Annotated in this window: 44 protein-coding genes, 1 tRNA gene and 1 pseudogene (2 of these 46 running past the window's edge); 15 read left to right on the top strand and 31 right to left on the bottom strand. The window is 50.1% G+C overall.

What is annotated here, in order from left to right:
* The 8 genes from C3F13_15760 to C3F13_15725 form a co-directional block, all read right to left on the bottom strand.
* A protein-coding gene (locus tag C3F13_15760; GenBank protein ID PWB50956.1) for an ADP-forming succinate--CoA ligase subunit beta crosses the window boundary here: on the bottom strand, positions 1 to 1,054 show its 5' portion. The gene continues 95 nt to the left of window position 1, outside the view; 1,054 of the gene's 1,149 nt are visible here — the first part of the coding sequence; its start codon is at positions 1,052 to 1,054; the stop codon falls past the left edge of the window.
* 291 nt (positions 1,055 to 1,345) lie between these two features.
* A complete protein-coding gene (locus C3F13_15755; GenBank protein ID PWB50955.1) occupies positions 1,346 to 4,810 on the bottom strand; it encodes a hypothetical protein in 3,465 nt (1,154 codons plus the stop codon).
* A gap of 150 nt (positions 4,811 to 4,960) precedes the next feature.
* Entirely contained in the window at positions 4,961 to 5,755 is a 795-nt protein-coding gene (locus tag C3F13_15750; protein PWB50954.1) for a pseudouridine synthase, read from the bottom strand.
* Between the two features lie 33 nt (positions 5,756 to 5,788).
* Entirely contained in the window at positions 5,789 to 8,857 is a 3,069-nt protein-coding gene (locus tag C3F13_15745) for an alpha-mannosidase (protein PWB50953.1), read from the bottom strand.
* 70 nt (positions 8,858 to 8,927) lie between these two features.
* A complete protein-coding gene (locus C3F13_15740) occupies positions 8,928 to 9,569 on the bottom strand; it encodes a cobalamin-binding protein (GenBank protein PWB50952.1) in 642 nt (213 codons plus the stop codon).
* Positions 9,570 to 9,572: 3 nt separating this feature from the next.
* On the bottom strand, positions 9,573 to 12,659 hold the full coding sequence (locus tag C3F13_15735; GenBank protein ID PWB50991.1) for a beta-galactosidase: 3,087 nt from the start codon (positions 12,657 to 12,659) through the stop codon (positions 9,573 to 9,575).
* Between the two features lie 73 nt (positions 12,660 to 12,732).
* Positions 12,733 to 14,484, bottom strand: a complete 1,752-nt coding sequence (locus C3F13_15730; protein ID PWB50951.1) for a hypothetical protein — start codon at positions 14,482 to 14,484, stop codon at positions 12,733 to 12,735.
* Positions 14,485 to 14,490: 6 nt separating this feature from the next.
* The gene (locus C3F13_15725; GenBank protein PWB50950.1) at positions 14,491 to 16,122 is read right to left on the bottom strand and encodes a glycosylase; all 1,632 of its coding nucleotides are present in this window, start codon (positions 16,120 to 16,122) and stop codon (positions 14,491 to 14,493) included.
* A 118-nt stretch (positions 16,123 to 16,240) separates the two neighbouring features.
* On the opposite strand from C3F13_15725, the gene C3F13_15720 reads away from it, so the two are divergent.
* Positions 16,241 to 17,464, top strand: a complete 1,224-nt coding sequence (locus C3F13_15720; protein ID PWB50949.1) for a hypothetical protein — start codon at positions 16,241 to 16,243, stop codon at positions 17,462 to 17,464.
* Between the two features lie 16 nt (positions 17,465 to 17,480).
* Here the strand turns inward: C3F13_15720 and scpB are convergent, their stop codons facing one another.
* Positions 17,481 to 18,065, bottom strand: a complete 585-nt coding sequence (gene scpB, locus C3F13_15715; protein ID PWB50948.1) for an SMC-Scp complex subunit ScpB — start codon at positions 18,063 to 18,065, stop codon at positions 17,481 to 17,483.
* Between the two features lie 159 nt (positions 18,066 to 18,224).
* Here scpB and C3F13_15710 point away from each other — a divergent pair, with 159 nt between their 5' ends.
* The 7 genes from C3F13_15710 to rsmD all read left to right on the top strand — a co-directional run bounded on the left by C3F13_15710 (position 18,225) and on the right by rsmD (position 24,503).
* Entirely contained in the window at positions 18,225 to 19,754 is a 1,530-nt protein-coding gene (locus C3F13_15710; GenBank protein PWB50947.1) for a hypothetical protein, read from the top strand.
* A gap of 5 nt (positions 19,755 to 19,759) precedes the next feature.
* Entirely contained in the window at positions 19,760 to 20,719 is a 960-nt protein-coding gene (locus C3F13_15705; protein ID PWB50946.1) for an NAD-dependent dehydratase, read from the top strand.
* The gene (locus tag C3F13_15700; protein ID PWB50945.1) at positions 20,716 to 21,180 is read left to right on the top strand and encodes a hypothetical protein; all 465 of its coding nucleotides are present in this window, start codon (positions 20,716 to 20,718) and stop codon (positions 21,178 to 21,180) included. The genes C3F13_15705 and C3F13_15700 overlap by 4 nt, the downstream gene beginning before the upstream one ends.
* Positions 21,181 to 21,240: 60 nt before the next feature.
* Positions 21,241 to 21,621: a hypothetical protein gene (locus tag C3F13_15695; protein ID PWB50944.1), complete on the top strand. Its 381-nt coding sequence runs from the start codon at positions 21,241 to 21,243 to the stop codon at positions 21,619 to 21,621.
* A gap of 17 nt (positions 21,622 to 21,638) precedes the next feature.
* Positions 21,639 to 22,838 (top strand): magnesium chelatase, encoded by a 1,200-nt coding sequence (locus C3F13_15690; protein ID PWB50943.1) that lies wholly within the window; start codon positions 21,639 to 21,641, stop codon positions 22,836 to 22,838.
* 65 nt (positions 22,839 to 22,903) lie between these two features.
* Positions 22,904 to 23,899, top strand: coding sequence for a uroporphyrinogen decarboxylase (locus C3F13_15685; GenBank protein ID PWB50942.1), 996 nt, complete (start codon positions 22,904 to 22,906; stop codon positions 23,897 to 23,899).
* Positions 23,892 to 24,503: a 16S rRNA (guanine(966)-N(2))-methyltransferase RsmD gene (gene rsmD / locus C3F13_15680; protein PWB50941.1), complete on the top strand. Its 612-nt coding sequence runs from the start codon at positions 23,892 to 23,894 to the stop codon at positions 24,501 to 24,503. The genes C3F13_15685 and rsmD overlap by 8 nt, the downstream gene beginning before the upstream one ends.
* Positions 24,504 to 24,525: 22 nt before the next feature.
* On the opposite strand, the gene C3F13_15675 is transcribed toward rsmD, so the two are convergent.
* The 10 genes from C3F13_15675 to C3F13_15630 all read right to left on the bottom strand — a co-directional run bounded on the left by C3F13_15675 (position 24,526) and on the right by C3F13_15630 (position 34,604).
* Positions 24,526 to 27,321 (bottom strand): DNA polymerase III subunit epsilon, encoded by a 2,796-nt coding sequence (locus tag C3F13_15675; protein ID PWB50940.1) that lies wholly within the window; start codon positions 27,319 to 27,321, stop codon positions 24,526 to 24,528.
* 121 nt (positions 27,322 to 27,442) lie between these two features.
* On the bottom strand, positions 27,443 to 27,790 hold the full coding sequence (locus tag C3F13_15670) for a hypothetical protein (GenBank protein ID PWB50939.1): 348 nt from the start codon (positions 27,788 to 27,790) through the stop codon (positions 27,443 to 27,445).
* A 282-nt stretch (positions 27,791 to 28,072) separates the two neighbouring features.
* Positions 28,073 to 29,425 carry a peptidase M20 gene (locus tag C3F13_15665; protein ID PWB50990.1) on the bottom strand — a complete coding sequence of 451 codons (1,353 nt, stop codon included), beginning with the start codon at positions 29,423 to 29,425 and terminating at the stop codon, positions 28,073 to 28,075.
* A gap of 5 nt (positions 29,426 to 29,430) precedes the next feature.
* On the bottom strand, positions 29,431 to 29,988 hold the full coding sequence (locus tag C3F13_15660) for a hypothetical protein (GenBank protein PWB50938.1): 558 nt from the start codon (positions 29,986 to 29,988) through the stop codon (positions 29,431 to 29,433).
* A 4-nt stretch (positions 29,989 to 29,992) separates the two neighbouring features.
* On the bottom strand, positions 29,993 to 30,505 hold the full coding sequence (locus tag C3F13_15655) for a peptidylprolyl isomerase (GenBank protein PWB50937.1): 513 nt from the start codon (positions 30,503 to 30,505) through the stop codon (positions 29,993 to 29,995).
* A gap of 25 nt (positions 30,506 to 30,530) precedes the next feature.
* Positions 30,531 to 31,163 carry a uridine kinase gene (locus tag C3F13_15650; protein ID PWB50936.1) on the bottom strand — a complete coding sequence of 211 codons (633 nt, stop codon included), beginning with the start codon at positions 31,161 to 31,163 and terminating at the stop codon, positions 30,531 to 30,533.
* Between the two features lie 92 nt (positions 31,164 to 31,255).
* Positions 31,256 to 31,331 (bottom strand) — tRNA-Thr (locus tag C3F13_15645).
* Between the two features lie 239 nt (positions 31,332 to 31,570).
* Positions 31,571 to 32,737 (bottom strand): hypothetical protein, encoded by a 1,167-nt coding sequence (locus tag C3F13_15640; GenBank protein PWB50935.1) that lies wholly within the window; start codon positions 32,735 to 32,737, stop codon positions 31,571 to 31,573.
* Entirely contained in the window at positions 32,737 to 33,393 is a 657-nt protein-coding gene (locus C3F13_15635) for a hypothetical protein (protein ID PWB50934.1), read from the bottom strand. The genes C3F13_15640 and C3F13_15635 overlap by 1 nt, the downstream gene beginning before the upstream one ends.
* Before the next feature lie 29 nt (positions 33,394 to 33,422).
* Complete coding sequence (locus C3F13_15630; GenBank protein PWB50933.1) at positions 33,423 to 34,604, bottom strand: amidohydrolase; 1,182 nt, start codon at positions 34,602 to 34,604, stop codon at positions 33,423 to 33,425.
* Between C3F13_15630 and C3F13_15625 the strand changes: the two genes are divergently transcribed.
* Genes C3F13_15625 through C3F13_15600 form a run of 6 tightly spaced genes read left to right on the top strand, consistent with a single transcriptional unit; the run spans position 34,593 to position 40,782 of the window.
* Positions 34,593 to 34,832 carry a hypothetical protein gene (locus C3F13_15625; protein ID PWB50932.1) on the top strand — a complete coding sequence of 80 codons (240 nt, stop codon included), beginning with the start codon at positions 34,593 to 34,595 and terminating at the stop codon, positions 34,830 to 34,832. The two genes, C3F13_15630 and C3F13_15625, sit on opposite strands and share 12 nt — an antisense overlap.
* 1 nt (position 34,833) lies before the next feature.
* Positions 34,834 to 36,588, top strand: a complete 1,755-nt coding sequence (locus tag C3F13_15620) for a hypothetical protein (GenBank protein PWB50931.1) — start codon at positions 34,834 to 34,836, stop codon at positions 36,586 to 36,588.
* An 18-nt stretch (positions 36,589 to 36,606) separates the two neighbouring features.
* The gene (locus tag C3F13_15615; protein ID PWB50930.1) at positions 36,607 to 37,743 is read left to right on the top strand and encodes a diguanylate cyclase; all 1,137 of its coding nucleotides are present in this window, start codon (positions 36,607 to 36,609) and stop codon (positions 37,741 to 37,743) included.
* A gap of 9 nt (positions 37,744 to 37,752) precedes the next feature.
* Positions 37,753 to 38,715 (top strand): ABC transporter permease, encoded by a 963-nt coding sequence (locus C3F13_15610; protein ID PWB50929.1) that lies wholly within the window; start codon positions 37,753 to 37,755, stop codon positions 38,713 to 38,715.
* Positions 38,716 to 38,739: 24 nt separating this feature from the next.
* Positions 38,740 to 39,747, top strand: a complete 1,008-nt coding sequence (locus tag C3F13_15605; protein PWB50928.1) for a peptide ABC transporter ATP-binding protein — start codon at positions 38,740 to 38,742, stop codon at positions 39,745 to 39,747.
* Between the two features lie 48 nt (positions 39,748 to 39,795).
* Positions 39,796 to 40,782, top strand: a complete 987-nt coding sequence (locus C3F13_15600; GenBank protein PWB50989.1) for a peptide ABC transporter substrate-binding protein — start codon at positions 39,796 to 39,798, stop codon at positions 40,780 to 40,782.
* 14 nt (positions 40,783 to 40,796) lie between these two features.
* Here C3F13_15600 and C3F13_15595 read toward each other — a convergent pair whose 3' ends face one another.
* From C3F13_15595 to C3F13_15540, 12 genes and pseudogenes are all read right to left on the bottom strand, one after another.
* A complete protein-coding gene (locus C3F13_15595; protein ID PWB50927.1) occupies positions 40,797 to 41,918 on the bottom strand; it encodes a hypothetical protein in 1,122 nt (373 codons plus the stop codon).
* Positions 41,899 to 42,891, bottom strand: coding sequence for a hypothetical protein (locus tag C3F13_15590; protein ID PWB50926.1), 993 nt, complete (start codon positions 42,889 to 42,891; stop codon positions 41,899 to 41,901). The genes C3F13_15595 and C3F13_15590 overlap by 20 nt, the downstream gene beginning before the upstream one ends.
* Positions 42,892 to 44,262: a 6-phospho-beta-glucosidase gene (locus C3F13_15585; protein ID PWB50925.1), complete on the bottom strand. Its 1,371-nt coding sequence runs from the start codon at positions 44,260 to 44,262 to the stop codon at positions 42,892 to 42,894.
* Complete coding sequence (locus C3F13_15580; GenBank protein PWB50924.1) at positions 44,263 to 45,573, bottom strand: MFS transporter; 1,311 nt, start codon at positions 45,571 to 45,573, stop codon at positions 44,263 to 44,265. It lies immediately after the preceding gene.
* Positions 45,574 to 45,623: 50 nt separating this feature from the next.
* The gene (locus C3F13_15575) at positions 45,624 to 46,841 is read right to left on the bottom strand and encodes a hypothetical protein (GenBank protein ID PWB50923.1); all 1,218 of its coding nucleotides are present in this window, start codon (positions 46,839 to 46,841) and stop codon (positions 45,624 to 45,626) included.
* A 15-nt stretch (positions 46,842 to 46,856) separates the two neighbouring features.
* A complete protein-coding gene (locus C3F13_15570; protein ID PWB50922.1) occupies positions 46,857 to 48,155 on the bottom strand; it encodes an anaerobic glycerol-3-phosphate dehydrogenase subunit C in 1,299 nt (432 codons plus the stop codon).
* A gap of 1,355 nt (positions 48,156 to 49,510) precedes the next feature.
* A pseudogene (gene glpA / locus C3F13_15565) lies at positions 49,511 to 51,097 on the bottom strand (anaerobic glycerol-3-phosphate dehydrogenase subunit A).
* 44 nt (positions 51,098 to 51,141) lie between these two features.
* A complete protein-coding gene (glpK, locus tag C3F13_15560; GenBank protein PWB50921.1) occupies positions 51,142 to 52,653 on the bottom strand; it encodes a glycerol kinase in 1,512 nt (503 codons plus the stop codon).
* An 11-nt stretch (positions 52,654 to 52,664) separates the two neighbouring features.
* The gene (locus C3F13_15555; protein PWB50920.1) at positions 52,665 to 53,108 is read right to left on the bottom strand and encodes a cytochrome C; all 444 of its coding nucleotides are present in this window, start codon (positions 53,106 to 53,108) and stop codon (positions 52,665 to 52,667) included.
* Positions 53,109 to 53,168: 60 nt separating this feature from the next.
* Positions 53,169 to 54,179, bottom strand: a complete 1,011-nt coding sequence (gene galE, locus C3F13_15550; protein ID PWB50919.1) for a UDP-glucose 4-epimerase GalE — start codon at positions 54,177 to 54,179, stop codon at positions 53,169 to 53,171.
* Entirely contained in the window at positions 54,176 to 54,496 is a 321-nt protein-coding gene (locus C3F13_15545; protein PWB50918.1) for a cupin domain-containing protein, read from the bottom strand. The genes galE and C3F13_15545 overlap by 4 nt, the downstream gene beginning before the upstream one ends.
* A gap of 2 nt (positions 54,497 to 54,498) precedes the next feature.
* Positions 54,499 to 55,512: an oxidoreductase gene (locus C3F13_15540; GenBank protein ID PWB50917.1), complete on the bottom strand. Its 1,014-nt coding sequence runs from the start codon at positions 55,510 to 55,512 to the stop codon at positions 54,499 to 54,501.
* 60 nt (positions 55,513 to 55,572) lie between these two features.
* On the opposite strand from C3F13_15540, the gene C3F13_15535 reads away from it, so the two are divergent.
* Positions 55,573 to 57,671 carry the 5' portion of an ATP-dependent helicase gene (locus tag C3F13_15535; protein PWB50916.1) on the top strand. Its footprint extends 484 nt past the window's final position, so only the first 2,099 of its 2,583 coding nucleotides appear in the window; the start codon lies at positions 55,573 to 55,575; its stop codon lies beyond the right edge, outside the window.

Below are 57,671 nucleotides of genomic sequence, written 5' to 3'. Positions count from 1 at the left end.
GCTTGCGTCCTTCTTCTGCATTGGTACCGACCAGGCGGATCACCATGGGGATATTAGTTTTGACATCATTTAAGGCAACCAGGATACCTCGAGCAACTTCATCACCACGGGTGATACCGCCAAAGATATTGAACAATACCGCTTTTACGTTCGGATCAGTAAGGATGATGCGGATCGCAGCTGCCACCTTATCAGAGCCAGCACCACCGCCGATATCAAGAAAATTAGCAGGCTCTCCGCCGAATAGCTTGATAATATCCATGGTCGTCATGGCCAGTCCCGCCCCATTCACCATACAACCGATATTCCCGTCAAGTTTAATATAAGTGAGGCCATACTTGCGTGCTTCCACTTCGGCTGGTGCCTCAACGTCCAGGTCCCGCAGGTCAGCCAGGTCGGGATGGCGGAATAAGGCGTTATCGTCGATCAGCATCTTGCCATCCAGGGCGATGAGCTGACCACTGTCCGTCACGACCAGGGGGTTGATCTCAGCAAGGGTGGCGTCGCAATCAAGAAAGGCACGCCAGAGTCCAGCTGCGATCTGGTTAAAGACTTTCCAGTGCTGTTTGGGTAGATCGATGCCGATTGCAATGTTTCGCGCCTGATAATCTTTGAGGCCCAGGAGCGGATCAATATGCACCTTGATGATCTTTTCAGGGGTGGTACGGGCGACTTCCTCAATCTCCACACCGCCTGCTGACGAGGCCATCATGACAGGCCTGCGGGCAGCACGATCATTGGTGATACCCAGGTATATTTCCTTGGAGATGCTTGCAGCTTCGTCCACCAGCACCTTGCGGACTGGCAATCCCTTGATCTCCATCGCCAGGATTTGGGCGGCGACATCTTCGGCTTCGTGCGGGTCTTTGGCCAGGCGGATACCGCCAGCCTTGCCACGCCCACCTACCAAAACCTGCGATTTAATAACCACCCGCCCACCCAGCTCGATGGCAATGCTGCGTGCTTCGTCAGCGGTGGTTGCAACCCGTCCTTTTGGGATGGGGATGCCGTAGCGTGAAAATATTTGTTTAGATTGGTATTCGTGTAGTTTCATCCCTTAAAACTCCTCACATGAGGATTATTTGAATTAACCAGCGGGGTGATTATACCACCCAGGTATTCCGCCTTTGTTTGACGAACATAACCTCTCGGAGGTCACATATATACTATTTTCGCATCACCGCTGTAGATAAAATCTGGATGGAGGATAGGACTAACCAGAATTTCTCGATGACCATCAATTCAGGAGACAGGGATGCCAGAAAATCACATATGATTAAGTAAAAAAATGCCCTGGGAGATCCTAAGGTTCGTCACAGGGCATTGTATCGTTAATCGGTATAATTTATTGGCTTGGTAGTGAAAAATGCATGATGCGATTATTTCCAGCATCGGCGATCCAAACCCCACCTTTACCATCGGTGACGATCCCAGTTGGCAGGTTGAATTGATCTGTACCCACACCGTAATCACCAAAATAATTAACAAACGTACCCGAGGTAGTAAAATGAAGTACGCGATATCCCTCAGGATCAGTTGTGTACAGGTTTCCCTGCTCGTCCACGGCGATATACGGTTTATTATCCAGCGACTGTCCGTACCAGGCAACGACTTCCCAGCTATTTGAGGCAATATAATTTCCGCTTGCGTCAGCTGCAAAGACCTGGATGCGTTGGTTCCAGGTGTCGGTGACATACACCAGGCCATCCTTGTCCAGTGCCACACCGACTGGCTCATCAAACTGACCCAACCCGAGGCCAACGGAGCCAAATTGGGTGATATAGTTACCGTTCTCATCATATACTACGATACGTTTGTTGCCTGTGTCGGTGATAAATACTTGCCCTTGAGCATCGATAGCAATATCACGTGGTCCCCAGATGGCAAAGGGGGTATCGGCCTGGCCGAAATAACCCCACATCAAGGAAAATTGGCCATCTGCAGTGAATTTTTGGATGCGGTGGTTCCAGGTATCGGTAACATAGACCGAGCCATCGGGGCCAACAGCAATTCCCCACGGCTCATAAAAGGTACCTCCGGGGGCATCGCCCTTCGAGACATCAGCAAAGGAACCCCATACCTTGATCACGCTGCCATCCGCAGCAAGATGCTGAATGCGGTTGTTAAAGCTATCAGCCACATACAGCGAACCATCCGTTGCCAGGGCAACATCACGCGGAGTCTTGAACTGACCTGGTTCTACGCCTGCGGTGCCATACACCTGGTCGGCGCTGGTTGAAAGCTGTTTGCCCTCATATGGGTCAGCCTGGACAGGCGTGGTTGCGCTGGTGGTCGATCCATAATCCCATAATTGTGCGACCACGTCTTTGCGGATATATAACCTGAATTTTTCAGAGGGGCTCCAGTTTTGCAGACTGGTATCTTCACCGGTGAGCTGACCATATAGAGTGTAATCGCGGTAAAGCCAGATCTGGAAAAGTGCTTCGCGCATCTGTGGGTCCGTGATGGCATTCCAGATGCGTTCCCAGGTGAGGTTGAAATAATCCATATTCGGCCACCAGATACGACTATACTCGAACTTGTCGTATGCCTGGCCAACTACCGGCTCGATCTTGCCGTAATTATCCTGCCCGACCAGGATTAATGGGACATCTCTCAGGTCACGCGTGGGTGCATTGCCATAGTAACGCTGGTTGGTGAAATTTCGCAGATACCACCAGAACGGGTAGGTAGTCTTATCATCATAGGCTACCGTGATATCAAGCCCGCCAGTTAGCCGGCGGGAGATATCAGTGATCTGCTGCAGGGCTATTTTATCTCCCGGAGCAGAATGGGCGTATACCAGATATTCCTTAGCAAGATCATAATTTGTGTAGGAAGCTGTGAATGCAGCACGTGCAGTCAGGACAACTAATAGCCCAAAAAACGCAAAAGCTAGACTGCGCCGTACCAATCTTCCAGGCCAGTTACGGGTGAGCATGATCAGACCAATCCCACTGGCAAGGGTGGCGATGACTGCGATGACGAAACCGCTCGTAGCCGACAGCTGCTCCAGCGTTTTCCCGGAAAAAGGTGGATTTACGCCAAATAGAATGCGGATCGCACTGATGAGGGCAGGAAGGAATACGAGCAGGAGGGCGAATACCAACCAGCCTTTCTTCTCCTTGAAGCTAGACCAATCCGTTGTATCGATCAGGTACCCGATTGACCAACCGGAGAGGAGGATCATCGGCAGGGTGATGTGCACAGTGAGCCAGGGCATTTTTTCGCCGGCAACTGTGTATGCTAACAGGCTGGTGATGACCCAGAAGATCAATATACCAGTCACCGGAGTATCGAATTCAATAGGAGGCAGTTCACCGTCTGTGCTAGCTTGAGATGGTATAGGCTCTGAATCCGCTGGCAGATCTTCAACAGCATCAGCGACGACTAGGGAAGGGTTTGCTTCCGGCGTCTCGGTTTCATCCAGGAATAATGCATCTGGAACAGTTTTTCGTCCCAGGACGGCGAGGAGGACTCCGAGTACTGTGCCGATGGCAGGCAGGAATTCGTAAATTGGTATCTGGATCAACATGTAATAATAAAGAGGCTGGTCACCACGGTTGACTGACTGTTGTTCGAGCCAATAACCAAGTGATCCAACCAATCCGGTAAAAAATCCGGCGCCATTGGTAAACATACTGGTGTATAGCACAATATAGATGGCATACCAGATACCAGCATTGATCAGCCATTGACGCCAGTTCCACCACAAACCCAAAACGATGGAGATAAGAATGATCGGCACGACAATCAGTGCCATGTGGACCATATCGGTTAAGGTCAGGGCACGGACTTCAGCCGCATTGACAGGGATGGTCCATCCTACCGCACTGATGGCGAACGCGGATAGTTGGGGTAACACCAGGGTACCCAGGAGCATGAGCAGATCAAATGAGCGCTCCTGGCGGATTCGCTTCAAGCCAAGCCCACTGATTACCAGGTACAAAGCAGCAGTAATTCCAACCACACCAATGGCAATCAAAACCAGGCTAATCCAAGGTGGGATTGCAGCAAAGAATGGATACTTCGGTTCTTCAAGGCCAGTGGTTATGACCTTGGAGCTTAAATATCTGATCAAAATCCCTGAGGAAAGGAATACTAGGGCTGATCCCAGTGCCGTGATAAATGACGCTTTTTGATTGGGGAGCTTCCAGTCTCTGCGCATCAGACGATAAACAAGGAAACCAACCAGGAACAACAATGCCTGTGCAACATAAATAAATGAGGTTTCTTTAGTGGTGAAATGGAGAACGACAACCGCGGTTAAGACATAAAGGTATTTATATTTCCCAGTGTCGAGATAGCGTAAGATGGCCCACAGCATCACCACAGCATAAAACGCCACAAAGGCTTCGTTACGCACATAACGCCCATAATAGAGGATATAAGGGGAAATTGTTAGCAAGAGTGCCGCTACGAGAGCGCCAGCGCGACCTAAATATCTGCGGTAAGCCCACATGAACGCCACGGTGGCAATACTGAATAAAGCTGCAGGTATACGGGCAGTGGTATCGCTATCCCCAAAAAGGAAGTAGGAGAGGGCGACGATATGAAATTGGAATGGTCCATGGGTAACCGGGTCGTGCGCATAGCCATCACCTTTATAAAAGAGCCAGGAGAAATAAGTATGCGAAGTCTCATCATGGCTCATGACCCGTGGCTCAAGCATGTACAGCCGGGTAAATATTGCAATGATCAGGATGAGCGCAAATAGCAATTTCTCAAGACTAATGATCGGTGAACGAAATAGCTTAAGATCCAACCAGGATGGATTCACTTCTGGCGATGCACTGACGGGTGTTTCCATTCGTACTCCTCACTACACTATTCATTAAACGGGCATATTGTAACTCATTTACCATGGGTCTACATATCCGTGCGGTAAACCTTGTGTATGGTCGATGAGAGTGTGTGCCATATAACAGGAAGGCATGATATTAAAGCATATCAACAAAAATTACCCGTTTTTAGTCTTCTTGATATGCTGGATTGGGCGTCGGGTGTTTTGTTTACCAGCTGGTTTGTGAACACTTTTTGAATCAACGGGTTTTTTCAGGGAATTTATTTCGTTTTCAGTCAACTTGCGCCACTCACCAGCCTTCAAGCTGCCAAGTCGCAAACGACCAATCCTCACCCTGATGATCGTGACTACCGGTAAGCCAATCTGGCGGCAGGTATCACGTATCTGGCGTTTGCGACCCTCCTTCATGGTTACTATCAACCAGGTCCCTTTACCGGAATTAGCTTCAATATCAACCTGGGCGGGTGCACTGCGATAGCCGTCTTCAAGCACCACTCCGTGGCGCCAGGCGGTAAGTTGTTTTTCATCTGGATGACGGGCGACGAGCACGCGATACTCTTTCTCGTGCCCGTAGCGGGGATGGGTGAGCTGATTGGCCAGGTCACCATCGTTGGTCAGGAGGATCAACCCTTCACTGTCTGCATCGAGACGTCCCACAGGATATAAAGTGCCTTCGAGCGGCACGAGGTCACGTATCGTGGGGCGAGCATCGGGTGAAGTGACTGCAGATATAACCCCACGAGGTTTGTATAAAGCGATGTACTGGTTTGCTTCTGGCCGCTTGATCAACTTACCATCCAGCTTAACTTGATCTTCAGCGATATCAGCTTTTGACCCTAATTGGGCAGTTTCGCCATTAACCGTCACCCTGCCAGCCAGAATCAGAGCTTCGCAGGAGCGTCGTGAACCATAGCCTGCGGCAGCGAGCAATTTCTGTAATCTTTCCTTCATATGAGCATTGTCCTCGTATCATTCTGAATTTCATCATTCATGCTCTTGGTTTACCATCGAAAGACGCAAGGTTTTGATCTCGAAAGGATGAAATTCTAGCTCGATTTTACCCTGTGTTATGTCGCACGTCGATTGAAATCTTTCCAGCATGTCAGTCTGCGTGGCGTCCTGTACAGGAAGTGTGGTTACCAGGCTGCAGCGGGTGTGGTTACGCTTGCATTCATATAATCGCAGGATAAGGTCACCTGAGCCATCTTCAGCCAGTTTGACTGTTTCAAGAATAACATTCGAAACATCTAATTTGAAACATGATACCTCACCAGCCGCACCTGGCAGCTGGCTTATTGGATTATTCAATTCATACGCTTCCTTGACCACTTCGCTCTCTCCAAAACTTCCATTCCAGGAATAGAGGGCATAGGTAAAGGTTTGATGTCCTTTATCGGCGAGAGGATCAGGTGCCAGGGCAGATTTCAGAAGGGTGAGGTTCATGATGTTGCCGAGCACGTTGATGCCATATTTTGAATCATTCAGGATAGCAATTCCACGATTCTCCTCTGCCAGGGCGCTCCACTTGTGATTACACACTTCGAAACGATCAGCATCAAACGGGCGGGATCGGTGGTTTGGCCTGCGGATATGGCCAAATTGGATCTCGTGGATGGCCTCATTGGCGTGGAAATTAACCGGAAAGGCTACCTTGAGCAGTTTGTGGCTTTCCTGCCAGTCGACGGCGGTCTCAAATTTGATGACCCGTTTTCCGCTTTCTAGGCTAATAACCTGGGAGATGGTTGAATTGTGGAGCTTGCGACTGAGCTTCAACTTGCCAATGTATGGTTCTGCCGCCAAAACTTCCAGGCTCACCGGTTCGTCAGTGGTCATGAGCAAAGCTTCGGTCATACTGTCGATATCCCAGGCATCAAACCGAGCAGGGATGTCTTTATACAGACAGAAGCGGTTCCCGGGACCTGTCAACAGCTCCATATGTGTTTCTTTATCTAGAAGGCTGACCAGCTCACCTTTGTCATTAAAAGTAGCGGTTAGAAATTCGTTCTCGAGACTGGTGCGGGTTGTTTTCACCCGCCCATTCTGGAAACTCTTGGGCTGGCTTGTGCCTTCATTTACCGTTGTCCAACCGCAAGCTGGCACGATCACCTCAAAAACACCTTGTGATGTTTCTATGAGTGCTTTTCGTTCCCAGGATAGCGAATTAAAAATCGTGAAAAAGCCAGGCGTCTTCGTGGGGATCAATGAGATCTGGGAGGATCGTGTAGAAGTTTTAGTAGAAGAGATCACCTGTGAGAAGGCTGCCTCGGCTTCTTCATAAACCCGGTGAATTGATGAACCCGGCAGGATATCATGGAATTGATTGAGCAGTAGCTTAAGCCACGAAGGTTTTAGCTCTATTGATGTAAAACGATACCCATTCAGGATATAGGCAATTGAGCCCCAAAGCTCAGCCTCCCTTAAGGCAATTTCACTTTGACGATTAAGTTTTTTCGTGCGTGCCTGGGTTGTGAAGGTACCGCGGTGAGCCTGGAAATACAGCTCACCCACATACCGTTCTTTAGGAAGGCCTTGTTGTTTTAGATCGGCAAAGAATTTTGATGGGGAAGACAGTCTGACCCTGGGCAAGCCTTCCAGATCCTTAGCACGAGCCAGGAATTCCAGGTGGTCACGGGTAGGGCCACCACCTCCATCACCCCAACCGAAGGGTAATAACATCGAGCGGATGCCATCTTTCTGTAAACGACCTTCCCAACGGTCGAGCAAGCTGCTGGGTCGTGTCTCACTGTTGTAATCCGAGAAAATATGGGTTGGGATGACAGAGCCATCAATCCCTTCCCAAAGAAATGTCGTGTATGGGAACGGATCGCCTCCATGATAAATCCAGGCGATCTTTTGGGTTGCAAAGCTGGTGCATCCACTTTGGAGGAGGATCTGGGGAAGGGAACCGGTGTAACCGAATACATCGGGCAGCCACATCACCTCCATATTCAGGTTGAACTCCTGCTTAAAGAACTGCTTGGCATACATGATCTGGCGGATCAGGCTTTCACCCCCCGTGATGTTGGTATCAGCTTCGACCCACATGGCTCCATCAGCGATTACCTTGCCTGTCAGAACAGCCTGTTTGAGGCGTTCGTATAATTCGGGGTAATGGCTCTTCAACATGAGATAAAGCTGAGGTTGTGATTGGAGGAAACGGTAATCCGGATATTCTTCCATCAAGGCGAGCTGATTACTGACCGTGCGAGCAATCTTCCGGTCTGTCTCCGCCCACGGCCAGAGCCAAGCGACATCGATATGCGCATGCCCAAAGGCGAATAAGGTGGGGGCGGTAGAGCCGTTAATACTGGCGAGCAAAGCGTGTAATCTCTCACGGCCGAAATTGATGGTCTCCAGCATTTCCGGCTCAGGCAGCTCGAGGTCGATTAGCAGGGTGACATCCTTCAAACCCTGGTCAATTTCCGAGACTCGCAATGAAGCATGGTCAAGCCTGTTACGTAGCTCGAACAGGGTGGTGAAATCCAAAGCTAGCTGGTAAGCCTGCTCTCTCCAGATACCAAAGCTTGTGCTACCGACCACACACTGTGTGTTACCAATCTCGGGGAAGGGTGGATGTCCGTATCTCACCGGGCCTCCGCCCATGACGGGGACGTCGTGGGTGCCAAAAGGGCCATGCCCGGCATAGGCTTCTGCCAGGATAGCGTATTTTGCCCCGGGAATGCCATTCCTGGTGAGGGTTAGCTCACGTTTTGCCCATCCAAAAGCTCCAGCTACTTTTCCGTTGACCCAAACTAGGCACTCACCATCCTCCGGAGATTTGGCTGCCGGGTTCATGTACAGAACAATCCGCCTCCCCGCTGCCCTATCAGGTAAACTGAACTCACACTGGAACCAGCCGTATTCCCATTTTGCCCCCCAGGCAGTGCCCAGGGGCATGGAGTGAAATTTGTGCATAAGTGCCTGCTCCGCCGTAAGCTGCTTTCGGGTGACGAATCCACTCAGCTCAAGGGTTTGCAAAGGCTCATAACAGATCTGCCAAAGGGCGTTATTCCAATGGGTGATGCGGTTCAGCCATTCCTTGCTTAGCGACATGATCGACTCTCCATATATGAACGATGAGTTTCCCCGAATGTTCCCAAATCTATCTCTATTCACACCCTTATTAGCGGAGGGCCAGAAGCGATTTCGCTGTGGAAGCTGCCCGGCTGGCATCCGGCGCATAAGCATCGGCTCCAATCTGGTGGGCAAATGTTTCAGAGACAGGTGCTCCCCCCACCAGGACCTTTACCCGCTCACGGATGCCGGATTCTTCCAGAGCTTCAATGACCGGGCGCATGTGTGGCATGGTGGAGTTGATCAGGGCTGACATCGCCAGGATATCGGCTTGATGCATTGCTACTCCGCTAACAAAAGTCTTCGCATTTACATCCACACCCAGATCGATGACTTCGAATCCGGAGCCTTCCAGCATCATTTTAACCAGATTCTTGCCGATATCATGGTAATCGCCTGATACCGTGCCAAGCACAACTTTTCCAGATGGGTGTGCATCCTGATCAGATATGTATGGCTTGAGCACGCTCATACCGGCCTGCATTGCCCGGGCAGAAACGAGCATCTCGGGAACGTAATACTCACCAGCTTCGAACAACCGCCCAACTTCCTGCATGGCTGCAATCATCCCCTGATTTAGTATCAATAATGGAAGCACACCCTGGTTTAAGGCAGATCTTACATCACTTACAGTATCTTTATGGTTGCCGTGCAGCACATCTGCGAAAATCCGGTAGAGAATGGTTTCCATGGCTTAAAAATTCCTTGGAGATATTTCCATCGAAAAGCTGAAAGAATACCTGGGCTTGAGCAAGCGATACTGGTCCAGCGTATCGGGACCACAGCTGGCAGTGCCCAGACCACGCATGGCAGCGTCAATATTCAAATAAATCTCAGGGTTCGGCTGCAGATCTACAGTATGATGGGCAGAATATAGATCATGATCGGTGAGATGGCTGGCATTAAATTCAAGCGTTGGATGACCCACAATTTTAATCCCTTGGCCATCCGCATCATTTAAAAGCAACCACCTGGTATCGGTTTTATGACCATGTTCCTGGGGCATAATATATGGTACATACTGTTCGGAAACAGTGCTGTGGTAGATCCCAAGCATGGCTGAAGACTTCCGATCGGGATAATTCTCGTATGGTCCGCGACCGTACCAGGTGAGATTTTCCAGGCCAGGCTGAAGGCACAGGCTGACTCCAACCCTCGGCAGGTCAATGATACCGGGTCCAGCAATGAGCACGCAGGAGACGACAAGCTTCCCTGAAGTAAGGAGCGTGTAAGATTGTGTGAATGTAAAATCCTCCCATTGATCCCTCCCCGACGCTAGCTGCTTGATTACTACCTTAGGCAGCGAGCCAGGTTGCTCGACGAGCCGAAACGACTTCAAGCGGTATCGCAGGGCTGGCAAGCCAAGCGCGTCCCAGAATGACAACACCTTCATCGATTCGATAAGGCGGTCTTTCAATAGCTTGATGCCATCATTATCAGTGGCTGCTCGCCAAACGTTCAGACGAGGGCCATGCATGATGAAATTGACACCTGCACCGAATTCGGTCAGCTCACCTTCCATCAAATCGAACATGGCGTGTATTGGGCCAGTGGATAACAAAATATGCTGATTAGTCTGACGAATATCGATCTTTCCAGCTTTCTGGGATTGTTTTCCACCTGGTTTTGCTTTTACCGGAAGCCTGGAAAGTGGGAGTTGCTCCCAGGCAACAACATGGCCAGCCGGTGCCCAGGCTGTTGCGTTACGTTGGGAAAAAATGAAATTTATGAAATATTCTCCATCGCGCTCAAAGGAATTACGAATAGGCAACTCAATGATTTTCGAGTGATGCGGAGCAATGTTCAGGTCTGTAATCTCACCACTCAGGATACCCTCACCATCACAAGTCAGCTCCCATCGCCCGCATAACCACGCTAAGGACGTAAAATCTTGCTTGTTGGTGATGCGGAAACGTTCAGCACTGCTTGCCAGGCGACTGACTTTCAACGGCTGGGCAAGGTATTTGAACTCGTATAACGCCGGGTGGGGTGTCCGGTCGGGCCAGACGATCCCATCGGTGCAGAAGTTGGCGTCGTTAGGCAGGTCGCCGAAATCACCCCCATATAGATAATAGTATTTTCCATCTTTTCCGGTGTGCAAAATGCCATGATCGATCCACTCCCATAGGAAGCCACCCTGCATGCCGGGGTATTTTTCGAACGCAGCCCAATAATCAGAAAGAGAGCCGTTGCTATTACCCATGCAATGCGAATACTCACACAAGATCATCGGACGATTACCTTTATCATTTTGTGACCAGCTGATGATGTTTTCAATCTGTGGATACATCGGGCAGACCACGTCGGTGACGCGTTGGCCACCTTGCCACTCGGCGCCTTCCCAATAATTCCCCAGGGCAGATTCGTAGTGCAATGGCCGGCTTGGGTCACGCCCACGAATATAACCAGCGACTGCATCATGGTTAGGGCCATAACCACTTTCGTTCCCTAACGACCACAGGATGATGCAGGGATGATTTTTGTCGCGCTCGACCATGGCCTGGTTGCGTTCCAGGAACGCATTGGTGTAGCGGGTGTCATGGCAGAGATCCTGGTAAAAGGCGTGGGTTTCAAGGTTGGCCTCATCTACAACATAAAAACCAAGCTGATCACACAGGTCATAAAAATAGGGGTCCTTGGGATAGTGCGAGGTGCGGATGGCATTAATGTTGAACTGCTTCATCAGGTGCAGGTCTTTTTCAAACAATTCCCTCGAGATTGCCTTGCCAGTACTCTCATCATGATCATGGTAATTGACTCCCTTGATCATGATGCGATTACCATTGAGCAACAGCATGCGTTCACGGATTTCTATCTTGCGAAAGCCGACCTTGCAACTGGTTGATTCTTCTCCGCCTGGTGACCTTAGGATGATCAGTAAGGTATATAGGTTAGGGTCTTCCGCTGACCAGGGCAAAGGGGAAGGAATGGAATGCTCAAACATCAATACATTGGAAGGGGCAGCAGGAGCAAGCCACTCATCGGTTAATGAATCCGAGCCGATTTTCTGCGTATCGGTGATTACAATAATATTTTGTGGGTCGCATAATTGAATTTCAACTTCACAATTTTGTGCTCGTTCACCTGGAAAGCCAAGTGCTACCTTTACATGAAGAAGACCCCCCTGATGATTATCCGTCAGGTCGGAGAGTGCAAATACATCCTGGATGAATGGGAGACCAGTGGAGTAAAGAAATATTTCACGCTGAGGGCCTGCCTGCCACCAGTGATCCTGGTCTTCCAGGAAGCTAGCGTCGGACCACTGCGTAACGATAGCGAGCAATTCGTTAGGTTCTCCATGCTTAACCAGGGAGGATACATCAAATTCAGCAGGCGTCCGCGCATCTTTGCTGATACCAACGGGATGGTCATTGAGAAACACAAATAATGCACCCTCGCAGCCACCAAAGTGAAGGACGATACGACGATCCTGCCAGGTAGCAGGTAGGCTAAAAGTCTTACGATAAATGCCTGTGGGATTTTCATCAGGAACCTCCGGGGGGAGGTTGGGGAAGGGCATGACTACATTCGTATAATGCGGATAGCCGTGACCTTGCATAGTCCAATTACCTGGAACTTCAATGGGTGTCCAATCCGCCTCGTGTAATGCTGAGTTGGTAAGCTCTTCCGGGCAGGAGTGTAGCTGGAAGTCCCAGGTGCCATTCAAGCTTAGAAACCAGGGAGAGGCGTTACGATCAGCCTGCAGCGCAGCATCGGAATTCGGGTAGGGGTAGAGAGTGGCACGCGGGGGAAGTTTATTAAAGCCGGTGAGCTGAGGCATTTCCCAGGTGCAGGAACCACCAAGATGTAGTAATGAATTGAAATCAACCATCGAGATTGAATCCCTGTGCAGTCTATGATTTTTTCTTCGCCAGCCATTCGGCGAGTAATATAAATATCGAAGCCGTCCATGAATACCCCGGGCAGCGATAACCCTGGCCGGTCAGGGCATCATAATTTTCCCAGAAGCCAGGCACTTGCAGGCACATATCGCAAAAACGTTCAGCAATCAGACCAGCCAAGGGTGTCTCACCTGATTGCAAAAGACCATCGAAAACCAGATAGGTGGAAGCACCCCATATCGGCCCTCTCCAGTAGCCATCATGCATATATTTAACGCTGGAGGGCGGTTCTGAAGCCAGGCCAAATTCCGTCAAAAATGGACCCCCGGGTCGAAGGTCATTAATTAACGCTTCACGGATGCGCTCAGGCAGGCGCTGGCCTAAAATCAGGGGGAGATAATTAATCAGCGATTGGCTGGGCTCAGCCTGCGAAGTGCCACTGACGGGCGAGATGAAGTGACCACCCCTGACGGAATGGACAAGTAGATCTGAGAGCTGTTTTTGGGCTCTTGCCTTCCATTGTTTGGCTTCTTCAGGCCGGTTAATCGCATCTGCGATGAAGGACAGGCATTCGCATTGGAAAACCATATAGGCGCCCAGGTCTGCACCTTCAATAGGCTCACCCTGATCAAAAACAGTGGCGTTATCCCAGCCGGAGTCATTGCCATGGAAGTACTGGGGTAGTCCATCATGATCGAAATCGCGATAGGTGTACCACCACCTGGTAAGGCGGCTCAACGGCTCGTATACCTTGCGGAGATAAGGGAGCGATTTTTCGATGCCCAAGCGGTCGACTAATTGCAAGATCGCCCAACCCTGGATGGGAGGTTTGGTAAAGCCGTATATCGGCTCCATATCGGTGATCATGTCTGGAATCATGCCATTGGGCTCCTGGTAATCGAAAAACAGGAAAAGCTGATCCCAGGCCAGGCGATGGTCTGCCCTGGCGAGGGCCAGGGCGTTAAACAGGTTGTCCCAGGCCCAGATGCCATTCATCCAGAATTTGCTCATGTAAATCGTTGGACGGTTTAGAGCACCTTCAGCAGGCACCTGGCAATTCCATAATAAGAACCAGGCCAGCTCGGCCTTCTCCTGGTATTTTTCCGGGACGGAAGGTAACTTCTGCATCCAGCTTGATAATTCCGTTTTCAGCGATGCATGGGCTTTGGCAAGGTCACCAGGGGGTTGCTCCCAAAAGCCCTCGTAGCGAGAAAAACGAATCGCCCCATTGATGGTTGTATTTTCAAGCCTGGGCTCAAAGGTGATCGTACAAGGAAACTCACCCCAGTGTTTTTCGATCCCGGTGACGATGGGTGTAATGTTGGCGAGCAAGCGAGTATTCTCATCCGCATGGAACATGTGGATGCCACGCGCAAACCAGTCAATCAGGTAAATCTGGTGGGGGACAGGAGAATATTGTACAGGGAACACCTTGGAAGGCATCAAACGAAGGCCAGTATTCCGGGCATGAAATTGCAACGTGGCCTGGTCAGCAAACACGATGCTGACCTCCTCACCAGAAGGGCCGGACAAGATCAACAGCCCGGGTTGGGCTTGCCAGGTATAAGGGATTTCCTGTCCATTCTTGATTAATGCAAGCTCGAAGAATTCATCGGCAGGGAATGGAATGTCATGCAGGTTGTGCACTCGGCCACTGCAAGTCTTGTAAAGCAGGCGGGGAGAACCGCTCGAGTTACGTGAGGTGATCAGCAGGAATGATCCGTTGCGTGAAAATGGTATCTGATCTAAAGAGAAGTTTTCCATAAGGCATCAGGGCTCTCGTATGCGGTAGATTCCACCACTCACACCCGATAAATGAAATTGTAAATTGCTTTTTCCAAGCTGGAAAATTCCCTCTTCTCCATAAATCCACTCAGGAGATTGGGTAGCAGTGTAGCTAATTTCACCACTACAGGCTCTCTCAGCAGGATTCAGCGCAATGATATAGGTGTCGCTTCCGGTTTTTCTTTTGTATATAAATGGATATTTTCCCGGTTCCGCATACAAGACCTCGAAACGAGCCGAAGCTTGCAGACCCGGATGTGCTTTTCGTATAGCCACTAATTTTTTAACCCGCTGGAGGATGGAATCGGGATCGCGCTCCTGGGCTTCAACGCATGGACGGTCTGGAGAAGGGTCAACTGGCAGGTAGAGGGATTCATTTGAGGCGGTTGAAAAACCGGCATTGGGTGCTTCTGACCACTGCATGGGCGTGCGAGAACCTGTGCGGTTGTATCCCCCTTCTTTTGATGATAGATCATCGAACGACTGCATACCGATCTCGTCACCGTACCAGATGAAAGGAACCCCTGGCATGGTCATTAAAAACATGAATACCAGCTCGAGATCGCGCAGGTTACGGCCTTTGCTCAGGCGAGGGTTGATATCATGGTTCCCTGTGGGGATAGCGATATGGCCCAAGCCGCGGGTAGCCCGATAATGCATCAGGTACTCATCCAGGAATTCCATGATGTTGCCATTGCCGATGGCATCGAAGAATGAGAAGCTATAAGGGTCGCTGCCTGGGCCAGGACCATAGGATTTGCGGAGTAAAGCGGTATATCCCGGCATCCCAAATGGGAGACAAAAGTCCATATGAAAACCTGCTGGGATAGCAAGCGAGGGGACGCCGCATTCAGAGATCAGGCAGGCTTCGGGATATTCTGCGTCCAACCAGGTGCGGATCTCTTTCCAGATTTTAGCCGTCTCACGGCTGCCATGATCACCTTTGACCAGGGAGAAAGCCATATCCACCCGGAAGCCACTGGCGCCTATTTCTAGCCAGAAGCGCATGATCTCCTTTAGCTCACGGCGCACAGCCTGGGGACCAGGTGCATCCACAGACTGCTGCCAGGGTTGAGACGGGTCAGGATTGGCATAGCCGTAATTTAGTGCAGGTTGGAAGTAGAAAAAGTTGGTGATAAAACTGGCATCGCGATCAGCGTAACCACTAATGACCTTATAGCCTGGCACTTCCCACTTCCAGGCACTGTCGGTCCAGATGTAGTAATCAGAATATCGGTTGGCTTCAGGTTTACAAGATTCAATGAACCAGGGGTGCTGAAGTGAAGTATGACCAGGAACCAGGTCGAGCAGGATGTGGATTCCACGCCTGGCAGCTTCAAAGAACAGGTTTTTCAAATCATCATTCGTCCCATAACGGGGAGCAACCTTGCGATAGTCCGCCACGTCGTACCCGGCGTCCTGGAAGGGAGACTCAAAACAGGGATTCAGCCAACATCCAGTAACGCCCAGCGATTGGAGATAATCCAGTTTCGCAATGATACCGGGGATATCCCCGATTCCATCCCCATTTGAGTCATAATAAGATTGAGGGTAAATCTGGTAAAAAACGGCGTCTTCGAGCCAGGCTGGTGTGGATGGATAATTTGGATGATTCATAAAGTGGTTACTGGCGCTCCCAATACTTGATCAGATGATATTTACAGCCTGGCGTGATCAAAAAACCTTATAATTGCTTTATTATACGTGAAAGTCTTGCGAATATGAGAAAAGTGCGATGAGCCAACCTTTCCTGTTAGGTGTAAATTACTGGCCGAGAAAGAAGGCCATGTACTGGTGGTCGCAATTCGACGCGGGCGAAGTAAGCGAAGAATTTGCACTAATCAGCGAGTTGGGATTATCACTGGTGCGTATCTTCCTGCTGTGGGAAGATTTCCAGCCGCAACCCGGAAATATCTCAAAAACCAGCCTGAATAACCTGATCATGGTGTGTGATATTGCCAGCAGGCTTGGCTTGAAGTTGGATATAACCTTCTTTACCGGACATATGAGCGGACCTAATTGGGCACCATCTTGGATGTTGCAAGGTGAAAAGCCTCAATACATTCGCCAGGTAGTCAGCTCAGGCAAGATTGTGGAGAGTGGCTATCGGAATCCGTACTCCGATGAAAGCCTGCTCAATTCAGAAATCCTGCAGCTAAAAACCGTGATCAAAGCGCTCAAGGAACACCCGGCGATTTATTGCTGGAACCTTGGGAATGAGCCGGATATCTTTGCCTGGCCTGCCAATGACCAGGTAGGTGAAAAATGGGCATCTCGTCTGGTTGATTCTATAAACGAGGTTGACACCAGTCACCCGGTGACCTGCGGACTGCACGTGGCCAGCCTGCTCTACAACAATGGACTGAGGGTTGACCAGATCTTCGCAAAGATGGATTTCGCAGTGATGCATGCCTACCCAATGTATGCACAAGGACTGGCAACCGGACCGCTCGATGTAGATTTTGTGCCATTCACCTGTGCATTAACGGCTGCCATCTCTGGCAAACCGGTGTTGATGGAAGAATTCGGAGGCTGTACAGCACCTCCAGGCAAAGCCTCGCAAGAATGGGAATGGATTGCCTACGGTCAGGAGATGAAGCAATTCATGGCTTCAGAAGAAGATCTGGCAGCATATTACGCAGCTGTACTGCCCAGGTTAGTGGAAGTGGGTGCGATCGGCGCCATGGCATGGTGTTTCGCCGATTATCACCCCAGCTTGTGGGAAAAGCCACCCTGTAAAGAATCGCGGCATGAACGGTACTTTGGTTTAGTAAGACCGGATGGAAGCATAAAGCCTCACGCGCAGGTGCTTAAGGTGTTTAACGAGCAGAAACCTGTGGTACAACAACCTGGCAGGTCAATAACTTTGCCGTATCCACGCTCAGAGTATTACGAGGGTACATTGGAAAAGATTTTAAATTTATATGAATATTGGAAAAAAGGGGCACAACCGACCTAACGGCTTATCAGGTAGATCAAACTTCTGATAAATATTCGGTCGACGAAGGGGGAGTTCCAAGCTCTGTCGATAACGGAGGTAACTCCTCAAGAGAATTCAACCCGAAGTTCTGCAAGAAATCCGCGGTGGTCATGTATAGGATGGGTCTGCCGGGTCTTTCTGCACGGCCGACTTCCTGGATCAAGCCTTTGCTGAGAAGACTTTTCAAGACTCCATCCGAGCTGACGCCGCGGACCGCATCAATTTCGGGGCGCGTGACTGGCTGTTGGTAAGCAATGATCGCCAGGGTCTCGAGGGCTGCCCGGCTTAGTTTACTGGTCGATTCGAGACCCAGAAAGCGCTCAACGTCGTCAGCCATATCCGGTGCGGTGGTTAGCTGAACGCGCCCAAGATGGCGCTGTAACCGAAAACCGCGCGGGGATATTTCTGAAGCAAGCTGCTTCTCCAGGATGTCTAGTGCGTTTTCAACCACTCGTAAAGGTAAATCAAGGGCGGTAGCCAGCTGGGCAGGCAGGACCGCCCCTGCCGCGACAAATAACAATGCTTCCAGGCGGGCAACGATCAGGTCAGGGGTATTTTGAGCGGTGGGTTTATCGGACATGCTATAATGTTACGTTGGTTTGGAGAAATTTACTCGACGGGCGAGTGAACCTTGCGATTATACCATCGGACGGATTCTTTTCTCTTCCATTTGATTCTGCTGATAATTACAGGCATTCTTTTCGCTGGGTGTACCGATCAATCGTCAACACCTCAATTAATGCCTGTGATCGTTGCTGCAGATGGTCAGCAGACACAGATAACGATCCCTTCAGGCAGCACAGTGGTGGAAGCATTGCAAGCTGCACATGTTGAGCTTAGTAAGCTAGACCGGGTTGAACCTCCTTTGTACAGCAAACTGTCCGATGGGATCAATGTGAAAGTGATCCGCGTGGTTGAAGAGCTCTATACGAAGGAGATTCACTTGCCATTTGAGCACCAGGAGCTGAAAAACGAGGCCTTACCGGAAGGCGAAAAGCGATTAAGCCAGCCCGGCGAAAATGGCCTCTCGGAAATCACTTACCGGCGCGAGATTGAAGATGGCATTGAGGTCATAAACGAGCCGATTAAAACCGTCATCATCAAGGAAGCTGTCCCTGAAGTGATGATGGTTGGTACCAATTCAAGTTTCACGGCGCTCAATATTCCGGGAAAAATCGCTTACTTATCGGCAGGGAATGCCTGGATCATGGAGGTCAGCACCAGGAACAGGTTCTGTGCGGTATCAACGGGGGACCTGGATGGGAGAATCTTCACATTATCGCGAAATGGCACTTATTTACTATTTACGCGTTTTACGGATGAAGCTAACCAGATTAATAACCTGTGGATGGCTGATCTCTCGGCTAACCCGATCCGGCTTATCGATCTGAAGATTCGGAATGTTGTTCATTATGCAGAATTTAGCGGTGATTCCAGCCAGGTAGCTTACTCGACGGCAGAATGGCGGGAAGCAGCACCAGGCTGGCAGGCTAATAACGACTTGTTCACATTAGATATTGCTGGGGAAAATACCAGCGGATTAACCGAGCAGACCGTGGGGGTTAACTCAGGCGGTGTTTATGGTTGGTGGGGAACACAATATGCCTGGTCACCCGACCAGGTGCAATTCTTATTTGCTCAGCCAGATGCTATTGGGCTGATCGATGAACAGAGCGGTTCCCAGACCAGGTTACTCAGCATCTTGCCCTACCAGACGAATGGTGATTGGGCATGGGTACCAGGTGTCGCGTGGTCACCGGATGGACAGGTCGTGTACACGATTAACCATATTCTTTCTGGTGGAGAAACTAATGGAGAGTCTCAACAGTTTGACTTGCTAGGTATTCCACTCACAGGTGGTTCTCCGATCAGCCTGGTTGAGGATGTTGGCATGTTTGCTTATCCGGTCGTATCACCGGTTATCCGTACAGCCAACGTTTATGATGATGAATCAGGAAGCAATGTTGAACAGGATACTTTCTATGTCGCCTACTTACAGGCGATAGATCCAAGTGTAAGCGAACGCAGTGCATATTGGTTGACTGTCATGGACAGGGATGGTTCGAACCAGAAAAACCTTTTTCCCCCACAAGACACAACAGGCCTTGAACCTCAGCAGGTTGCCTGGTCTCCGGCAGGAGTAGGAATTGGTGGAAATTATGCCATTGCAGTCATTTATAATGGGAATATCTGGATCGTGGATGCTGAAACTAGCGCCGCACAGCAAATCACTGGAGATGGCTTAACCAGCCGGGTAGATTGGAGATAAATGGGATGAGGATATTGATTACAGGAGCAGCGGGCTTTCTCGGAAGCCATCTGTGCGAACGGTTGTTAGGGAATGGGCATGTGGTGGTAGGTATGGATAATTTCATCACCGGCAGCCCTGAGAATATTGCCCACTTATCGAGCAATCAAAACTTTTCCTTCATCCGCCATGATGTGTCCAATTTTATCTTTGTCCCTGGGAAGCTGGATGCGGTGCTACACTTTGCTTCACCGGCAAGTCCCAATCCAAAGTCACCTTACGGGTATGTAAATCTCCCCATCCAAACGATGAAAGCTGGCGCACTTGGGACGCACAACACCCTGGGATTGGCGCGGGCGAATGGTGCCAGATTCTTATTAGCAAGCACGAGTGAAATTTATGGTGACCCGTTGGAACATCCTCAAACTGAAAGTTACTGGGGGCATGTCGATCCGATTGGGGCAAGATCGGTGTATGACGAAGCCAAACGCTTCGCCGAAGCTTTAACCATGGCATATCATCGCTTCCACGGGATCGACACCCGAATCGTGCGGATTTTCAACACCTATGGCCCCCGGATGCACCTGGATGACGGCCGGGTGGTGCCGAATTTCATGCAGCAAGCATTGAGAGGTGAGCCACTGACCGTATATGGTGATGGTCAACAAACGCGTAGTTTTTGCTATGTGGATGATTTGATCGAAGGAATTGTCAGGCTGTTATTATCTGACGAGCATATGCCCGTCAATATTGGAAACCCGGTTGAGCTGACGATCCTAGAGTTCGCTGAAAGAATCAATGCACTGGTAAAAAATAAAGCCGGGATTATCTACAAAAAAGCCGATCGTTTAGAGAGCGACCCTCAACGCAGGCGCCCGGATATCACCCGAGCTCAGACCATCTTAGGTTGGGAACCGAAGATCAGTATCGATGAGGGATTACTCAAAACCATCCCCTATTTCAAAAGCAAATTGGGTATTGCATGACGGTATTATTGGTAAATCAGCGCGAACGGACCAGGTTTTTCCGTTTCCTGGTCGTTGGTACATTTGGTGCGGTGGTTGACTTCGGCATTGAAAACGTATTGCACCGGTTATTTGGGATGCCATATGTTTGGGCTGGATCTATTTCTTTCATCTGCGCCATCCTGAGTAACTTTTTCTGGAACCGGTACTGGACTTATCCTGATTCCCGCTCAAAACCTCTCTTTCGGCAGCTACTCCAGTTTGCGTTGATCAATACAATTGGGTTGTTTATCCGCATACCGATATTAAAGTTCCTGGAGCCGGTTATCAGTAAATTATGTAGCCTGTTACCCCAAAAGTTATTGATCCTTCCAGCAGATATGATGGGCGAAAACCTCACCCTGGCAATTGCGGTAGTGATTGTATTATTTTGGAATTTCTTTGCCAACCGTTACTGGACTTATAGTGATGTAGAATCATAAATTGTGTACTCAATGATTAATCAAAGGTTTAGTAAGGCGATATTGACGGACAGGTGAATGATGATAACCGAGACACCGCTCGTCCCCATCTATATGACCAATGGCGATGTAGGCGCATTTATGGCATACCCCTATATTTTTAATTGCGAAGGTGAATGGATCGGTTGGGTATCATCCGACCGAATCATTTATTCTACACATGGTCATTACGTCGGTTGGCTGGCAGAAGGTCCACGCATCCTGCGAAAGTTGGCAGATGGGTACAATCGGCCACGCATGGATATTATTCCGCCTTTCACTTTACGGATCAAGCCACCGGCCATCTCTCCCCTGGCACCGATGATGCCGGAATTAACCTTCGGAGAGATGGATGTTTTACTGGACCGTCCTGATATGATGCCTCCCGTCGATTTTGGTGAGCTGCGCGAGGACATGGATTAATCACCTGAGCAACACCTATGGATAATGAATCCTCCGAGCAACCCGGACTACCCGAAGATCCAATTGGAACGGCAAGTAAATTCCCATCGTTAAAAGCACTCCTGGCGCATACCACAGGCAAGGATCTGGTTGAAGCTCAATCACAGCCGGATAGTGGATTGGTTGAGAGCTTGCCTTTTCCTTTCCTGGCGCTGGTTGGTCAGGTAGAGATGAAATATGCGCTCTTGCTTGCTTTGATCAATCCGGCGATCGGAGGTGTGCTGCTGATAGGACCACGCGGCACGGGTAAAACGACCGCCATCCGAGGTTTGGTAGACCTGGTGCCAGAAATCCCACGCAGCTTGTGTTTCTACGGCTGCATGCCAGAAGATATTGAAGCGGGTGGAATCGATGCGGTGTGCCCGAGCTGTGCCAGGAAATATGCCATGGGTGAGCCATTGGCTGCAATGGATAAAATCAGGCTGGTTGAGCTGCCCTTGAATGCCCGCATTGAAGATGTGGTCGGGGCAACCAATGAAACGGATTTGGGTACCCAACGCCTGCGGTTGCAGCACGGAATCCTATCGCACGCCGACCGCAACTTACTGCTGGTCGACGAAGTCAACCTTCTTTCTGATGATGTGGTCGATGCCATCTTGGATGCTGCCGCGTATGGATCCTATACAGTCAAGCGAGGGACTAATACCGCCACATATCGGTCACGTTTCATGCTGGTCGGCACAATGAACCCAGAAGAAGGCCGTCTACGGCCGCAGATCATGGACCGTTTCGGATTACGTGTTGTCGTGCGAGGTTTGGAAGATAACCACGACCGCCTGGAAGCTTATCAAAGAGCTCAGGCTTTCTTGAAGAATCCGCACAAAGTGATACAGGAATATAAGGATGAAACCATGATTGCTCAGGGTGAAGTCCAGCTAGCGCGTGACATTCTAGCGGAAGTTTGTATCTCTGAACTACTTTACAATCAGGGTTTGAAATTGATTAAAAGCTTGAAGATTGATTCTCTGCGGGCGGAAATCACTATGTTTGAGGGCATGAAAGCTCTGGCAGCATTGGACAACCGTAAGGAAGTGACTGTGGATGACTTACAGGTCATTGCACCGATGGCGTTACGAATGCGACGGTCTCAATTCATTGAAAAATATCTATCTGAGCAATCCAGTGAAGAAGATGAGATTAACACAGCTGTGGACTCAACCATAAATGATGCAAAATAATTACCGGATTTACCCCGCAAGGTGCCTGCTAAGTGGTGGTCGTGTGATCGAAGGGAGAAAACGAGTTGGGTAAGAAAAACATTACGCATCGAGAGCGAATAGAAAAATGCTTGAATGGAGAAAGCCGTGAAGATACACCAGTTGCCCTTTGGCGACATTTCCCGGTAGATGATCAATCTCCCGAGAGCCTGGCAAATGCGGTGATCAGCTTTCAGAAAACATATGATTTCGACCTGGTTAAGGTGACACCTGCTTCTTCATTCTGCATTAAAGATTGGGGTGCAGAAGATGAATGGCAGGGAAACTCAGAGGGAACCAGGCAGTATACACGCCGGGTAATCCATACCCCCGAAGATTGGCTCAAGCTTCCAGTATTGGATCCTTATAAAGGGTATTTAGGTGAACAGCTCTCATGCTTAAAAATAATATGCAATGAACTCGGGCCAGACGTTCCCATCCTTCAGACCATCTTCAGTCCACTTGCTCAGGCTAAAAACCTGGTTGGTGGAGAAGCCCTGCTGGTACACATCCGCCAATATCCGGAGGCGGTGCTGGCAGGTTTAAAAGTGATTGCCGAAACCACACGCAGTTTTATTGAAGCCGCCAGCCAAACAGGGAATGCCGGGGTATTCTACGCAGTTCAACATGGGAACTATCAGTTGTTATCTGAAGCTGAGTATAAGCAATTTGGTAAGATGCTTGACTTAGAAATCCTCTCCGCTGTGCGTGATAAATGGCTGAATATGATCCATCTGCATGGCAATCATGTCATGTTCAATGTCTTTACCGATTACCCCGTACAAGTGATCAACTGGCATGACCGTGAAACTTATCCGTCTTTAAAAGAAGGAAAGGAACTATTCCCAGGCGTGGTGTGTGGTGGGCTGCAACGCACCGCGACAATGGAGCTGGGTACACCCGAACATGTGCATTCAGAAGCGCGTGATGCGATCTTGAGTACTGCAAACCAGCGCTTTATCCTGGGGACGGGTTGTGTGCTGCAAACCACGACGCCATCCGCAAATATCCTGGCTGCTTTGCAGGCCGCACGGCATGAGTGATCTCAGGATCATTGGGGGTAAAGCACGTGGCCGGCGGATCCGCTCGGTGCCTGGAGACACAACCAGGCCAATCACCGACAAGGTCAGGCAGGCACTTTTCAACATCATCGGGCCTGACATTGTAGGGGCATCATTTTTAGACCTGTTCGCGGGCACGGGCAGTGTCGGCATTGAAGCGTTGAGCAGGGGGGCGGCTTTTGTACAGTTCAATGAACTCAACCGGCAGGCATACACCATCATCCGCGAAAACCTCAAAATCACCGGCCTCGAGCAAGGGGCAATAGTGAACCAGGGAGATGCCTTCAGCCTGCTTGACCGGGCCCCCAACCAGTCGTTCGACTACATTTTTATTGCTCCCCCTCAGTACAAGGAGATGTGGAGCAAGTCATTGGTATTAATTGACCGGCAACCTGCCTGGCTATCTGATGATGCCTGGTTGATCGTGCAGATCCACCCGATCGAATACAAACCGATTGGTGAAGAACTACCTCTTGAGAACTTGGTGGAGTTTGACCAAAGGCATTACGGGAGCACGGTACTGGTGTTTTATCGCAAAGACGGAGGTGAGCTGAACCTCCCCGGAGAAACCCCCCGGGAAAGATAACACAGCAATACTTAGGTTAGTATCATAGATTTAGCCAGCGAACTGCCAGCTTGGGGAGTTCAGAGGCAGGACCTACCCGGGTGGTGCAGGTGGGGAGAGAATCGGTGAAAAGCCGGCCATAACGTTTTGACATGATGCGCCGATCGAAGATTGCCACGATGCCACGATCAGATTGGGTGCGGATCAGACGGCCGAACCCCTGCCGGAAACGCAAGATGGCTTCGGGTAAGGAGTATTGCGTAAAGGGGTCTTCAAATGTCTCCGAACGAGCGGCTACGATCGGATCAGAAGGCACATCAAAGGGGAGCTTCACGATGACCAGCACCGATAAAGCTGCTCCGGGCACATCCACACCTTCCCAAAAAGCACGGGTTCCGAAGAGTACAGCACGTTCCTCCACCTTGAAATTTTCCAGGAGAGAGCTTGCTGAGGCACCCTCGCCCTGAAGATAGACCTGGATATTTTTACGGCTAAGTAAATCTTTTATGCTGTTGTAAGTCCGGCGCAGCTGGTCGTATGAGGTGAAAAGAACCAGGGCCTTACCCCCGGTGGCAAGGCACAGGTTCAGGATGCCTTGCTCGACTGCGCGTTGATGGCCAGAGCGATCGGAAGGTTCAGGGATATCGTTTGCAATATACAATAATACCGAAGTTTCATAATCGAACGGAGAACCGACAGCCAGCTCATAGGCCTCATTCGCGTAAAGCCTGCCTTTAAGGTAATTGAATTCACCGGCCGTGGTAAGTGTCGCTGAGGTGAGAATCACAGCAGATTTTTCGTTCCACAAGTACTTCTGCATCAGGGGTCCGATATTCAGCGGAGCTGCGTTCAAGGAAATCTGCCGGCTGTTGGGTTGAATCTCAAACCAATAGATGGATTCAGGCTTCGGTTCGAATACCAGGGAATACAAGTTATTCTGGATCTCGACTAACCTGAGATAGAGGCTCCTCAGGTTGGAGATGGTATCATCATCCTCTTCAGGCAGGGTTTCGGCAATTTCACCCAACGCCTGAAGCAATCCTGCCAGGTTGTCAACTAATGGTTTTAGCGATGCGTCACATTCTTCCCAGGCAGCTTCAACATCGGCCCAGGCAGGTTGCGTACGGGTGGCAGGTAGGATACGCTCCTGGTGAGCATACATACCGATGTCATTGCCTTCACGTTGCTCGAAAAGAAACTCTTCGATGGAGCGGAAGAATGCCTGGGTTGATGTTTGAAAATGAAATGCCAGATCTGTCGCTTGTTGGATGTAGCGGTTAATGGCTGCAAAGTCGGAAGGCAAAACATTTCCTTCCAGGATACCAATCAGCTTACCAAGCGCGCCTGAATTTGGACTACCCAGCTCACGCATGGCGCGATCAAGTAGATACTCAGTAGTTTTAAAGCTTAGAGCACTGGTGGTAGCTTCTTCCAGGTGATGCGCCTCATCTACGATCAAGTAGTTATATTCGGGGAGAACACGGTTTCCGGTGGCAACATCTGCCAGCAGTAAAGCATGATTAACGATCAGAATATGGGCAGCCAGAGCCGCCTGACGAGCGCGATAGAAAGGGCAGATCCCGCCACGCTTGATACAGTTTTCTGTGGTACAGCCTTCGTCATCCGCTGACAGGCGAAGCCAGATATCGCGTTCAACCAATCCGTTTAGATTAAGCTCATTGCGGTCGCCGGTATTAGTCGAGAGCAACCAGACAAGCACCTTACCCAAAACACGGATCTCGTCAGCGTTACCAGGTCCACGCCGGCGCATGTTTTCGAGGCGGCGCGGGCAGAGGTAATTTGAGCGGCCTTTCATCACCGCAGCCGAAAGGTTCAATCCCATCGCCTGGCATAGGTCAGGAATATCTTTATTGATCAGCTGGTCTTGCAAGTTAATGGTATTCGTGGATATGACCACTCGCTGACCATTTTTTACAGCCCACAACGCAGACGGTAGCAGGTAAGCCATACTTTTGCCGGTACCGGTGCCTGCTTCGACCAGTAAGTGGCGATTTTCTGTGAGGGCACGAGTGACCGCCCTGAGCATCTCGATCTGCTGGGGCCGGTGCTCATAATTAGGGAAGTGGTGATAGAAAATTCCACCAGGCTCTAGGGCAGATGCGACTTCATCGGGATCGAGTGGGCTGAGCTGGGGGTTAGGTGTGAGCGGCGAGACATCGCGGACGTGGTATGCTTCAAAAATTGGTCCCGAATACCCCTGCCTGACCTGCCGGGCAGAAATCGTCTCTTTCGACCTGGATCGTAAGAGGTTATAGAAGAAACCATAGCCTGCCCAATCCAGACCTTCACCCAGGCGGACTAGCTCAGCCAGCAGCTGAACTGGTAATTGCATGCCGATTTCGTGTAGCGATCGATAGACTGCTGAGGTTACCCGGGCATCATCTAAGGCGCGATGGTTGGCCCGCAAGGGGATATTCAACTGCTGGCCCAATGAGCCCAGGTTATAACGCCCCGCGGTTGGGAGCAGGACGGAGGCAATTTCATAGGTATCCAGCTGATCATTTGCTTTGAATAGCCCTTGCCGGTATAGAAAGGCGAGGTCGAATCCGACATTATGACCGAGGATGGGGGAATCGCCTACGAATGAACGCAGGTCAGGTAAGATGTTTTGAATCGCAGGCGCTTCAAGGACCATATGGTCATTGATACCGGTCAGCTGAGTGATGAATGGTGGGATCTTGCGACCTGGATTTATCAGGGAGTTCCATTCATCTTCGATACGGCTTGTCGAAAAACGGACTGCTCCGATCTCGATGATGGAATCTTTTTGCGGATCGAGTCCGGTGGTTTCGATATCAATGGCAACGATGGAATCCATGGGACGGATTATACCAGCAGGGTGACTAACAGCCTGGTAAAGCGAAGCTTTTGTATAGGATATGCGTTTCTATTCGAGGAATTCATTTCTCTAAGGAGAATGTAAAGAATCTGCCTGGAGTTCAGATTCTCGCGAAATTAACGATTTTTCCAAAATCCAAATCTACGAAAAAAATATAGCTATCCAAAAATAAAACGGCATAAAAATTGTAACTGAATCCATATCGGATCTTGTTTATCAGTATCGAAAGCTTAAATAACATAAATTGAAGATGAATTAACAATAATGTTTGCATTAATGCAAGGTTTGGCACTTGATTTTGTAAGGTGGTTAACGTAAAATAAACATTGCTGCTCAAATAGTTATTCGGAAAGGATACCAGTATGACTGCGTTCGTGATTGGAATAATCCTTTTCATCTTTACCGGAGTGCTTTTTTTCACTCTCGCACTTTGTAGAGGAGCTGCCATGGCGGATAAAGCTTATGAACGTGCCCGCCTGGCAGAGCGAAGAGCCTGGCCGATGTCTGCAGAGCTGCTCGAAGCACATAAAGAGATTAATGCTTCGACAGGCACAAAAACCACTCAGGTTTTTGAGCACGCGAAAGTGCACACATAGTAACTGGAAATTGTTAATAACCCAGGTAAATCACTAGAAACTAGAAACAAAAATGGTTGGTTTCTTGAGAAAAGAGAATGCCCAGGGCCGAGCATTCTCTTTTCTCTATTCGATATTTTGGATATGGAAAAAACTCAGCTATTGGCAAATTCCTTGAGGATGCGGGCGATGTGTTGGGCACCTTTTAAGTAGAGATCGAGGCGGATGTTTTCATTGGGGGCATGGCCTTGAGCGCCTGGGTAACCGATGCCTGCGGAGACCACAGGCAGGTGGAGGTTATGAACAAATGCGTGGTTCGGTCCTGAGCCACCACCCATGGGGATGATCTGCATGGGTTGACCGTATACCGGCCGTGCGGCTTCCACCACCAGTGCGACGAACGGGTCATCGGGATCGGTGCGAGCAGGCTGTTCTCCGCCCAGGAATTGGATCTGCACATCTGAAAATCCTTCACGGTCCAGATGGAGGCGGAGGGATTTCAAAACCTGTTCAGGAGTCTGGTCTGGTACCAGGCGGAAATCTACCTTTGCTGAAGCTTTTGCAGGCAGCACGGTCTTTGAGCCTTCGCCCTGATAACCGGAGGTCAGACCGCAGATGGTGCAGGTGGGCTCGAATACCTCCGCCAGGCGAAGCTCCAGTCCTCCTTCAATGCCACGGAGGAAGTGGTCAACACCATAGAGAGTCTTGTATTCATCCGCTGTTTCGGGAAGCATAGAAAATAGCTGCCGGTCGCGTTCACTGGGTGGCTTGACTGTGTCATAATGACCAGGCAAACGGATACGTTCATCTTCACCTTTCAAGGTGGAGAGAGCCCAAACGAGTCTCCATGCTGCATTGGGGAAAATTGAGCCACCTATACCTGAGTGCACATCGATTATTGCCGTCTCAACGGATAATTCTACGTAGCAGATTCCGCGTAAACCCAGGTACTGAACAGGCACTTCGCGATGGTCCACTCCTCCAAACTCCCAGATACAGGCATCTGCGCTTAGTTTATCCAGGTGATTGAGGACGAAACCTTTGAGGTGGATGCTGCTGGCTTCCTCTTCACCCTCAACGACGAATTTGATATTACAAGGGAGCTCTCCATCGATCGACAGGAGTGAATCAATGGCGAACAAGCGACTAACCAGGTGTCCCTTATCATCGCTGACCCCTCTGGCGTAGAGTTTACCATTCCTCAGGGTTGGCTCAAAAGGAGGGCTATCCCATAAATCAAGTGGCTCAGGTGGCTGCACATCGTAGTGGTTGTAAAAGAGCAAGGTTTTATCCGAGCGTCCGGCCTTCTCAGCAAACACTACCGGCGCACCACCAGTCGAGATAATTTCAACCGTGAAACCCCTGGAGTTAAGCATATCTCTGGTCAGCTCAGCGCACTCAACTAGGCCCCAATTCTGGGCAGCGACGCTAGGCTGGCGGCAGTAATCCGCAAGCTCGGAAATGCTGCGTTCCAAATTCTTTTCTAAGAAATTGTCGTAAAGCTTCATGTCGATCATAGCCAGCTCCTGATCCAATCAAAAATGTATTTAAAGACTACACCCCCACCGTATGCAAAAGCCATCATTTTAATCGTTTCACCAATCCAGGTCCATAGCATGAATTTACGGACTGGCATTTTCAAGGCACCAGCAGCCACGCCAGTGACGTCAAAAAAGGGATTAGGTACAGCGGACAACAGCAAAATTGCCAGGGCGCCATTTTTATTTAACCACTCAACCATTTTCCCATAAATTTTGGCTTTTTCTGCTACAGGCTGGCCGCTAAAACCGAACAAGTACCCGGTTATCTCGCCAGCTGCAGCCCCCGCTCCTGCAACCAATCCTACCAACCAGGGTGTCAGCGTGGTGCCCATTACAGAAACGAACAGCACCCCCGGTGCAGGGACAAAAACCGTGGCATATGCCAGGAATGAAATCACGAAAATTCCAGGATAGCCATATACTGCCAGCTGCTTTGCTTTATCGCCCACCAGGTAAACGAAAATTGTTATTGCTATAACGACAAGGAAGGCGAAGATGCGAGCGGCTAGCAGCAGCCACCTGGAATTCATAAAGCTATTCTTCCAGGATCTTCACGGCAATAAGTTTAACAGCAGGAGAATCACGTTTGGATGGATCACGAGCAGGAATGGAAAACAAGACATTGATTCCATCCGTGACCTGGCCAAAGACACTGTGCTTGTTGTTCAACCAGGGAGTGGGAACATGGGTGATAAAGAATTGTGAGCCATTTGTGTTCGGGCCAGCATTGGCCATAGAAAGAATGCCAGCTTTATCATGGCGCAAACTAGGGTCGAATTCATCCGCAAAGCGATATCCGGGTCCACCCATTCCAGTGCCGGACGGATCGCCTCCCTGAACCATGAAATCGGTGATCACCCGGTGGAAGATGGTGCCATCATAAAAACCTTGGCGAGCCAGAAAAACGAAATTATTAACCGTGCGCGGGGTTTTATCGGGAAAAAGTTTAATGGTAATGTCACCTTTATCGGTACTCAAAATTGCAATATACGATTTCTTGGGATCAATCTCCATATCAGGAGGTTTTGACCACTGCTGAGCTGTCATTATTCAATTCCTTTCTACATTATGATTAGTGGTTGCGTAACAGCGCTTCGAGCCTGGCAACCACCATGTCCATCGCAACCGTATTCAAGCCACCTTCAGGGATGATAACATCCGCATAACGCTTGGACGGCTCGACAAATTCCAGGTGCATGGGGCGAACGGTTTCCAGATATTGTTTTACGACAGATTGACTTGTGCGCCCTCTTTCGGCGATGTCCCGTTCAAGACGCCGAATAAAGCGGATATCCGCGTCAGTATCGACGAAAATTTTTACATCAAAGAGCTCGCGTAGCGCTTTCTCTGCCAGAATCAAGATACCTTCAACCAGAATGACCGGCTGAGGGTCGACATGTACGGTGGTGTTCGTACGGGTATGCGTCTTAAAATCATATACAGGCAGCTCGATGGGCTCAAGAATTTTGAGTTGCTTGATGTGCTGAACCAAAAGGCTGGTTTCGAGAGAATCAGGATGGTCGAAATTAATCAATGCACGTTGAGCCGGCTCAAGCTGTGTGAGGTTTTTATAATATGCATCATGAGGCAAAAGGGCAATGTGACTGGCACCCACCCTATCGATGATCACTTTTGCAACTGTGGATTTTCCTGAGCCTGTTCCACCGGCAATTCCGATCACGAGAGGGGGTGTACGATTTGGCATGCAGGAATTATACTGGAATACGGTTGTTGGGGGAAGCAAATAGAAGCATCGAACAGGGAGGGAAGGCGAATACTAACGGTCGATTAAAATTATTGAGCCACCGAAGGGAATTGAACCCTTGACCTAACGTTTACGAAACGCTTGCTCTGCCGTCTGAGCTACGGTGGCGGTAAAGGCGACGGGATTATACCACAGGTGATTGGCGAAGAAAAATAGCGATTGAAAACTAACGAATAGACGATGAAAAAGTTCCCGACATGCGCATAGCCATGATATCTGAGCATGTTTGACCACTATCTACACTGAGAGTCGAGGAATCGGATGGGATGAATGTCTAGATACGGGGGAAATTCTTACCGAAAAACCTCCGGCCTTATCGATGTCAAACGATAGAAAACGCAAGCGTTCTAAGTATACCCGCTCTTATTAACTTCGCCCCATAATCCATAGCCGCTCTCCCGCCGTGCCTCACGTAGCTGGTGCTGTTGAAAGATTTCCTTGATATGCGCTACCTTCTCGTCAATGGCTGCCTGGAGCCACAGCCTGCCTTTTTCAGCAGTTGCCAGGCTACCAGCTCCGTAAGCACCGGTTTTCGAGTCATCATCCCAAGGTGGGTTGGCGATTAACGCACCTCCCTCCACCCAATCCATATAATATGAAGGTGTAGCAACAAAATCGACTTCATCCACTACACGTTCCATATGGACAAGCTCGGGGTGCAAGTGGAGGATGAATGAAGTTTCAAGCTCGCAGGCATGGCCCATGCCACCGATACCGGATTGGCGATATTTTTCGAGTGCGGCAATACCTTGTGGACCGGAGAGATACAGCCAGGCTGTGGCGCAGAAGATACGCCGGTGACGTTCGCCGGCATATTTGATGGCATTAATAATAAACGAGCTGTTTCCTCCGTGGCCGTTGATTAAATAAAATAGTTTAAACCTACGTTCAGCCAGGACATCGATCACGTTGATCCAGAAATCCTCAAAGGCACGCCCTCCGGCATTAAACGTACCGGCGAAAGATTGGCGGTGGGTGCTGACACCATAGGGCATGACCGGAAGGAGGGTGGTCTGCTCGGAGAAAGCTGAGGCTGTGCCTTGAGCGATTGCTTCAATGATCATCGTGTCGGTGGATAGGGGCAGGTGAAAGCCATGCTGTTCGGTATGTCCAATAGGAATGAGCACAAGCTTGCCGTGCTCAGTTTCCGCAGGAAGAGAATTACTCTGGAAAACCGTTGACTGGTGGGGTAAAGCCAACCAGGGAACACAAAGATTCAGTTGAAGACCCTGTGGAACGAGAACAAACGTATTGGTGAATCCGTCATCCCACAGCCCTGAGATAAGATTTTCGAGATACCTGCTCAGCACAGCATCGGAGACAACCAGGCCACTACCCTGCCACCCATAAGGAAATGAAGGCAGGAGGTAGGCAATTTCAGGATTGCCCAGGGCATCGGCCAGGCGATGCATATCATAGCCGGATCCCAGAGGAAGCACGAGCGGAGTTCGGCGGTGTACTGCTCGAACCTCAGGCCAGGTGAGCTCTTCGAATTTCAAAAAGCTGGTGCTCATTAGATTTTAGATAGGAGCTCAGATTTCTTCTGCAGGAATTCAGTCTCTGTAATGACGCCCCGGGCACGTAAATCGGCCAGGCGATTGATCATGTCGGGGATGTCAGCTTTGTTTTCTTCGACTTTTGGTTCAGGAGCTTCTTCAGGGGTATGCTCGAGATATGCCTTGGCGTTTATCAGGGCGCTTTTGAACTTCACCGGTTCATCAATTTTTTTGAACAGGTTGACCCCTAATTCGCTGGCGGTCAGGATTTCGATATCCCCGTAACCAAACAACCGTCCCAACGCTGATTGGTCCATCTTGATATCATTGACTTTATCCAGCGAGGAATCAATCACACTTTTGTTGAAGATGCCTGAGATCTGCATCACACGATGATTGGTGATAATGAACTGGTGATTCGACCAGTTCAGGATATCCCGCGTGCCGGTGGTGATGGGTATCAGCATAAGCAAGAAGCCCAATACACTGATAATCCACCAGGCAGGTGTTTTGCCGTAAGCGTAAATCGAAATCAGGATCGTTGCAATGAAGATGATCGATACTAAGACTGCTTCAAGAACGATTGAGCTGGCCAGGACAAACCAATGGTGCCTGGTCGCCAGGATGACATTCTCGCGTTCGCCTAAAAGACTTTGAAGATAGTGCCCTGCCATAATATTGCCTCCTATTCATCACTCCGATATCAGGATTTTTCACTTATTGTACGGTTCAATTCTACTTTTGCCTTCTGAACCAGGGAAGGATCGGTAAGCAAATCCACAACTGTCATTGCCAATGCTTTGGCTGCATCTAGCATGGCCGATTTACCCGCTTCAGAGATACAGTATTCCTTAAACTCCAGGGTGTGACCAGCGATATTTTCTGGTGCGATCGCCAGGTAAGCGTGGATGGCGGGGATAATGTGGCTGACATCTCCCATATCGGTGGAGCCCATGCGCTCGAACGGGCCCGGTTCAACCACCTGGCGACCGACTATTTCAAGATTGGCGGAGAATAAATCCGCAATGACATGGTTGGGTAACATGTTCTTGTAGCCCGGCGAAAGGGTGAGTTTCAGCTGGCAGCCGACTGCCTGGGCGCCAGCTTGAGCACAGGCTTTAACTTTCTCGATGATCTCATCCCTGCGTTGGGAAGTAAGACTGCGAATACTAAAATCTGCACAAGTATAGGCAGGGATTATGTTGGCTGCTTCGCCTCCATTCAGGATGATGCCAGCAATGACATCCTTCGGGCCAAGGAGGGGGCGAATGGCATGGATATTGTTGAAGGTCAGGATCAATGCATCTAATGCATTGATGCCTTCTTCAGGGGCTGCGGCGGCATGCGAAGCTTTGCCGAAAAATTCCATTCTCAGCTTGGCGGAAGCGAGGGAGCTACGTAAGACCATGTTCTTTGCAGCCGGGTGGAACATCATGCCAGCATCAACCGAATCAAATACCCCGGCTTCAGCTAATATGATCTTACCACCACCCCCCTCTTCAGCTGGAGAGCCAATTACCTGGATGAGACCTGGTAAGCGGGGCTGTAGCTCGGCCAGTGCCAGGCCAGCGCCAATGGCTGCCGAAGCAATCAGGTTATGGCCGCAGGCGTGCCCCAGACCCGTCAGGGCATCGTACTCAGCCAGGATGGCAATGCATGGGTGGGCCTGGTCACCGATGGACGCCCGGAAAGCAGTGTCCAGATTGGCGATCCCGCCTTCTACACTGAACCCACCTTCCTGCAGAGCATGGGTAAGAAGCTGACTGGCTTTGAATTCTTTAAAGGCAGTCTCCGGCTCATTAAATAGCTTGGTGCTGATTGCCCACAATTTTTCCGATTGGTGCTCGATTTCTGAACAAATGAACTTTTTATGATGATTCAGCATAATTTAATTATACTTAAAACCTGCGGAAAGAGGTTGGCAAAAAAGCCGATTAAATACTATAATATGCTTCAATGCTTGAAGCATCCCAAATCAATGGTAAAAATTGACATACTCAACATAAGACAAGGAGGTCGATGGTCGAATATTATCAATAACCGTGTTTTGCTCTTCGGCTTTGTAAATATGGAGCAATATCTATCCATCCAACATAAATTCAGAGGAGAATAAGATGCAACGTAAACATATTTTGTTTACCCTATTGATAATCGCCACTTTTGTTTTTTCTGCCTGCACTACCGCACCGACCGCGACTACGGTCGTCACAGAAGCTCCGCCTGTCGTGCAGCCCACTGAAGCGCCACCTGTCGCCCAACCCACAGAAGCTCCACCGGTTGTAGAACCCACTACCGCACCAGCTGAAAAGAAGGTGCTGACGTTCATTTGGGGCCAGGAGTTTGATAACCTCAACCCCATCTACACCAACATGTGGTTCGTGTCAGTAATCTATCCAGCCTATATGTGTACACCATGGCTGTTTGACGACGAGGCAAAGGCGTTTCCATATTTATTGAAAGAGATGCCAACCCTCGAAAATGGCGGGATAACCAACGATGGTAAGACATTTACCTTCAAGTTGAGGGACGATATTAAGTGGTCAGATGGTGAGCCAATCACCTCTGCAGACTTTAAATTCACCTACGACATGATCATGGCTGATTCGAACGCTGTGAGCACCCGCTCGCCATATAATTTAATAACATCCGTCGAAACACCGGATGACCAAACTGTGGTATTTAATTTCCCAGAGCCTTTTGCTTCATGGCAGGCAACGCTCTTTAGCGGTTCGACCAGCAGTACCCCGATCATCCCCAAGCACATTCTGCAACCCGTCTTTGATGCGGAAGGCACCCTTGATACCGCCGAATGGAACAGGGCTCCAACCGTCGGTTGTGGACCATTCGTATTCGAAGAATGGCAATCTGGCAGCTTTGCCCGCTTTGTCAGGAATGACAATTACTGGCTTGAGCCAGCTAAAGTCGATGAGTTATTCTTCAAATTTGTTCCGGATGATGCTTCGAATATCGCAGCCCTGGTTTCGGGTGATGGCGATGTAGGCACATTCTTTGGTTACCCTGATGTGCCTCAGCTGCAAGCAGCAAATATCACAATCCTCAATTCTTTCTCAGGTTACAACGAAGGTATTTACATCAATTTGCATCCTGAGAAAGGCAACCCGGCACTAAAGGATGTGAAGGTTCGCCAGGCGATTGCCTATGCCTTCAACCGGCAGAAACTGGTGGATGATTTACTACTTGGTCTAACAGGTGTGGCAGCCACCGATTGGGATAAGAGCCCATGGGTCGACCCAACCATAACCCCGTATCCCTACGACCCTGATAAAGCTAAAACTTTACTGGCGGAAGCAGGCTGGACCGATACCAATGGCGACGGTACCGTCGATAAAGATGGGGTCGAGTTGGTATTAAAGTGGGGAACAACCAACCGGCAAGTTCGCCAGGATACCCAGGCAGTTGGCCAGCAAGATCTGGCTGCAGTAGGAATCGGGACGGAACTGTTGAGCTACGATTCCGACACCTTCTTTAACGGATACCAGGATGATGGCCCCTCCGCCAACTTCTCCCTGGATCTCATCGAATATTCAGATTCACCCTACTGGCCAGATCCGAACACGACCGTTTGGCTATGCTCAAACATCCCCAGCGATGCGAATCCGGCTGGTTCCAGCCCCACAGGTCTGTGTGATGAGACTCTGGATGGGCTATTCCTTAAGCAGCTGACTCAATTTGACTTCGCCGAACGACAACAGACCTTCTACGAGATAACGAAGCTTATTTATGATAATGTTTACTGGCTTGGTATTTGGCAGGACCCAGACCTGTTCTCGTTCAGCGACCGGATGACTGGTTACAAAATGTCCGGTGCGACCCCATTCTTCAATATTGCTGAGTGGGATATTAAATAATAATCATTTCTACTCAATATGTGCAGGCGGGGTGGCCCGCCTGCACATGAATATCACCAAAAATCAATGACTCGTTATATCATTCGCCGGTTATTACAAGCCATTCCACTGTTATTGATTATAAGTATCGTCCTGTTTGCCATGATGCAAGCTATGGGTGACCCGCTTGCCACCATGGGGGGACGTAAAGTGACTAGGCCAGAAGATCGCATCCGGCTAGCCAAGCAATTGGGATTGGATAAGCCTGGCTGTGTCCAATATGTCTACTGGTTGATCGGCAATGACTGGACCAGGCCTGTGGGTGAGATTCCCGAGCCAAATGCGGGGATTTTAAATCCCATTGTGAAATGCTTAAATCCACTTAATTACATTGATTCATACGCTACTGGTACTCGGAAAGGTGTGTTACGAGGTGATTGGGGCATCTCGTTAGTCAATCGCCAGCCGGTTACCAAAGTAATCGGTGAACGATTAACAAACACACTACTTTTGATGGTCACAGCTGAAGCTATTATCATATCCGTTGCATTACTCATCGGGATTTATTCTGCCCTGCACCAGTACTCGGCTGCAGACAATATCATCACAGCAACTACTTTTGTGCTATATTCGATGCCAGTGTTCTTTTTTGCATTATTAGCCATGTATATATTTTCGGTGAATTTCAGGAAATGGGGGCTACCTTACTTGCCGACGGTGGGCATGTTTGAGCCATCGGCTGGCCCATCGACTATGCAGCTCGCCTGGCATATGATTCTGCCTGTCGCTACACTTTCATTCGGTTTTATTGCTGGCTATAGCCGCTATATCCGTAGTGCCATGCTGGAAACCCTTGGGCAAGATTATGTACGAACTGCTAAAGCCAAGGGTTTACCCAGGCGGGAGGTGGTATATATCCATGCCTTAAAAAATGCTGCCTTACCGATTGTCACCCTAGTCGCTCTTGACTTACCCTTCCTGCTTGGAGGCGCAATCGTGACTGAGCGAATTTTCGGATGGCCTGGTATGGGACGATTATTCCTTGATCACGTCGAGCGTTCGGATACCGCTGTGGTCATGGGTATCATGATGATGATTGCTTTTGCTGTGATCATCTTCCAGATCATTGCGGATGTAACATATGCCTGGCTGGATCCGCGCATCCGCTATAAATAATGGTAAATTATGACTGACGCAACCTTATCACAACCTAAACCAGGCATCCCCAACCTGACTCCCGATGAGCTGGAAACCCCACCATTAACACTTACCCAGCTCACTTGGCGCCGTTTTCGACGCCATCGAATGGCGATATTTGGAACGATCACCCTGCTGCTGATTCTACTATATGCCTTAATAGGATCTTTCGTTTTTACTGAGGGTTACTCGAACCGTACCGAAACGGGCAACGCATTGCAATCTCCTTCGCGTGAGCATCCCTTCGGAACCGACACAATCGGCCGAGACATACTGGCGCGAACCATCTATGGCGGCCAGATATCCATACTGATCGGATTAACCGCCATGCTGGTGGAGGTGATTTTAGGCGTCAGCATTGGCGCCATGGCGGGATATTTTGGCGGCTGGCTGGATAGCGCATTGATGCGTGTTACCGAAGCAATTCTGGTGATCCCGCAGATCTTCCTGCTTCTGGTTATGGCGCGTTATTTCGCTGCATCGATACCTAACATAAAATTTGCAGGACGAACTTTCAGTGGCAGCGTGATCGTGATCGTATTTGTGATTGGTATCACCAGCTGGCCTTATTTGGCGAGGTTGGTGCGCGCTCAATTCTTATCGGTGAAAGAAAACGATTATATATTGGCTGCAAGAGCAACCGGCACATCGACCAAGGATATTATCCTGCGACATGTACTCCCCAACAGTATTGCCCCCATCATTGTATCAGCAACACTTAGTATTGCCGCAGCAATCATTTTGGAAGCTTATATAAGTTTTTTAGGTCTAGGAGTACAACCGCCCACCGCTACGTGGGGAAATATGCTGGAAGGGGCTTACAACTATATTGAATCAGCCTGGTGGTTGTGGTTCTTCCCGGGTATGTTCATTGTGCTGATCGTTTTAAGCATAAATTTCCTGGGGGATGGGTTGCGAGATGCACTCGATCCACACAGCCGAGCCGTGTAATGATTGGATAGAATACTGATTGCTATGAACAATGGAACGACTCCGCATAAGATCCTGGAAGTCATTGACCTGAAGACCCGTTTTCACATTGCTGAAGGCACTGTACATGCTGTAAATGGGGTATCTTTCCACTTGAATGAGGGTGAGACGATCGGCGTCGTAGGCGAAAGCGGTTGCGGTAAATCTGTGACGATGATGTCTATCATGGGCCTGATCCCCATCCCTCCGGGTGAGATTGCCAGTGGCCAGGCATTATTTCAGGGGAAGGATCTGATTAAATTAGAAGAATCACAAATGGAAGAGATACGTGGCAGGGATATTGCCATGGTATTCCAGGACCCGATGACAGCGTTCAATCCAGTACTTAGTATTGGTCGACAGCTAAGCGAGCCACTGCGTATCCACCTTGGCTTGGAAAAAGAAAAAAACCAACAGCGTTGTGTTGAACTGCTAGAAATGGTTGGAATTCCTGAACCAGCCAACCGTTTAAAAGATTTTCCACACCAGTTCTCAGGGGGAATGCGGCAACGGGCAATGATCGCCATGGCACTTTCCTGTAATCCTAGCATCCTGATCGCAGATGAACCTACCACAGCTCTCGATGTGACCATCCAGGCGCAGATTGTCGAGCTGGTGCAGTCTATCCGAACAGCAATGAACATGTCTGTGATCTGGATCACGCATGACCTGGGTGTGGTCGCTGAAATTGCAGAACGCGTGATCGTCATGTATTCCGGCTTCATCGTCGAAGAAGCCCTGGTCGATCACCTGTACGAAGATGCAAGACACCCATATACTCATGCTCTATTAGCAGCTTTGCCCAGGGTAGACCTTCGTCGGGAAAAACGCTTACACTCAATTCCTGGTGCGCCACCCAACCTGCTGGTTGAACCCAAAGGGTGCCCATTTGCACCACGCTGTGATCATACCTTTGATCGTTGTCTTCAAGAAATGCCTCCATTAATCCATGTTGCTGCAGATAATCACCAGGCTGCCTGCTGGATGGATTTGACTACTGGTAAACCCCGTTAATACTTCAGGAGATTGATTTTGGCACTTCCCTCACCAACACCAGTTGAACTGAACCAGCCGCTGATAGAGGTAAAGCAGCTTAAGAAGCATTTTCCGATTCGGCAGGGTTTAATCATTGAAAAGGAAACCGGTTCTGTTAAGGCTGTGGATGGCATCACTTTTGATATCCTCAGGGGTGAAACACTGGGGTTAGTGGGTGAGAGTGGTTGTGGAAAAACAACTGCCGGGAGGACCATCCTGGGGCTATACCCCATTACTGATGGTAAAGTAGTTATCAGCGGTATCTCACTGGCAGAAGCGGACAAAACGCACATCAAGTTGCTACGCCGTAAGGCACAGATGATCTTCCAGGATCCGTATGCGTCACTCAACCCACGCTGGACGGTCAGTGCCATTATCGGCGAGCCCTTACGTGTGCATAATTTGTTCGGCAGCACGCATGAGCGCGATGAACGAGTGCACGAGCTGATGTTAAAAGTTGGCCTGAGCCCCAGGTTGATCAACCGTTTCCCCCATGAATTTTCTGGTGGGCAACGCCAACGCATCGGTGTGGCCCGTGCTCTAGCCTGCAGCCCTGAATTCATTGTATGCGACGAACCAATCTCAGCCCTTGACGTATCCATCCAGGCCCAGGTGGTGAACTTGTTGGAAGAGCTTCAAGATGAGTTCAACCTGACCTACCTTTTCATTGCCCACGACTTGAGCATGGTGCGCCACATATGCGATCGGGTGGCTGTGATGTACCTGGGTATTATCGTTGAGCTGGCTGAGCGGAATGAGCTATACGAGAACCCGCTGCATCCATATACTCAGGCACTGCTGTCATCCGTTCCAATCCCTGACCCCAAGCGTGACCGCCAGCGCCAGCGGATCATCCTGAAAGGCGAGATCCCCAGCCCAATCAATCCTCCCCCAGGTTGCCGTTTCCATCCTCGATGCCCCATTGCTGTTGAACAATGCAAGCTTGCGATCCCCGAATGGCGCGAGATCATGCCCGGCCATTGGGTTGCCTGCCACCTGGCCAAAGCAACTTAACCTCAATATCAAGCTTATAAAGATTTTTGATACATGCGATGGGTTTTGTAGAAATCGATCCCCATTTCGCGCAGCTCACGCTGCATCTTTTCGTTTTCAGCACCGATCTGGACGATCTCTGCATGCTTGAAGCCACCCTCGGTGATACTTTTATACATTTCACTAAATAAAATCGCCGTGCCGCCCAAGCCCTGATATTCTTCCAGGATCCCAGCGCCGTTGATATTCACCCAACTCGTGTGCCGTTTTTCCAACAGCAGCTTGATCCAGCCAAGCGGGTAGACCCGGCCTTTTGTTTTCTGAACAGCCTCTGAGATATCGGGATAGGCGAACAAGAAGCCGATGGGGGTATTATCCTTCATAATGACTTTGATCAGACGTGGGTCAGCAAACCATAATAGCTGCTCGGCTATCGATTTTGCTTCCTGGTCGGTGAGAGGCACATTCCCTGGGAGACTGCCGAGCATCGCGTTGTACAGGTCTTTAAACTGTGGGACCAGCTTACGTAGATCACTACGGCTGTGATACCTGGCGATACTCAACCCGCGGCGTTTTTGCACCAATTCAGATATCCTATGGACCTTTTCGGGGAATTGCATATCGCTGGGAAGATAGCCTGAAACGATATCCGATTCGGTGGTAAATCCGGCAGCTTCGACCAAATCAGCGTAATATGATTGGTTATACGGAATTCCGAATGCTGGCCGGTGCTCGAAACCTTTAACCAGCAAGCCCAGCCCATCGAGCGAGGAAAAACCCCGGGGGCCGATGATCTTGGTCAACCCAGCGTTCCTGGCCCACTCAAAACCTGCTTCGAACAACATATTCGAAGCTTCCGGATGATAAAAACATTCAAAATGATAAAAGAAAGCTGTCTGCTCATGGTTGAAATCATTGTAGTGATGGTTATTCAAAACTGCCAGGCGGGCGACGGCTGAGCCATCAGCAGCCAGGGCCAGGAAAAAGGCAGCCCGAGAATGATGGAAAAATGGATTGCCTTTTGTGTCGAAAATCCGCCGGGTGTCTGTGGCAAGGGGTGGAACCCATTGAGGTGTGTCGCTATAGATCTTATTTGGGAGATCGATGAATTGTTCAGTCCGGTAACGATCGGCAGGGTCAATGTGCACGATTTTCATAATTTTCCTCATGTTTTCGGTGACCAGTTGAGACACTGGAGTTATCTGGCCAGTTTTCCAGGTATATAAGCACATCATCGCGGGTAATCTTCGGATATGTGCCGCCTGTGGCTGTGGTAGAGAGACCCCCCGTGATGTTTCCCCATTTTAAACAGGTATCGACAGGCTGCCCATTCAGCCAGGCACACAAAAAGCCAGCACTAAAATTATCGCCTGCTCCAGTGGTATCCACAGGCTTGACGGGGATGGCTGGCATTGTATAAATGTGGCCAGCTACATACGCCAATGAACCGTTGGGTCCATCCTTGATTATCACGTTCTTACAATGCTCAGCAAGACGCCAGGCAGCGATCGCCAGGTCTTGATCCCCGGTCAATCGCCGGGCTTCGAGCGCATTGGGTAGGAAGATATCCGCACTTCGGATAGCCTGCCTCACCAGGCTGCTCTGGCGTGATTTTCCAGTGATATCTCCCACCGAGGAGTTTCCATCCATCACTAATTGCATTCCCTTCCGGCTGACCAATTTTTTACCTGCACTGAGCAGCTTTCCCGTATACAGGCCAGGGAGATATAGCACCCTGGCACGGTTTTTGACTAATGCTGGGATGACTGCAGGGACCTGTGGATCAGGATCGTAATAGGTGATAAACATGCGATCTTCCGGGTAAGAAGCGGCCGCGGATATCCGTCGGTAGGGTCGGTCATGATGGATAAACAAGGTTTCGTCCAGGCCTTCTTCACGGGCACATTTGAGCGCGAACAAGCTGAAATCATCATTACCAAAGTCGGCAGCCCAGCCTACCTTTACTCCCAACCGGTGCATGCTGACAGCTGAGATATAGGCTTCACCAGGGGTCATTAAAAAATCAGAACCGACCGTATCCATGCCAAGCTGAGGCAACCCCTGCATGCCAGTGAATATCAAGTCGGCAGAGTAGCTCCCGGCGATGATTACGTCAAAATCATAGGCCATCTAGTGCAAGCTCGGGAAATACGATCGGTGCTGGGCAAGATATTCATCCAGGATCAACCTGGCGATAGAATAATCGCGCACCAGGGGATGAATGGTCAGAGCCAGGAGCGCTTTGTAATAAGAATTTTCCACTGCTGCCTGGATGGTCAGATGCTCATATTCCTTGACCTGCTGGATGAGGCCCATGCAATGTGGCGGGATATTGCCAACCGGCATCGGTTGAATATGATCAGTACTGACAAGTACTGGTATTTCCACGACATCCTGGTCATCGAGTGTGGGGATGGCACCATGGTTAGCAATATTAATTATTTGAACCATCGGTGCAGAACTATTCAATGCTTCAATGAGATTTAGGGCTACACCGGCATATCCTTCCAAACCGATCGGCGCGAGGATATTTGGCGGAAGAAATGACAGGTCATGTGACCTACCGGTCTCCTTTACCATGTAGCTGCTGCCCCGCCGTTCCAGATACTCATGGTAAAGCGATTGCATCCCATCGAAATCCTGAGCCTGATGCTTTTCTTTCAATGCTGCGAATAACTTGAGATTTTCTCGAGCAACCTGTTCGCCACGGCTTTCACCTGCCTGGAGGATATTGTTGACTGCCTGTTTGTTGTAGTAATAGTAATAACAATATTCATTTGGGATCATCCCCAGGCTGGTGATGAAATCCGCATCAAATGGCATTCCCGGCACGGTGCCCATTGATTTGATTAATTCCATCAATTCTGGCAGACGGTCGTGATTGTCTGTGGTGATGCTGTGAATCCAGCCGAGGTGGTTCAGTCCGAAGTAATCCGGGTGAACATCTTGAGGGCTTTTTCCCAATACCGCAGCTATTAATTCGTGGATACTCGATGGCCCATCGCAAATGCCGACGATGCGAGGCCAATTGCCGTGACGGATGACTGCTTCGGTGAGCATTCCAGATGGGTTGGCGAAGTTGATCAGCCATGCCCCTGGGCAGACGTCATGCATCAGCCTGACGTAATCCAAAAGCACGGGAATCGAGCGAAGGCCCATGGCGAAACCACCCGGACCAGTAGTCTCCTGGCCGAGAACACCGTACTTTAGCGGCACCGTCTCATCGATGACACGCGATTCGATTCCACCTACGCGGAAGGTGGTGATCACGAAATCCGCAGCGGATAGGGCGAGACACGGATCAGTGGTACGGGTGATATGGAACCTGGTGTCTGGCGAATCCTCAATGGGTGATGTGAGCGCTCCGATCAATTCCAGCCGCTCAGCGTCAATATCCATCAGGCTAAGCTCGGTGATACCGAGGCGAGCCTGTCGTTTCAAGATTGATTGAACGAGCAGGGGAGTTCGTACCCCTCCTGCACCGATGATGGCGAGCTTCACTTAGGCGACTTCCTCGAGGCCTGGCTGGTGGCTTTTTTCCTGCTCAGCACGGCGCGACATCTCATCGCGTAATACGCTGATATCCTTGCGGATAAATAAGGAGGTAACTACGAAGAAGCCAGCGCACAATACCCAGGTGGCGATGCAGATGATCAAGAATGCATTTTTTAGTGAAGACTGGTCAGCGATCAGGCCGACAATCAATGGTGCTGTGGCTGCACCGGCTGATTCAATCAAATATTGGATGGAAAGGGCAGTACTGCGAACTTCTGGCAGGGTGATATCGTAAACCGTTGATATTACGTTCGGCGATGCCCAAGGCATGAACAGGGCAGTCAGAGCCAGCATGATGGTGAACAGGAGCACATCTTCATTGGGTACGTTCAGACAAAAGTAAAGGAAGATTGCTCCCAGGAGCACACCGACCATGGATACATACAATCGACCGCGCCGATCACGTTTGAAGAAGAAGTCGCCCAAGGTGCCACCGATCGGATAACCGATCGCCAGGACAAGCACCGCAATGACCATTACGATCAGTTGTGTGTTAGAGTCAAAACCCCGTTCGGAGCCAAGATAATAGAAAAACCAGATGGTGATGGCGTTCCAGGGGAAGACGCCGAAAAAACCCTGGATAAACAGGATCAACAGGCTGGGTTTTGTAAACAGTCTACCGGCTGTTCGCAAGCTGAACTTATACTGGCCCTGGATTTCAACACCGGCCATTTCGGGTTCACTTTGCCCGCGGGGAACGTCCTTGACTCCGAAGAAGATTACGAACGCCATGAGCACGCCTAATGAGCCAGTGATATAGAATACCCCTCTCCAACCAATAACACCCGCCAGCAGCAGACCAAGCACCATGCCCACAAGGTATCCCAGGGGTTGGGTAAATTGTAATAAACCATAGACCTTACCGCGTAGTTTTGGACCGAAATAATCAGATATCAGGCTGTACATGCCGGGATAGCTGGAATCGTCGATACCGGTCGATGAGCGCGTGACCAGAAAAGCAGAATACGTAGGAGCGATGGCATTCAACCAGGTGGTGGCACCCCAGATAAACGATGCTAAGGCCAGCAATTTTGGCCGGGCGAAGCGGTCGTATAAATAGCCCCAGATCGGATAAAAAATGGCACCAACGATCAAAGCGCCGGTAGAAACCAAACCCATCTGGGTCATCGTGATATTGAAATCCTGGATGATAATCTCCGTCATTGGTCCGATCAGGAGCTTATCTGCCTGGTGCAGAAGGGTGAATAAGAAAAAGATTGCTACCACTACCCAACGGTATCTTGATGAAGATTTCATTTTCTGTTCTCCTCAACAATGATTATGTAGTTAATTTTACTAGATATCCATTAATCAGAAACAAGAGAAGGCTGGGGTGCTGGTCGTCGTTTAGAAAGGAAATAAAAACCAAGGATACCGACAATGCCGACTAAAAAGCCACCATACCATATGGCAACTGGAGCAATATTGTCATTGAGATAACCTCCCATGAGAGGGGCGATACCGGCAGCGGCAGGCCAGGTGAGACCGGCGATGCTCATATAACGACCGCGCATATCGGGGGGCGCGAGGGAAGCCACGTAGGTTGAGGCGGTAGGCATCAAAATAAGCTCACCGATGGTCATGATCACAATACTGATCCAAAAACCGATGAACGAGTGACCGAAAGCGACACTGCCAACACCGAGCGTGTAAAAGAAAGTACCAAGCATCATCACTGGTGCAGGCTGATAGCGCTTGGTGCGGTTTGTAACGAAGACCTGCAGGAATACGACCATCAAGGCATTGGTGGTGGGGATAAACCCATACAGGCTTTCTGGAACATTAAAGTTATTGTTGGCATAGACAGGCATCAATATCCAGATAAGCACTGCGCACATCTGGGCCAGGATAAAAGCACCGATAAAGGATAAAAAGTGCGCATCGCGCAGGACTCGCAGGTAACCTCTAAACATGCCTACTAGATCTTCGGTGAACCCGGCTTGTTCTGGCAACGTCTCATGTGCCTGGAAGGCTAGTAGAAGGCTGTAGGCGATCATCCCTGCCCCTGCGCAGTAAAAAGTAATCGAAAACGAGATTGACGATAGGAATCCGCCGATGGTTGGTCCAAGGGCAATCCCGGCATTGTTGCTGAGGCGGATCAAGGCATAAGCATCTGGGCGTTTCTCAGCCGGGATAAGGTCTGCTAGCATGGCATCTGCCCCTACCCGGTAGAGTGGGTTGAATGTACCACTGAGCGATAGAAGCAGGGCGAAATGCAAATAGGTTTGGGCATTGATCATGAAAAAGTACACCAGGCCATTACCGACCAGGCTGACGACCATGACCCATTTCCTCCCAACCCGATCGGTGATTGGCCCGGCGATCAATGATGCAATGATGCCGGCAATAGCATTGAAGGTCATCAAGCTGGCAACCTGGGTGAGGGGTAGCTGGACGCGTTCTTTGACATAGATCATCAGGAACGGCCATATCATGGATGAGCCAATCGTGCTGATCAGCATGCCATAGAACATCAGCCTGAACTGGCGTGGGTATTCTTTTAATAAAGCAAAAGGGTTGTGCACAAAATATCCGATAAATTAAGATGTGATCAAACCGGTAATCGCACCAATGCCGTAAGACTGTGCCAGCAGCTCGACCGGGTGAATTGCCGGTTTCCCGGTGGCGTGAGTGATCTGCCAGCGGCAGGTTTCACTATCACATACTACGAGCGGACTCTCAGGGTAGGAATGGGTTATGAAATCGAATAGTGGTTGGCCGATATCCATTGATATGGCATACTTTTCTTTTTTATAGCCGTACGTGCCAGCGATGCCACAGCAATCTGCGCGGCTATCGATGATGTTTAGCCCGGGGATCAAGCCCAACAAGGGCAGGCCAGGTTTACCGATGCGGTGGCCACGGTACTGACAGGGGATATGGTAAACCAGGGTATAGGGGATCGGACTTAAGTCGGTATCGAGCAGACCTTGATCCAACAAAGATAACATGAATTCATTGAAGTCATAAGTGTTCTCTGCGACCAGCCGGGTGTCTTCGTCATGCATGTCCAGCAGCTCTGGGGCTTCTTCTTTCAAGGTCAGCGAACAACTCGTCGAGGTGCCGATAATCGGTATCCCCTGGCGGGCATACTCAACCAGGTGACGGACGTTGCTCTGAAGATACCTGCGGGCAGCGGGAAATTCCCCGTTGGATAGCAGCGGAAGACCGCAACAGTTTTGGGCTGGCACGATAACCTCAAAACCGTTGCGCTCCAAGACCTGAACGGCAGCCCTACCGACGCGTGGCTCGTAGTATTGGGTAGAACACCCGTGGAAGTAGACAACTTTTCTAGCTGAACGCAGGGGGTTTTGGCGTTTGTGAAACCAGGTCGTGAAACGGTGCCTGCTAAAGGAAGGCAAGGGTGCGTCGTGGTGGATGGAGAGAGCAAATTCAGCGAACTGGCGGGCAGGTTTTAGGGAAAGCAGGGTGTTCGCAACAGGAGCGATGGGTAGGCCAACCTTCCCAAGCAGCTCAGCCCGGGCAACCAGGTTATTCCGCAATCGCAATCGGAGGGGAACCTTGCCGCTTTTCACCATGGCGGCACGTGCCCGGGCATTCAACTCGGCGATCTTCACTCCATTCGGGCAGACCATGTTACATACCCGGCAACCGGTACAATAATCCACGGATTGATCAGGTGATAACTGGCTTGGTAAACGGAAGCGTTCAGCTTGCGGGCCTTCATACTTGGGACTGGGGAACAGGTCGGTCACTGCCGATACAGGGCAAGCCGTGGTGCATATGTTGCACTTGATGCATTGATCCAGTGAAATGACCGGTGATCGTTGAAAGGTAGTATTACCAGCGCAGTTGTCGATCGAAGAAGGCAGTCTCATGATTCACGTTCCTTCGAGATCACTTCTGCGACTCGAAATGCGGTAGCCAGTGCGATGCCTTCGAGGCTACGCTCGCGCACGGAATCGCATCCATGGAAAAGTGAGCCAGCTGCGTAGAGGTTGGAATAGAGTGGGTGGTCAGCCTGGTCGGTGGGCTGAAGCGTGTGATCGATGCGAATCCCGGTACGGAAGCGCGGATGGCCTGGGGGTGAAATGAATTGGTTTTGGTAAGGATGTTCGGCTGGGCTTGGAGTGATGGGTAAATTAAAGATGGGCTCTTGCGCATAGACATTATTGGTGCTGGTTATTCCACCACCCAGGAAGCCGCCCGTGGCGAGGACATATGATTTGGCAAGGTGATCGACATGGCGTGCAGCTGCTTCCGTATGAACCGATAAAATAGATGTACCGTCATTAGTAGAATCAGTTGCAAGCATGCCGTTTGAAACAACGCCATGGCGCTGCTCAATGGAAGATACCAGGATATTTTGTAAGCGGATGCCGGGAATCGAAGGAGGCATGCCGGGAATCTCGAACACCGGTACCCCAAGAGAAGCCTGCAGGTGCTGAATCGCAGTGTGAGCATCCTTCAGTCCCAGCACAGCCGGGAAACCAACCCGACCTGCACTTCCTAAACGTGGCTTGATTGCATCGCTAACTTCCTGGCAGAAGGCAGGGTCATCAAATAAACGCGCCAAAACCATGGCGGTAACAAATTTGCGTTTTCGTAACGAAGGTAACTCGAGAACGAGCTCCTGAGCGAGGATCCCCTGGAAAGACAGGTTATCAGCGATAAGAGAAGGATAAAAATCAAAAAACCTATCAAACCCCACAATCAACATGGGTGTGTTCTCTGAACAATCACCAGCCATCATCGTCTCCGGGACGAGGCAAGTCGGTCGTAAAGTACCCAGGGAAGTGGCGAGCAGGATATTCTTATCGAGTGAACCGCTGTACGGGTAACCAGCCTCCCGGCATAACGCCAGGAAAGCATCGGCTGCATTTTCCAGGGCAGCCAATCCGGCCAGTGCATAGGGGTGATCAGGGTTGGACGTTAAATACTCTTCCAGGAATTTGGATGGGGAGTCAATCCGTAGCTGATAATCAGGCGGTGCGTAGCCAATGATATCGATGCAACCAGTTCCCCAGTAATGAGCACCCCAGCCCCGAGTGATCACCTTAGCGTGTTTTCCATGTTCACCAAGCTGCCAGGCGGTAGTAAGGCCAGCCAGACCTGCGCCAATGACGAGCACATCCTGAGGCTGTAAATGATGAGTAGAAGGAGGATAGTTACCCTCCAGAGGTAGACTGGGCTCAACCACGGTGGGCTGGGTAAAGGATTCCGAATATGTCTCCGCAGCCAGCTTCGATGCACTTTCACCGGGTAGATGATCAGCATTGAGTACGTTTATATAGACATATTCATTGAAACGTGCCTGGCGTAGCTGCTGGCCAAATAGGATCGGTAGATTACCCTTCCAACGCTCATTGAGAAAATCGCGCAAGGAGACGTTGGTCATTTCCACGGGGGGCTTTCTCAGGGTGTGTAGCATCCCCATTGCCCGCAATGAGCAAAACGCTGCCTGGCACGGACCCATCCCTAGGCGGGTATCCCGGCGGATATCATCCAGCGTGGCGGCATTGGATTGGATAATCGAGTGTTGCACTTCGTCGACCTTTACTAGCTCACACTCACACATCAGTTGACCATAGGAATATTCATGCTCAATCTGTTCCAGCCGATGCCCCGACTGATGGTACGCGGGGTGTCCATTATTTGGTGGGAGAGGTTCGAGGTGTGTCCGGCAGGGTTGGTCGACTTTAAGCTTCTGGCAGACCAGGTTCACCGTCTCCTGTGCCATTTTCCGGTATGTAGTCCATTTTCCACTCGTGATGGTCACGAGGTTTTCCATGCCATCGCGGGTGGCATGATCAAGCAAGACGAAACCGCGGCTGATGTCACGATCACTTGTCGTGCCTGAAGTCTGGACTAATGGACGAACACCTGCCCATGCACGAAGAATCCTGAATTGCTTGAAACAAGGAATGATCTTTTCGCCTTCATCCAACATCAAACGAATTTCCCAGGGTTCAATGGCATAGTGATCAGGGTCGGTAACCTTAATATCGGTGGTACCCATGACTGCCACGGTGTGGGCAGGGACAAGGATATCGCCATCGGCAGGCAGCTTGCAGCGATTGATGACTGTGTTGACCACACGATGGTTTAATGCAACCATGGTGCCCTTTCCGGGGACCATGACCAGCTCGACTCCGGCAGTCTGCACGACCTTGCCTGCCCAGGCGCCGGAGGCATTGACAACCAGGCTGGCATAAATCTGTACTTCTTCGTCTTTTACAATGTTCTGACAAACTGCTCCAATAATTACGGAGCTATTTGATGAATTCTCTTTGAAAAGTAGACGGGTAAATTCGTGGTATAAGAGCAGCTGTGCGCCGTATTCAACCGCCGATTGGGCATTCAGCTCTGCAGCCAGGAAGGAATCGGCTGACCCATCAGGCACGCGGAAACAACGCTGGATATGAGCATCCATTAACGGCTCAGTTTTCAGCATCTCAGGAATGGGGATTTCTTCGACCGGAATACCCGCGTTTTTACAGCCCAATAAGAATAAGGGAACGTAAGCAGGGTCATCTTGGGGTGTCAGCACGAAATAACCACCCGTGTCTTCGATGCATTGTGGCATGATACGGCGCAGGATTTGGTTTTCTTCAATACACTCCCGGGCAGCTTGGGGGTCTTTGACCACATAACGCCCACCGCTATGCAGCAAACCATGGTATCGCCCCGTTGTGCCATATGCCAGGTCACGGCGTTCGATGAGCACGCACTGAAAGCCGCGCATGGCTAAATCGCGGAGGACACCAGTGCCGGTTGCACCTCCACCGATCACCAGGACATCTGTCTGAATTTGCCGCATGGAATTACCTCATAGTTAGGATGGTGCAAAGTAAAAGGAATCGACTACTCTACCCAATCAAAAGTTCGCTGGATCGCTTTTAACCAGCCTTTGTAAAGAGCCGCTCTTTTGGTTTCATCCATTGCCGGTTCCCAGGTATGACTGACCTGCCAATTAGCACGTAAATCGTCAAGACTATCCCAAAAATCAACTGCTAAACCGGCTGCGTATGCAGCTCCCAGGGCTGTCGTTTCCGCTACTTGAGGCCGGACAACCTCTACACCCAGGATATCAGCTTGAAATTGCATCAACAAGTCGTTGCCTACCATGCCGCCATCAACTTTAAGGCTGCGTAGCTTGACCCCAGAATCTACTTCCATCGCTTCCAAAACCTCGCGGCTCTGGTAGGCAGTAGCTTCCAAGACTGCCCTGGCCAGGTGGCCTTTATTGATATATCGGGTCAAGCCAACGATCACTCCCCTGGCATCTGACCGCCAGTAGGGCGCGTATAATCCGGAAAATGCCGGTACAAAATAGATCCCGCCACTATCTTCAACCGATCTGGCCAGGATTTCAATATCCGCTGACTTTTGAATCAAACCCAGGTTATCGCGCATCCACTGGACCAACGCCCCAGTGATGGCTACGGAACCTTCCAAGGCGTAGGTGGGAGGATTTTGACCAAATCGATATGCCAGTGTGGTTAATAACCCTTTTTGAGATTGGACCGGGTGAGCCCCAGTGTTCATTAACATAAAACAACCCGTTCCGTAGGTGTTTTTCGCTTCACCAGGGCTGAAACAAGCCTGGCCAATCATGGCTGCTTGCTGGTCCCCCAGGTCACCACAGATGGGAATATTTGCCTGGAATGGGCCTGTGCTGGAGGCAACCCCGTAGGCTGAGTCATGGCTGGAGGCTCGAATATTGGGTAACATCTTTTTGGGAATCTTGATTACCTGCAGGACTTCGTCATCCCAATCAATGGTTGCCAGGTTCATTAGCATGGTACGGCTTGCATTGGTCACATCGGTCACATGCACGCCACCATCCGGACCGCCGGTCAGCCACCAGATCAGCCAGGTGTCGATGTTGCCAAACAACGCCTGACCTTGCTCCGCAGCTTGACGCAGGCCGTGAACATGATCCAGCAGCCAACGGAGTTTTGGACCGGAGAAGTAGGTGGTGAGTGGCAATCCCACACGGGATCTGAACCTGTCCTGCCCTCCATCTGCAGCAAGCTGATCACAGATTTCTTTCGTGCGGGTGTCCTGCCAGACGATGGCGTTGGATAGAGGTTTCCCAGTCAGCCGGTCCCACACCAGGGTGGTCTCGCGCTGGTTGGTCACCCCGATAGCTTCAATCTCGCTCGGCTGCACCTTGCTGACAGCCAGGACTTCCTGGATAACCTGGCAGGTACGCTCCCAAATTTCGCATGGGTCATGCTCGACCCAGCCAGGTTGGGGGTAGATCTGCTGGTGCTCACGCTGTGCAGCATGTACGATAAGCCCAGCATGATCAAAGAGGATGCAACGCGTGCTGGTAGTCCCCTGGTCGATGGCAGCAATATACTTTTTCATACTTTGACGTATCATTTACCGAGGGATTTTTGGAGACCGGTGATTAGCTGTTCTTTTTCAACCGCGCTCAGCTTGGCAGATGAATGCATGAGCAGATATTGGAAGGGCGGCATCTCGCTTTCAGAAATCACTTCTGAGAATTCACCTGCATCGGGTGGAGAAGAATTCTGCCAATCAGATAAATTAAACCGGTTTCTCCCTTCTTCTACATCATGATAGACTAGCCAAGATACTGGGGCAATATTTGAGTACCAGGGCCAAATCGTCTCGTTGCTGTGGCAATCAAAGCAGGCACGCCTGGCCAGGTCGTGGGTTTGCTGGCTGTCCCAATTCGGTTCACTGACCACGAGAGGATTCGCATGATCCTTGCCGTAAGGTACCAGCTGGATGATCACAAAAAGGGCCACACCAATAATGATGATCGCCAAAATGATGTTCCTGGTTTTCTTTGCCATATCCTGTCCTTTCTTGTGTGGCAGCTTCTGCTTAATGCTAGTGTCGTCGAGCAGACTTGATCAGGCATAACCTTCCGGATTCTGAGACTGCCAGCGCCAGGCATCCCGGCACATATCATCCAGGCCGCGTTGGGCAATCCAATTCAGCTCAGTCCTTGCGCGCGAAGGATCACAATATGAGATAGCTGCATCACCGGAGCGACGTTCCATGATCTGGTACGGGATATTATGTCCGCATGCTTTTTCAAAAGCCTTGATCACCTCCAGCACGCTGTAGCCGCGGCCGGTGCCAAGATTGTAGGTTACCAATCCTGGATTTTCATCCAGTCTCTCAAGGGCTTTGATATGACCAGTAGCCAGGTCCATGACATGGATATAATCCCTGACGCCGGTGCCATCCAGGGTAGGATAATCGTTGCCCCACACCCGCACATATGGATGCCTGCCGACTGCCACCTGGGCCACATATGGCATCAGGTTATTGGGAATCCCGTTTGGGTCTTCGCCAATTCGGCCACTGGGGTGTGCCCCCACGGGGTTGAAATAGCGGAGCAAGGCAATGTTCCACTCTGGCTCGGCGGCATGCAGATCGCGCATGATTTCTTCAATCATAAGCTTCGTGCGTCCATAGGGATTGATGGCACCCAAGGGGTAATATTCCTTGAAAGGAACATTGTTAGAATAGCCATAAACAGTTGAAGAAGAGCTAAAAACAATATTTTTGACGGCAGCTTCCTTCATAACCTCTAATAAGACCAGGGTTCCCGTTATATTATTATCATAATAGCTCAATGGGATAGTGACCGATTCCCCAACTGCCTTAAACCCAGCGAAGTGGATTACTGCATGAACCGGATAAGTCTTTAATATGGACGTTAAACCTTCACGGTCACGGATGTCTACTTTATGGAAGGATAACTTCTTGCCAGCCAGCTCTTGAACGCGATGTAACGATTCTTCCTTGCTGTTGGAAAGGTTGTCCACCACGGTGACCTGATAGCCAGCATTCAGAAGCTCCACGCAGGTGTGGCTGCCGATGTAGCCTGCCCCTCCAGTCACGAGAATATTCATCGGTAATCCTCCCGAGGAGGGCAGAAAGTATCCACCATCACAGATGGTTCCAGGCTGAATGCACCATGGGGAACATTCGGCAGAGCACAGTAAGTATCACCCATTTTAAGCTCGTATTTTTTGCCATCGATGATCATTTCCATCCTGCCTTTCGCAAGATAGCCCACTTGTTCGTGCGGATGAGTATGCACAGGAATCTCGATATGGGCATCAAAGGTGAATTCGCAGATCATGATGGATTGCCCGGTGGCTAGAGTCCGGCGGGTCAGCCCGGGTAGCACTTGAACTGGATTAGCATCAGAATTTATAGTTATCATCGTTAAAATTTTTCCTGGTTGGTTAATTCTTGAATTGATACATATGTGGATAACCGGGCTGATTGGTACAACGCTTCGGTGGTTTTTATGATTCCCCGGCTTTCTTGTAAACTGACCCTTGGTAGTTCGCCCAACAAAACCGCATCCTCGATGTCTATTATTTCACCCTGGTAAAGTTCTTGCCCCTTAACTTTAAAGATTTTTTCTTGCCCGGAGAGTTTTTGAATAATCCTGGTTTTTGTCCCTGGTTTATATGGCTCCGGGACAGTGATGCGACCTTTTGTGCCTGTGATCTCAATTTCGGCCTTGTATTCCGAAATGAAGCTGCAATCAAACTGGCAGGTTATCTGGTCTGGATAAATTAGCTGGCCTGCGAAAAACAAGTCTACACCGGTTGGGCCGGTGATCTGCTGGCCGTACACTTCTTCAGGGTGCTTCCCAGTAAGAAAGCTGGCATAGCCGATCGGGTAGCAGCCCACATCCCATAAGCAACCTCCGCCCAGATTCAGCGAAAAACGCGGGTCGGATGGGCGAGTATTGGTATAGCTGAATGAGCCTCGGATCAGCTGAACGCTGCCAATATCACCCTGGTCGAGCATCATTTTGACCAACAGGGTCTGGGGATGGTGGCGATACATGTATGCTTCGGCAATCACCATCCCGGTTAATTGTGCGGTCTTGATCACCTTATCCATATCGATGGTGCTGGTGGTAAGCGGCTTCTCACATAATACATGCTTGCCTGACTGCATCGCCCGAATTGACCATTCTGCGTGCAGGCTATTGGGTAACGAGATGTACACCACATCGATTTCATGGTCTTGCAAAAGGGCTTCATAACTAGCATGGTAGCGGGGAATGCCCCATTCGGATGCATAGGCAGCGGCTCTTTCCTGGGTTCGGCTGGCGACTGCCAGCAAAGCACTCCTGTTTGATGAGCGGATGGGTGGGATCACTGCCCGATTGATCCGGCCTGTACCAAGGAGACCCCAATGCAGACGAGAGTGAGCTGCCATCAAGCATAATTATACCCGCCCAATACGGCTTTCACTTCCTTGTGAGTATAATAATAGATTATGACACTCTCAGCATTATTAGCCCACTGGAGATCCGATCCGCAAGTGGGACCGAACCTGATTGAATGGCGCCGCCTACCGAGAAAAATTGCCAGCTTTGCTCCAATTCCGGAGGGCGTCCACCCAGCGCTAAGAAGAGCATTAGAAAGTCGTGGGTATCGGTCATTATATACACATCAGACGTCGTCTTATTTTGCGATTAATGATGGAGAAAATATCGTCATTGTCACAGGAACTGCCAGCGGGAAGACCTTGTGTTATAACCTGGCGGTACTTGATCATTTTGTTAAGGATAAAGAAGCAACCGCTCTTTATATATTCCCAACCAAGGCACTGGCTCAGGATCAGCTGACCGTTCTTCAAGCGTTATCGTCTCAAATCCAGGCGAATAACGAAAGTATAGAAGCAGTAAATAGTCTGAAATGTGCGATTTATGATGGCGATACCCCTGTCCATGCACGGTCTACCATCCGTAGCCAGGCACGTCTCGTACTAACCAACCCAGACATGCTGCATACCGGTATTCTTCCGCACCACACCGGATGGGCGCAATTTTTTCATGGCCTGCGGTTTGTAGTGATTGATGAAGTCCATAGCTACCGCGGGGTATTCGGCTCGCACGTGGCGAATGTGATCCGCCGATTGAAGCGGGTGGCTAAATTTTACGGCGCCACTCCCCAATTCATCCTGACTTCAGCGACGATTGGCAACCCGGATGATCTGGGTCGGCGGATGATTGATGAGCCGGTGACCTTGATTGACAATGATGGGGCAGGCAAAGGGGAAAAACACTTCCTGATTTATAACCCTCCCATTCTCGATAAAAGCCTGGGATTGCGCAAGAGTGCCATCCAATCAGGGGTCAGCCTGGCGGATGACTTATTGAGCCACAATTTACAAACCATCGTCTTCAGTCGAGCCCGTCGGACAGTGGAAATCATCCTGACCTACCTGCGTGAACAAGCCCGGGGTATAAAATCGCCTATCACTGGGAAAGAGGTAGATGAAGAAGGTATTATCCGGGGGTATCGCTCTGGCTACCTGCCTGGGCAACGCAGGGCGATTGAAGAGGGACTGCGCAAGGGTGATGTACGGGTGGTCGTCGCTACCAACGCCCTGGAGCTCGGCATCGATATTGGTGGTATGGAGGCGTCACTGCTGGTCGGCTATCCAGGGACAATTGCAGCAACCTGGCAGCAAGCCGGTCGGGCTGGACGAGGGGATAAGCCTTCTTTGGCGGTGTTGATTGCATCCCCAAATCCGTTGGATCAATACCTGGCACAGCATCCTGATTATTTCTTTAGCCAGTCACCCGAGCACGGCATGATCAACCCAGATAACTTGCTCATCCTGCTGGGACACTTAAGGTGTGCTGCATTCGAGCTACCGTTCACATCCGACGAAGTATTTGGCTCTATCCGACCATCTGAGATGCAGGAGCTGATGGATTTTCTACAAGGTGAAGGCGTGCTCCACCGCTCAGGGAACAAGTTTTTTTGGATGGCTGATAAATACCCAGCTCAGAATGTGTCTTTACGCAGCGCTTCCACTGATACAGTTTTATTACAAGCACCTGTGGGAAATACCCGCGATGAAAATGCCTCCCTGACGATTGGTGAAGTGGATACTGCCAGCTCGTATTGGATGGTGCATCCTGGCGCAGTCTACATGCACGAAGGAACAACCTACCTGGTGAAAGACCTTGACCTGGGGCAGCATATTGCCACCCTGCAGCCAAGTAGCGTGGATTACTATACCGAGCCTCGCCGTGAAGATATCGTCCAGCAGGTGGAAAAAAAGTACGAAACCGGCGTGCCTGGAGGGAGTAAAGCATACGGGGATGTGCAGGTAACTTCTCAAGTGATTGGTTTCAGGAAGATCAGGTGGCATACCAATGAAACGTTGGGTCTTGAGAGCCTGGATCTGCCGCCCACTGAATTATTGACTACGGGGTATTGGTTGGCGTTAGCGGATGCAACGGTCGATAAGCTAAAAGACGAGGGATTGTGGTCAAATGCTCCGAATGACTATGGACCTTCATGGCCTAAAATGCGCGACCTGGCCCGGGCCAGGGATGGATTCAGGTGCCAGGTATGCGG

This window comes from Anaerolineales bacterium (assembly GCA_003105035.1).
Taxonomy (GTDB): Bacteria; Chloroflexota; Anaerolineae; order Anaerolineales; family UBA4823; genus FEB-25.
This window is presented reverse-complemented; position numbering and strand designations above follow the sequence as displayed.

What these genes read in the sequence shown, in the direction of transcription:
- C3F13_15755 (PWB50955.1), bottom strand. Translation starts at nt 4,810, where the DNA reads ATGGAAACACCCGTCAGTGCATCGCCAGAAGTGAATCCATCCTGGTTG.
- C3F13_15750 (PWB50954.1), bottom strand. Translation starts at nt 5,755, where the DNA reads ATGAAGGAAAGATTACAGAAATTGCTCGCTGCCGCAGGCTATGGTTCA.
- C3F13_15745 (PWB50953.1), bottom strand. Translation starts at nt 8,857, where the DNA reads ATGTCGCTAAGCAAGGAATGGCTGAACCGCATCACCCATTGGAATAAC.
- C3F13_15740 (PWB50952.1), bottom strand. Translation starts at nt 9,569, where the DNA reads ATGGAAACCATTCTCTACCGGATTTTCGCAGATGTGCTGCACGGCAAC.
- C3F13_15735 (PWB50991.1), bottom strand. Translation starts at nt 12,659, where the DNA reads ATGCCTCAGCTCACCGGCTTTAATAAACTTCCCCCGCGTGCCACTCTC.
- C3F13_15730 (PWB50951.1), bottom strand. Translation starts at nt 14,484, where the DNA reads ATGGAAAACTTCTCTTTAGATCAGATACCATTTTCACGCAACGGATCA.
- C3F13_15725 (PWB50950.1), bottom strand. Translation starts at nt 16,122, where the DNA reads ATGAATCATCCAAATTATCCATCCACACCAGCCTGGCTCGAAGACGCC.
- C3F13_15720 (PWB50949.1), top strand. Translation starts at nt 16,241, where the DNA reads ATGAGCCAACCTTTCCTGTTAGGTGTAAATTACTGGCCGAGAAAGAAG.
- scpB (PWB50948.1), bottom strand. Translation starts at nt 18,065, where the DNA reads ATGTCCGATAAACCCACCGCTCAAAATACCCCTGACCTGATCGTTGCC.
- C3F13_15710 (PWB50947.1), top strand. Translation starts at nt 18,225, where the DNA reads ATGCCTGTGATCGTTGCTGCAGATGGTCAGCAGACACAGATAACGATC.
- C3F13_15705 (PWB50946.1), top strand. Translation starts at nt 19,760, where the DNA reads ATGAGGATATTGATTACAGGAGCAGCGGGCTTTCTCGGAAGCCATCTG.
- C3F13_15700 (PWB50945.1), top strand. Translation starts at nt 20,716, where the DNA reads ATGACGGTATTATTGGTAAATCAGCGCGAACGGACCAGGTTTTTCCGT.
- C3F13_15695 (PWB50944.1), top strand. Translation starts at nt 21,241, where the DNA reads ATGATAACCGAGACACCGCTCGTCCCCATCTATATGACCAATGGCGAT.
- C3F13_15690 (PWB50943.1), top strand. Translation starts at nt 21,639, where the DNA reads ATGGATAATGAATCCTCCGAGCAACCCGGACTACCCGAAGATCCAATT.
- rsmD (PWB50941.1), top strand. Translation starts at nt 23,892, where the DNA reads ATGAGTGATCTCAGGATCATTGGGGGTAAAGCACGTGGCCGGCGGATC.
- C3F13_15675 (PWB50940.1), bottom strand. Translation starts at nt 27,321, where the DNA reads ATGGATTCCATCGTTGCCATTGATATCGAAACCACCGGACTCGATCCG.
- C3F13_15670 (PWB50939.1), bottom strand. Translation starts at nt 27,790, where the DNA reads ATGGCAGCTCCTCTACAAAGTGCGAGAGTGAAAAAAAGCACTCCGGTA.
- C3F13_15665 (PWB50990.1), bottom strand. Translation starts at nt 29,425, where the DNA reads ATGAAGCTTTACGACAATTTCTTAGAAAAGAATTTGGAACGCAGCATT.
- C3F13_15660 (PWB50938.1), bottom strand. Translation starts at nt 29,988, where the DNA reads ATGAATTCCAGGTGGCTGCTGCTAGCCGCTCGCATCTTCGCCTTCCTT.
- C3F13_15655 (PWB50937.1), bottom strand. Translation starts at nt 30,505, where the DNA reads ATGACAGCTCAGCAGTGGTCAAAACCTCCTGATATGGAGATTGATCCC.
- C3F13_15650 (PWB50936.1), bottom strand. Translation starts at nt 31,163, where the DNA reads ATGCCAAATCGTACACCCCCTCTCGTGATCGGAATTGCCGGTGGAACA.
- C3F13_15640 (PWB50935.1), bottom strand. Translation starts at nt 32,737, where the DNA reads ATGAGCACCAGCTTTTTGAAATTCGAAGAGCTCACCTGGCCTGAGGTT.
- C3F13_15635 (PWB50934.1), bottom strand. Translation starts at nt 33,393, where the DNA reads ATGGCAGGGCACTATCTTCAAAGTCTTTTAGGCGAACGCGAGAATGTC.
- C3F13_15625 (PWB50932.1), top strand. Translation starts at nt 34,593, where the DNA reads ATGATTCAGCATAATTTAATTATACTTAAAACCTGCGGAAAGAGGTTG.
- C3F13_15630 (PWB50933.1), bottom strand. Translation starts at nt 34,604, where the DNA reads ATGCTGAATCATCATAAAAAGTTCATTTGTTCAGAAATCGAGCACCAA.
- C3F13_15620 (PWB50931.1), top strand. Translation starts at nt 34,834, where the DNA reads ATGCAACGTAAACATATTTTGTTTACCCTATTGATAATCGCCACTTTT.
- C3F13_15615 (PWB50930.1), top strand. Translation starts at nt 36,607, where the DNA reads ATGTGCAGGCGGGGTGGCCCGCCTGCACATGAATATCACCAAAAATCA.
- C3F13_15610 (PWB50929.1), top strand. Translation starts at nt 37,753, where the DNA reads ATGACTGACGCAACCTTATCACAACCTAAACCAGGCATCCCCAACCTG.
- C3F13_15605 (PWB50928.1), top strand. Translation starts at nt 38,740, where the DNA reads ATGAACAATGGAACGACTCCGCATAAGATCCTGGAAGTCATTGACCTG.
- C3F13_15595 (PWB50927.1), bottom strand. Translation starts at nt 41,918, where the DNA reads ATGAAAATCGTGCACATTGACCCTGCCGATCGTTACCGGACTGAACAA.
- C3F13_15590 (PWB50926.1), bottom strand. Translation starts at nt 42,891, where the DNA reads ATGGCCTATGATTTTGACGTAATCATCGCCGGGAGCTACTCTGCCGAC.
- C3F13_15580 (PWB50924.1), bottom strand. Translation starts at nt 45,573, where the DNA reads ATGAAATCTTCATCAAGATACCGTTGGGTAGTGGTAGCAATCTTTTTC.
- C3F13_15570 (PWB50922.1), bottom strand. Translation starts at nt 48,155, where the DNA reads ATGAGACTGCCTTCTTCGATCGACAACTGCGCTGGTAATACTACCTTT.
- glpK (PWB50921.1), bottom strand. Translation starts at nt 52,653, where the DNA reads ATGAAAAAGTATATTGCTGCCATCGACCAGGGGACTACCAGCACGCGT.
- C3F13_15555 (PWB50920.1), bottom strand. Translation starts at nt 53,108, where the DNA reads ATGGCAAAGAAAACCAGGAACATCATTTTGGCGATCATCATTATTGGT.
- galE (PWB50919.1), bottom strand. Translation starts at nt 54,179, where the DNA reads ATGAATATTCTCGTGACTGGAGGGGCAGGCTACATCGGCAGCCACACC.
- C3F13_15545 (PWB50918.1), bottom strand. Translation starts at nt 54,496, where the DNA reads ATGATAACTATAAATTCTGATGCTAATCCAGTTCAAGTGCTACCCGGG.
- C3F13_15540 (PWB50917.1), bottom strand. Translation starts at nt 55,512, where the DNA reads ATGGCAGCTCACTCTCGTCTGCATTGGGGTCTCCTTGGTACAGGCCGG.